Genomic DNA, 56497 nt, shown 5'->3' with positions numbered 1-56497 from the left:
GGCGCTCCAGCGCCACGTCGTCAACCCGGTGCAGCGCCGCATACCGGTCCAGACACTGCTGGAGACCACGGGCCGCACCTCGGGCCTGCCGCGCCGGACCCCCCTGGGCGGGCGCCGCATCGGCGACTCCTTCTGGCTGGTCTCCGAGCACGGCGAGAGGTCCCAGTACATCCGCAACATCCGGGCCGATCCCCGGGTGCGGGTGCGCATCGGCGGCCGCTGGCACACGGGCACGGCCCATGTCCTCGCGGACGACGACCCCCGTACCCGCCTCAAGACGCTGCCCCGCCTCAACAGCGCGGCGGTACGGGCGCTGGGGACCGGACTGCTCACGGTGAGGGTCGACCTGGACGACTGAGGTCACCCGGGCTGCCGCCCCTCACCTCACCCGGGCCACACGATCGCCTGCACCTCGCTGTACGCGTGCAGGGCGTACGAGCCGACGTCCCGGCCGACCCCGCTCTTCTTGAACCCGCCGAACGGGGCCTCCATGTTCCGGCCGACGGTGTTCACACCGACACCGCCCGCCCGCAGCCGGCGGGCCACGCGGAAGGCACGGGCCACGTCCCCGGACCAGACGTAGTCGATCAGGCCGTAGTCGGTGTCGTTGGCCAGGGCGATGCCTTCCTCCTCCTCGTCGAAGGGGAGGACCACGACCACCGGCCCGAAGATCTCCTCCCTGACCACCCGCATGTCGGGCGTGCAGTCCGCGAGGAGGGCCGGGGCGACATAGAAGCCGCGCTCCAGGGGCGACCGTCGGCCCCCGGCGACCAGCCGCGCGCCCTCCTTGCGGCCGAGTTCCACGTACGACTCCACACGGTCGCGGTGCGCCGCCGAGATCACCGGGCCCACCACCGTGCCCCGCTCACGCGGATCACCGACCGTCAGATGACCCGCGTAGCCGGCCAGTCGGGACACCAGACGGTCGTACACGTCCCGCTGTGCGATCACCCGCGTCGGGGCCGTGCAGATCTGCCCGCTGTAGAAGGAGAACGTGGTGCCGATTCCGGCCACCGCGGACTCGAGGTCGGCGTCGTCGAAGACCAGCGCCGCGCCCTTGCCGCCCAGCTCCATCAGCTGCCGTTTCATGGACCGGCCGCACACCTCGGCGATGCGCTGCCCGACGGCCGTCGAACCGGTGAAGCTGACCATGTCGACGTCCGGGCAGTCCACGGCCGCCTCACCGACCTCCGGGCGCGAACCGCTCACCACGTTCACCACACCCGGCGGGGCGCCCGCCTCCTGGAGCGCCTCGGCCATGCGGTACACCGACAGCGGATCCTGCGGCGCCGGCTTCACCACCACCGTGTTGCCCATCGCCAGTGCGGGCGCGACCTTGCCCGCCGGGTTCGCCCACGGGTTGTTGTACGAGGAGATGCAGGCGACCACGCCGACCGGCTGGCGCACGGCGAGGGCGCCCATGACGGCGGCACCGCCGAACGGTCCCGCCTCGTTGATCTGCGGCGGCAGCGGCTGCTCCACCGGCTCCACCCGCGCGTACCGCCGGAACCGTGCCACCGCCACCCCGACCTGCATCCCGCGCGCCGTGCCGGTCGTGGCGCCGCTCTCCGCCTGCGCCAGGTCGGCGTACGGCACGAGGTTGCGCCGCATCACCTCCGCCGCGCGGGCGAGGACGGCGGCCCGCTCCTCGGGAGTCTTCCGCGACCACGGTCCGAAGGCCTCACGGGCCGCGGCGGCCGCGGCGTGCACCTGCTCCCGGGAAGCCTCCGGCGCCCACCCGACGATTCCTTCGGTCGCCGGGTCGACGACCTCGTAGTGGCCCCCGTCGGGCTCGACCCACGCCCCGCCGACGAACAGCCGCTGCCGCTCGGTCACGTGGTGCTCACCGTCCTGTTGTCCCGCCCGGAGCGGAGCACCCGGCCCGGTACGGCCCCGGTCACCACGTCGTCCCGTAGTGCCGCGACACCGTTGACCCAGACCCCCCGCACCCCGATCGCCCTGGAGTCGAGCCGCGGGCTCTCTCCCGGCAGGTCGTGCACCAAGGTGGCCTGACCGGCGTCGATGCGCTCCGGGTCGAACAGGACGAGGTCCGCATGGAAGCCCTCCCGTACCCGGCCGCGCTCCCGCAGCCCGAACAACCGGGCAGGATCGTCCGTCAGCATCTTCACGGCCTGCTCCAGCGGCACCAGCTTCCGGCCGCGCAGGCAGTCCCCGAGGAACCGGGTCGTGTACGGAGCACCGCACATGCGGTCCAGATGGGCGCCCGCGTCCGAGCCGCCGAGCAGGACGTCCTCGTGCCGCCAGGTCTGAGCCCGCAGTGCCCAGGAATCGGGGTCGTTGTCGGTGGGCATGGGCCACAGGACCGTCCGCAGCTCGTCGTTCGCGCAGATCTCGACCAGGCACTCGAAGGGGTCCTGGCCGCGCTCGGCCGCGATGTCGTTCACCACCCGCCCGGTCAGACCCTCGTTCCGCGGGCTGTAGGTGTCCCCGATGACGTACCGTCCGAAGTTCGCGAGGCGCCGGAAGACGCCCGCCTCTTTGGAGCCGGCGCGCCGGAGCATCTCGGCGCGGACGTCCGGGTCGCGCAGTCTCCCGATCCGCTCGGGCACGGGCAGGCCCAGGATCGGGCCCCACCCGGGGATCAGGTTGAGCGCGCAGAACGTGCCGAGCGACATGTTCATCGGGGTGAGGATCGGCATGGTGAGGGCCACCACGCGGCCGCCCGCCTTCCGGGCACGCTCGCTCGCCAGCAGCTGGCGCGGTACGCGTTCGGGCACGGACGCGTCGACGGTGAGCACGTTCCAGTTCAGCGGACGTCCCGCCGCCGCGCTCATCTCCACGAGGAGGTCGATCTCCGCGTCGCTGAACTGGTCCAGGCACCCGGCGACGATCGCCTCGATCTGCGTGCCCTCGTGTTCGCCCACCGCCTTGGACAGGGCCAGCAGCTCCGCCGGTTCCGCGTGCCGCGAGGCGACCGGCTTCCCGTCGCCGTCGGAATGGGTCGCCGACTGCGTCGTGGAGAAGCCCCAGGCACCCGCGTCCATGGCCTCGTGGAGGAGCCGCAGCATCCGCGCGAGCTGGTCCCCGGTCGGCTGCCCGCCGACCGCGTCCGGCCCCATCACATACCGCCGCAGCGCGCAGTGCCCCACCATGAAGCCCGCGTTGACGGCGATCCGGCCCTCGAGGGCGTCCAGGTACTCCCCGAAGGTGTGCCAGTTCCAGGTCGCCCCCTCCTCGAGGGCGACCAGGGACATGCCCTCCACCTTGGACATCATCCGGCGGGTGTAGTCGGCGTCCTCGGGGCGCCCGGGGTTGAGCGGGGCGAGCGTGAAGCCGCAGTTGCCCGCGGCGACGGTGGTGACCCCGTGGTTCAGGGACGGTGTCGCGTACGGGTCCCAGAAGAGCTGGGCGTCGTAGTGGGTGTGCGGGTCGACGAAGCCGGGGGCGAGGACGAGGCCGGACGCGTCCTCGGTGGTGCGGGCCTGTTCGGTCACCGAGCCCATCACGGCGATACGGCCGTCCCGCAGGCCGACGTCCGCCGTGTACGCGGGCGCTCCCGTCCCGTCCACGACGGTCGCGCCCTTGATGACGTGGTCGAGCATGGACCTTGCCTCCTTGACCTCCGGTGTGGGTGAGCGTCCCGATAGGGGCGCGAGGCGGGGCCGGTGCGTGCGCCGCCGCCTGGGCGCGACCGGCCGTGTCGCGCCCACGGTCGCCGGACGGCCCGCGGCCCGGCCGCGGTCAGACGCTCTGCCTGAACCGCGTGGTGCGGTGCACCGGGTCCGTGTCGATCTTCGGGATGACGTGCTCACCGATCAGCCGGATCGTCTGCAGTGTCTCCTCCTTGGGGATCCCCACCGGCAGCCCGAAGCTCAGCTGGTCGGCTCCCGCCTGCTCCCACCTCTTGCACTGCCGCAGCACTTCGTCCGGGTCGCCACAGATGAGCAGCTCCTCCTCGATGAGCAGTTCCATGAACTCCTCGGTGTACTCGGGGAGCGTCTCGGGCCAGACCGGGAAGCCCTCAGGGCGCGGGAAGGTGTCGTGGTAGCGGAAGACGAGGGACGGCAGGTAGTGCAGTCCGCCGTTCACCGCGATGCGGATCGCCTCCTCGTGGGTGGGGGCGCAGACGGCGGTGGTCGTGACCATCACGTTGTCGTTGACGAAGTCCCCGACGGGCTCGGCGTCGACGACGGCCGTCTTGTACTGCTCGAGGACCCACTCCATGTCGGAGACCTTCTGCACGCTGAAGCCGAGCACCCCGAGGCCCTTCTTCGCCGCCATGGCGTACGACGGCGGGGACCCGGCGGCGTACCACATGGCCGGGTGCGACTTCCCGTACGGCTTGGGGAGCACCTTGCGGGGCGGCAGCGACCAGTGCTTGCCCTGGAAGCCCACGTACTCGTCCTGGAGCCACATCTTGGGGAACTCGGCGATGGTCTCCTCCCAGATCTCCTTCGTGTGGTTCATGTCGGTGATGCCGGGGAGGAAGCCGAGGATCTCGTGCGAGCCGGCTCCGCGTCCGCTGCCGAACTCGAAGCGGTTCCCGGTGAGGTGGTCGAGCATGGCGACCTTCTCGGCGACCTTCACCGGGTGGTTGACCTGGGCGAGCGGATTGAAGATCCCGGAGCCCAGGTGGATCCGCTCGGTGGCGCGGGCGAGGTAGCCGAGGAAGACGTCGTTGGCCGAGAGGTGGGAGTACTCCTCCAGGAAGTGGTGCTCGGAGGCCCAGGCGTACTTGAAGCCGGACGTGTCCGCCTGGATGACGTACTCGGTCTCCTCCATCAGCGCCTTGTGCTCGGCGAGCGGGTCGGTCTCGGCGCGCTTGCCCACGTATCCCTGTACAAAGAGCCCGAATTCCAAAGAGGTTCACCGTCCCCAGGAGTCATTATCTGACGTACCGTCAGTTCTTTGCGCCGACTGTGGCACCGCCCGAGTGGAGCGTCAATAGCTGATGGTGAATCAGACAACGGACACTCCGGCCAGCCAGCCGCCGTCGATCACGAACGGCTGCCCGGTGATGTAGGAGGAGTCGTCGCAGCTCAGGAAGAGGGCGAGCCGCGCCACCTCCTCGGGCCGCCCGATCCGCCCGAGCGGCACCAGCCTGCGGTACAGCTCGTCGAGGGCCCTGGACATCTCCTTCGCGTCCGCGTCCGGGTCCAGCCGGGCCGGGTTGGACATCGGGGTGTCGACGGCACCCGGGCACACGGCGTTCACGCGGACCTTCCGGGACGCCAGCTCGATGGCCGCGACCCGGGTGAGACCGAGGACGGCGTGCTTGGTCGCCGCATACGTCCCCACGGCCGCCATACCGGTGACCGCGGTGTGCGAGGCGGTGTTGACGATGGTGCCGCCGCCGGCGGCCGCGATCTCGGGCGCCACGGTCTTGATCCCGAGGAAACAGCCCACCTGGTTGATCTGGACGACGTTCATGAACTCGTCGAGAGGCGTGTCGACCAGCGCGTTGAACCGCAGGATCCCGGCGTTGTTGACCAGTCCGTCGACGCGCCCGTACGTCTCCTTCGCGGCGGCCACCGCGGCGGCCCAGTCCACCTCGCGGCCCACGTCCAGATGGACGTACGCCTGCCCGAGCTCCTTGGCGAGCGCCTCGCCCCGGTCGTCGAGCACATCCGTGAGGACGACCCGGGCGCCCTCCGCCGTGAACAGCCGCGCTTCCTGCTCGCCCTGCCCGCGCGCCGCACCGGTGACGATGACGACGCGCCCGTCCAGCTTGCCCATGACACTCCTCAGTTCAGATGGGGGGTCACCTCGGCCCCGAACGCCGCGATCTGATCGGTGAGTTCCGTGCGGCTCCGGCAGCGGAACCGCACCTGGATCTGGTGCACACCCATCGCGCGGTACGCACGCAGCGACTCGGCGACCGCCTGTGCGGGGCCGCTGATCGTGCGCCGCCCCACGTCCCAGCCCGGCTCGCCCACATACAGCGGCTCGGTGATGGCACCGACGGTGAACGGCCCCTCCATGCCCGCCTGCGCGCGCAGCCCGGTGAGACGGGCGATCTGCGAGGGCAGCCGGTCCCGCGGGTCGCCCTGCGGAAGCCAGCCGTCACCCTTCAGCGCCGCCCGGCGCACGGCGGCGGGCGAGGAGCCGCCGACCCAGAGGGGGACGTGCTCCTGCGCCGGGCGGGGGCGCTGCCCGAGCCCCTCGAAGTCGTACGCCTTGCCGTGGTGCTCCGGAAACTCGTCCGTTCCGAGAGCCACGCGGAGCGCGTCGACGGTCTCGTCGAGGACCTCCCCCCGCCGCCGGAAGTCCACGCCCAGCGCCGCGAACTCCTCCGCCACATGACCGGCCCCCACCCCGAGGACCAGGCGCCCGCCGGAGAGGTGGTCGAGGGTGGCGTACTGCTTGGCGGTCGCCAGGGGATGCCGCAGCCCGACGATCGCGACGTGACTGAGCAGCCGGACGCGCTCGGTGACGGCGGCCAGGTGGGCGAGGGTGGCGACGGGGTCGTACCAGACCGTGCTCATGGCCGGGGCCAGCCGGAGCGGGACGGCGACGTGGTCGCAGCAGGCGACGTAGTCGAAGCCGGCGCCCTCGGCGGCGAGGGCCACCGCGACGAGGTCCTCCGGCCCCGCCGCCTCCTCCCAGGGTTCGGCGTAGATCGTGCTCTGGGACTGGATCGGGAGCTGCATCCCGTAGGCCAGATCCCCGTCCGGCCGCATTCGCATCGACGCACCACCTCTTTCTGACGGACCGTCAGCCAAGAACGGCCGACTTCATCGTCATGGCTGACGGTGCGTCAGGCAAGGCCCGTGCGGGCCCGCGTTGCGGGCAGCCGCCGGTGCGGCCGCCCGCAACGGCCGCTCTCAGGAGCGGTAGGGGTTGCGCAGGTAGGTCAGGCTGAGATCGCCGGTGTTGCCGAAGTACTGGGAGACCAGGTACGCGGGATCGGTCGCGATCACGCCCGCCTGGAGGTCGCTGCCGTCATTGGTGTCGTCCCAGGCCCACGGAGCGCGCGCCGCGTTGTCCTCGCCGTTGTCGCCGCGGAACGCGCCCCACTTGGCGTAGGTCTCGCTGTTGTTGCGCCGGCCCCAGAGGCTGTCGGAGGTGGTGAGGTCGGTGAGCCCGTAGCTCGCGTTGCGGTCGTTGCCACCGGTCGGGACGGAGCCCGCCAACGGAGCACGGTGGTCCTCCGGTAGGGGGCTCGGGGAGGTGCGGGTGACCCCATGCTGAGGACCGGCCGACCGCGCTGCCGCCGTGGTCGATCAATGTTCAACGGGGGACGCGATTGTTCACCTGCGCACCCCGGACCGTACGCGGGCGCCCCTCACTTCCGGGTCATCTGCCGCTCCTGTCCGGCCTGTTCGGGCCACAGACCCTCCTCGGTCAGCCCCAGCAGCTCGATGGCGTTGCCCCGGACGATCCGCTCCACGACGTCCGCGTCCAGATGCCCCATCTGCGCCTCGCCGACCTCGCGCGACTTCGGCCAGGTGGAGTCGGAGTGGGGGTAGTCGGTCTCGTACAGGACGTTCCCGACCCCGATGGCGTCCAGGTTCCTGAGCCCGAAGGCGTCGTCGAAGAAACAGCCGTAGACGTGGTCGGCGAAGAGCTCGGACGGCGGGCGGTGGACCTTGTCCGCGACCCCGCCCCAGGCGCGGTTCTCCTCCCAGACGACGTCGGCGCGCTCGAGGATGTACGGGATCCAGCCGATCTGCCCCTCCGCGTACATCACCTTCAGGTTCGGGAAGCGCTCGAACTTGCCGCTCATCAGCCAGTCGACCATCGAGAAGCAGCAGTTGGCGAAGGTGATGGTGGAGCCGACGGCCGGCGGGGCGTCCGCGGACGTGGAGGGCATCCTGCTGCTGGAGCCGATGTGCATCGCGATGACGGTGCCGGTCTCGTCGCAGGCGGCGAGGAACGGGTCCCAGTCGTCGGTGTGGACGGACGGCAGCCCGAGGTGCGGAGGTATCTCGGAGAAGGCGACGGCACGGACGCCGCGCCCGGCGTTGCGCCGCACCTCTGCCGCGGCCAGCTCGGCGTCCCAGAGGGGGATGAGGGTGAGCGGGACGAGCCGCCCGCGCGCCTCGGGCCCGCACCACTCCTCCACCATCCAGTCGTTGTAGGCCCGGACGCAGAGGAGGCCGAGCTCGCGGTCCTTGGCCTCGGTGAAGGTCTGTCCGCAGAAGCGGGGAAAGGTCGGGAAGCAGAGGGCGGACCGGACGTGGTTGACGTCCATGTCGGCCAGGCGCTGGGGGACGTCGTACGAGCCGGGCCGCATCTGCTCGTACGTGATGATCTCGAGCCTGATCTCGTCCCTGTCGTACCCGACGGCGGTGTCGAGGCGGGTGAGGGGCCGACGCAGATCTTCGTAGACCCACCAGTCGCCGAGCGGTCCGTCGTCGCCGGGCGCACCCATGACGGGTGCGAACCTGCCGCCGAGGAAGGTCATCTCCTTCAAGGGCGCACGGACGATGCGCGGGCCCACGTCCCGGTACCGGCGCGGAAGCCGGTCCTGCCACACGTCCGGTGGCTCCACGGTGTGGTCGTCGACGGAGATGATCTGCGGAAAGGTGCCGTCGGTGCCGTTGGTCTGTGAGGTCTCCATGCCGGTCACCGTAGCGCTGATCTGACGAACCGTCAGCTAAGGAGCACTCCCCTTCGGCACTCCCCCGCCCTTGCGCACAGGGGGAGAACATGTGTGGACCTTGTGACACACCGCCCGGCGGCCTGTGATCGCCGTCTCCCACAGCTGACGCATCCGCCATGAACAAGGCAAACTGGCCTCCTTGTTGTGGTCTGTTCGGCAGGGGGCCTGGGGGCAGCGATGGACGGTGTACCGCGAGTGCCTGAGCAGCGGCGTCCCGAGCGATCGGCGGCGCTGCGCTTCGGCGTGCTCGGACCGGTGCGCGCCTGGCACGGAGACGATCCGCTGGCCACCGGCTCGCCGCAACAGCGCGCCCTGCTGGCCGCGTTGCTGCTGCGGGAGGGCCGTACCGCGACGGCGTCCGAGCTGATCGACGCGCTGTGGGGCGAAGAGCCGCCGCCGCGCGCGCTGGCGGCCGTGCGGACCTACGCCTCACGGCTGCGCAAGGTCCTCTCCCCCGGAGTGCTGGTCAGCGAGTCGGGCGGGTACGCGCTGCGGCTGAGCGACGCCCGCTCCCTGGACGTCGCGGCCGCCCAGGAGCTGGCCGCGGAGGCGGAGAAGGCCAAGAACGCCGGGGATCTGGGCCACGCCCGGCAGGTGCTCAACGAGGCACTGGCGCTGTGGGACGGGGAGGCGCTGGCCGGCGTGCCCGGCCCGCACGCGGACACCCAGCGGACCCGCCTGGAGGAATGGCGCCTCCAGCTCCTCGAGTCCCGCCTCGACATGGACCTGGAACAGGGCTGCCACGCGGAGGCGGTCTCCGAGCTCACGGCCCTGACCGCGGCGCACCCGCTGCGCGAACGCCTCCGCGAGCTGCTGATGCTGGCGCTGTACCGCTCGGGCCGCCAGGCCGAAGCGCTGGCGGTGTACGCGGACACCCGCCGTCTGCTCGCCGACGAACTGGGGGTCGACCCCCGCGCGGGCCTCAAGGAGCTCCAGCAGCGGATCCTCCGCGCGGACCCGGGCCTGGCGGAGCCGTCGGCGCCGGCCGCGGAGCCCGCCGCCGCACCCGTCCGTCCCGCCCAGCTCCCCGCTACCGTCCCCGACTTCACCGGCCGGGCGGCTTTCGTCACCGAGCTGGGCGAGGTGCTGGCGTCGGCGGAGGGCCGCGTGATGGCGGTCTCGGCGCTGGCCGGCATCGGCGGCGTGGGCAAGACGACGCTCGCCGTCCACGTCGCGCACCAGTCCCGCGGCGCCTTCCCCGACGGCCAGCTGTACGTGGACCTCCAAGGCGCGGGGCCCCGGCCGGCGGAGCCCGAGACGGTCCTCGGCTCCTTCCTGCGCGCCCTGGGCACCGCGGAGTCGGCGATCCCGGACTCGCTGGAGGAACGGGCGGCGCTGTACCGCTCGGTGCTGGACGGCCGCCGGGTCCTGGTCCTGCTGGACAACGCGAAGGACGCGGCCCAGGTGCGCCCTCTGCTGCCCGGCATGGAGGGCTGCGCGGCCCTTGTGACCTCCCGGGTCCGCATGGTCGACCTGGCAGGCGCCCATCTGGTGGACCTGGACGTGATGTCCCCGGAGGAGGCGCTGTCGCTCTTCACCAAGATCGTCGGCGCGGAGCGGGTGGCCTCGGAGCGGGAGGCGGCGCTGGACGTGGTCGCGGCATGCGGCTTCCTGCCGCTCGCCATACGCATCGCGGCGTCCCGTCTGGCGGCGCGCCGCACCTGGACGGTCTCCGTACTGGCGGCGAAGCTGGCGGACGAACGCCGCCGCCTCGACGAACTCCAGGCCGGCGACCTGGCGGTGAAGGCCACCTTCGAGCTCGGCTACGGCCAGCTGGAGCCGGCCCAGGCCCGCGCCTTCCGCCTCCTGGGCCTCGCGGACGGCCCGGACATCTCCCTGGCGGCCGCCGCGGCGGTACTGAACCTGCCGGTGGAGGACACCGAGGACCTGCTGGAGTCCCTCGTCGACACGTCCCTGCTCGAGTCGGCCGCGCCCGGCCGCTACCGCTACCACGACCTGGTCCGCCTCTACGCGCGTGCGTGCGCGGAACGCGACGAGTGGCCGCCGAGCGAGCGGGATGCGGCGATGTCGCGGTTGCTGGACTTCTATCTGGCGACGGTGGCCGAGGGGTACGCGATCGAGCGGCCCGGTGACCGCCTGGTGGACCATTTGGAGAAACCCCGGACCGCCGGACTGACTTTTGAGAACCGGCGTGCTGCGCAGGACTGGCTCTACTCCGAGGCCGTCTCCTTGCTCGCGTGTGTGCGCCAGTCGTCCGACAACGCCCGGCTCAGGCGCGCGGTCGACCTGCTGTGGGCCGCTGTGGACCTGGCCGAGTCCGGAGCGAACTCCAGGGAGTACGAGGCGGCGGCCACGGCCCTGCGTGATGCCGCACGCGCGGTGTCGGACAGCCGAGCGGAGGGGCGGGCGGTTCTCGTCCTGGCCAACGCCAGGCACTGGTCCGGTTACTTCGATCAAGCCGACGAAGAGGCGCGACAGGCTCTCCGGCTCTCCGAGGCTGCCGGCGATCCGTTGCCCTGCTGTTGGGCGGCGAACATCCTGGGCGCCTTCGCCTTCTATCAGAACCGCTACGTGGAGGCCGAGGAGCATCTCGAGCGGGCCATCAAGGACTTCCGTGCCTGCGGCGACCTTTCGGGTACGGCATCCGCCCTGTGCAACCTCTCACGCCTGCATCTGGCGACGGACCGCGCCGACAGCGCCGTGCGCCTCGCCCGGCAGGGGACCGGAATGTACGAGGAGCTGGGGCACACCCTCAAGGCCGCGAACGGCCATTACGCGCTCGGCATGGCCCTCAGCCGCAACGGTCAGTTGTCGGCTGCTTCCACCCACCTCAAGGACGCACTGCAGGTCTTCCGCACCAGCCGTCAGCGGCTGTGGGAGGGCATGACCCTGTTCCGTCTCGCCGAAGTGGATCTCCTGGTCCGCTCCCCCGCACAGGCCGCGGCCAACGCCGAGATGGCTCTATCGATGCTGAGGGGCATCGGCGGGGAATGGCGCCGGGGCAACGTGCTCACGGTCCTCGGCAAGGCGTTGAGCGGCATCGGCCAGACCGGCCGGGCCCAGGTCTGCTGGCGCGAGGCTCTCGAGATCTACGAGAGGCTGCACTCACCGGAAGCCGCAGAGGTGCAGGCATTGCTGACCCCGGCAGCGGCCGCCTGAGACATGGCACGGACGTTCATCGTTCGTTTATCGCCGCCAGGCACACTTTTTCTTGTCGATCCGCTGCTTCGGGGGGCAGGCGGACCGCCGGTGAGATCGCCGAACTCGCAGATTAGGGTGGGCGATTTGAGGGGCTCGTCCGGCCACCCTCGGGGGAGTGGCCGGACGGGCCCCCGACAGTCCGACAGCAACAGCCATGGGGAGCCACCACAATGAGCGACACCAGCAAGGACGCGCCGGTCGTCAAGCCGGACAACACACACATCACCGACGCCGAAGCCGGCACGGCCGTCCAGCCGCTCAACACGCACATCACCGACGCCGAAGCCGGCACGAACGTCGAGCCGCTCAACACCCACATCACCGACGTCAACGACGGTGGGACCACGCCGGACAACACGCACATCACGTCCGAGCCCAAGTAGACCTTCGTCCCACACGGGGATCGGCCGCGGCGGCGCGGAGGGGGAGCCGTCGCGGCCGAGGTGTGCGGTCACTCCGGCGGGGCCGAGCTCAAGCTCGGCCCCGCTGTCGCACATTCAAGGGCGCCGTCACAGCGGGACGACTCGAACCGCTTCCGCGCACAACTTCGTCGTGTCGTCCTCGTCGGACGTGTACAGCACCACGTTCCCGCCCAGCCGGCCGGCGATCACCGCCAGCGCCGCGTCGATCGCGGAGCCGGACCAGGCGGCGCCGCACACCGTCGGCCCCGGCGGGAGGACAGCGCGCGGAGAGCGGCGCCAAGCCACGTCCGTTCACCCTGTGCGCCCTGTTCGCCCGCCCGACATCCACGCGTCGCACCCGGCGGCCACGCTCGGGTGTCATGGCATCCGACCGGAGTGCGTCGGCAGGCCCTGGGCTGTCGTCGGCGATCGTTCAGTTCCTTCCCCTCGCCGTGGTGGCCGTCGTCTTGCTGGACGGCGCCACCGACTTCTTTCCCGACGACCCGATCGTCGGCATCCTGACGCCGACGCGGCTCGCCCTGGTCGTCGGGCTGATCGCCCTGGTCGTGCCCGTGCCGGGCCGGCGGCGGGCGCGGCTCGGGGACTTCCGCACGCGGCTGGATCTGCCCGTCGCGCTGCTGCTCCTGGCCTCGGGGGCGACCACGTACGTCGGCGGGCATCCCAGCGCGCCGCTGCGCGGCCTGCTGACCGTGATCGTCTGCTACTACCTGGTCGTCGGGGTGTGCCGCACCGCGCCCGGGTCGTGGCGGGCACTCGGGTTGCTCGCACTGGCCGGGGTCGCGGCGGCGAGCACCACCGCCTTCTCCCAGATGACCAACAAGACCACGACCGGCTTCTGCCGCACCGGGCTGCTCACCGACGTCGCGTGCGACGCGGGCGGGGACGGTGTGCTGACCCGGGCCACCGGCACCTTCTCCAACCCGAACCTGCTGGCCGCCTTCCTGGTGCTCCTGCTGCCGTTCGCCCTGCTCGCCGCGGTGGCGATCGAAGAGCGCACGGCGCGTACCACCATCGTCATCCTGGTGGTCATCGGGTACGGGGCACTGCTGACCACCTTCTCCCGCGGCGGGTACGTCGCCGGTGCCGCCGGGCTCCTGGTGCTCGCCGGGGCCTACTGGCCGGCGCCCCGGCTCGCCGAGCGGGCACAGCGGCGGCTGTTCGGCTTCCTGGGCATCGCGGCGCTGCTCGCCGCGGCCGCCGCCGTCTGGGGCGTGTCCCGGGCCGGGAACGCACTGGGTGTACGCGGCCAGGCATGGTCGGCGGCGCTCGAGGTCGCGGCCCACAACCCGCTGGGCGTCGGTCTCGGGCGGTCGGGCGTCGTCATATCCGCCACCGCCCCCGGCGACCGCGTCTTCGTCCACGCGCACAACCTGTGGCTGAACTGGCTGGTGGAGACCGGGCCGCTCGGCCTGCTCGCCATCGTCTCGGTGACCGTGATCGCCTGGTCCTCCGCGGCCCGCGCATCCCGCGCGAAGTCGGTCCTCGGGACCGTCGGACTGTCCGCGCTGACCGGGTTCTTCCTGGCGAGCATGCTGGATCACCCGGCCAACCTGGACCGGATCGACGAACTGTTCTGGTTGGTGCTCGCCGTGGTCATGGCCGAAGCCCCGGCCGGTTGGCGCCGTTCCGGCGCCTCCCCCGCTCCGGCCGCCACCGAGCCCACGCAGCCGCAGCACGGTCCGCGACGCGTCGGGGCCGGCGCGGCCGTTCGCAGCGCCTCCGCGTCCGGTGCCGGTCACGACCGCCGCCTGAGCTCCCCCTTCACCACCTTGCCGCTCGCGTTCCGCGGCAGGTCCCGTACGAACTCCACCGCCCTCGGCACCTTGTAGTTCGCCATCTCGCGCCGGGACCAGGCGATCAGGTCGTCCCCCGTCAGCACCGCCCCGGGGCGGCGGACCACGTACGCCTTGCCGACCTCCCCGAGGCGGGCGTCAGGTACGCCGATGACCGCCACGTCGGCCACGGCCGGGTGCAGGCCGAGCAGTTGCTCTATCTCCGCCGGGTACGCGTTGAAGCCGCCGACGATGAACATGTCCTTGATGCGGTCCGTGATCCGGAGGTTTCCGGAGGCGTCCAGGACCCCCACGTCGCCCGTCCTGAGCCAGCCCTCCGGAGTCAGGACGTCCGCCGTGGCCCGCTCGTCCTCGAAATAGCCCCGCATGACGTTGAAGCCGCGGACCAGGACCTCTCCCGGCACACCGGGGCCGAGCGGTTCACCGTTCGCGTCCACCACCCGCACCTCGGTTCCCGGGATCGCCCGGCCCGAGGTCGTCGCGATGACCGAGGGCTCGTCCCCCCTGCGGCACATCGTCACGAAACCGCTCGCCTCCGACAGGCCGTACGCCGTCAGGACCGTCTGCACACCGAGTTCGCCGCGCAGGCGTTCCACCAGGCGGAGCGGGATCACCGCCGCTCCCGTCACCACCAGGCGCAGGGCCGAGAGGTCATGGGCGTCCCTGGACGGGTGGTCCAGGAGGGACTGGTGGAGGGTCGGGGGGCCCGGCAGCACGGAGACCCGTTCGGCCGCGATGTTCGCCAGCACCGTGTCCACGTTGAACACCGGCTGCGGGATCATCGTCGCGCCCCGCATCAGGCACGCCAGCACCCCCGCCTTGTAGCCGAAGGTGTGGAAGAAGGGGTTCACGATCAGATAGCGGTCGCCCTGCCTCAGGCCCGCGAGGCCGGTCCAGATCTCGTAGGCCCGCAGGGACTGCCCGTGCGTGATCACGGCTCCCTTCGGGCGGCCTGTCGTGCCCGAGGTGAAGATGATGTCCGAGGGTGCGGCACCGGTGAGGGAGGCCGCCCGCTCCCCTGTCTCGGACGCGCCCACCCCCTCCCCGCTCGCCAGGAAGTCCTTCCAGGTGCGGAAGTCGGAGGGGGCGTCGTCCGCCAGGACCACCACCCGCTCCAGGTGCGGAAGGCCCGGGAGGGGGCCGTTGCCTGGTCCGGTCTGCGCGGCCCGCCGCAGCGAGGCGACGTACGACGTCCCCAGGAACGTGCCCGTCACGAAGAGCAGCTTCGCCCTGCTCCGCTCCAGTACGTACGCCGCTTCCGTTCCCTTGAAGCGCGTGTTGAGCGGGACCAGGACCGCGCCCGCCCACACCGCGCCGAGCGCGGAGACGATCCAGTCGAGGGTGTTGGGCGCCCAGACCGCCACGCGGTCGCCGGCCACGACGCCGTTCGCGATGCAGGCCGCCGCCGCGCGCTCCACCCGGTCGCCCAGTTCCGCGTACGAGATCCGGGTGCGGCCCTCGACCACCGCCTCGGCATCGCCGAAACGATGTGCCGCGCTCCGCACCAGTCCCGGAATGCTGCCCCACTCCACGTCACCGCGCACGGCCTGCCTCCCGCACACCCTGAAAGCACGTAGCTGACTGACCGTCAGATTAGCTGTACTCTGACGGCCTGTCAGCAGCCCGTTCTCCGCGCGGAGGTGTGCGCCCATGGCAACGACAGGGTTCAAAGGGCTCAAGGACGCCACCGCCGTCGTCGGCATCGGGCAGACCGTCTTCGCCCGCCGGCTCGCCGAGTCCGAGAAGGCGCTGGCCTGTCGCGCCGTCCTCGCCGCCCTCGACGACGCCGGGATCGCGCCCGGCGAGGTCGACGCGCTCGCCTCGTACACCATGGAGGAGACCGACGAGGTCGAGGTGGCGAAGGCGGTCGGGCTCGGGGATCTGACCTTCTTCAGCAAGGTCGGGTACGGAGGCGGCGGCTCCTGCGCCACCGTCGCACACCTCGCCGCCGCCATCGCCACCGGGCAGGCGACCGTCGGCGTCGCCTGGCGGTCGCGCAAGCGCGGCAGCGGTCCCCGGCCGTGGCGGAACACGGCCGTGCAACTGCCCACCCCGGCCCAGTGGACGCGGCCCTTCGGGCTGCTCAGGCCGGTCGACGAGATCGGGATGCTCGCCCGTCGCTATATGCACGAGTACGGGGCGACCCGGGAACACCTCTTCGACGTCGCGCTCGCCTGCCGCAACCGCGCCAACCAGAACCCCGCCGCGATCATGTACGAGCGGCCGCTGACACGGGAGATGTACATGAGTTCCCGATGGATCAGCGAGCCGCTGTGCCTCTTCGACAACTGCCTGGAGACGGACGGGGCGCTGGCCTGTGTCGTGGTCTCCGCCGAGCGCGCCCGCGACTGCCGGCAGCGTCCGGTGTACATCCGCTCCGCCGCCCAGGGCCTGCCCTCCCAGCACCATGGGATGGTCAACTACTGGAACGACGACCCGCTCACCGGACCCGCCTGGACGGCCGCCCGGCACCTGTGGAAGCACGCCGACTTCGCTCCGGACGACGTCGATGTCGCCCAGATCTACGACGCGTTCACGCCCCTCGTACCGCTCTCCCTCGAGGGGTACGGCTTCTGCGGCAGGGGGGAGGGCGGCGCCTTCACCGAGGGGGGCGCGCTGGAGATCGGCGGACGGCTGCCCCTCAACACCGGGGGCGGCGGGCTGTCCGAGGCGTACGTCCACGGCTTCAACCTCATCAACGAGGGCGTGAAGCAACTGCGGGGGACCAGTACCGCGCAGGTCCCGGGTGCCGCCACCTGTCTGGTCACCGCCGGTGAGGGGGTCCCCACCTCCGCCCTGCTGCTGAGGAACTGACCCATGCCCGGCACCCGTCGGCAAAGGAGCCGCCCCATGACCGACAGCCTCCTCTCCCCCGTCCGTGACGAGGACGGTGCGCCCTTCTGGGAGTACGCCGCCCGCGGCGAACTGCGCGTCCAGGCCTGCGCCGACTGCGGCGAGCCGCGCTTCCCGCCCCGCCCCTGCTGCCCGCGCTGCCGGTCGTTCGCGACCGAGTGGCGGCTCACCAGCGGGAAGGGCCGGATCTGGTCCTACGTCGCCCCGCATCCGCCGCTGCTCGCGGCCTACGCGGCGCAGGCGCCGTACAACGTGATCGTGGTGGAACTGGCCGAGACGCCCCGCATCCGGCTCGTCGGGAACCTCGTCACCGGCCCGGACGCGCCCCTGGACTCGGTGCCCCCCGACCGGATCCGCATCGGCGCGCGCGTGCAGGCCGTCTTCAGCCGTGACGGGCTGCCCCGCTGGGTTCTGGAGCGGGCGTGAGCGGGGGACTGCGGGTCGACGCCGACAAGGAGAGCGGGGTCGCGGTCGTGACCCTCGACCGGCCGGCCAAGCTCAACGCCATCGATCTGCCGACCGCCTCCGAACTCGCCTCATGCTGGCGGGCGTTGCGCTTCGACGGCTCCGTCCGGGCCGTCGTCCTCACGGGCGCGGGTGAACGCGCCTTCTGCACGGGGTTCGACCGCGACACGGAGGTACCACAGCCCGACTCGCCCTACATGGTGGACGATCCGCTGCTCCGCATCGGGCCGAAGGCCAACGACCTGTGGAAGCCGGTTGTCGCCGCCGTGCGCGGCATCGCCTGCGGCGGGGCGTTCTACCTGCTCGGCGAGAGCGAGTTCATCGTGGCGGACCCGACCGCGGCCTTCTTCGACCCGCACACCACCTACGGGATGGTCAGCGCATACGAGTCCGTCCACGCGGCCCACCGGATGCCGTACGGGGAGGCCGCACGGATGGCGCTGATGGGGACCGCCGAGCGGATCTCCGCCCGGCGGGCCTACGAGATCGGCCTGGTGTCCGAACTCACCCCTCCCGGTGGGGCGCTGGACGCGGCAGTGAGCTGCGCCGCCGTCATCGCCTCCTATCCGACGACGGGAGTGCAGGGGACCGTACGGGCCCTGTGGGCGGCGAAGGAGGCGACGCGGTCGCAGGCCTTCGCGCACGCGCCCTCGCTCATCGCGCTGGGGAACCTGCCGCCCGAGCGGCAGGCGGAGTTGTTCGCCCGGAGGCGGACGGGCGGGTACCGGGTGCGGTAGCGCACGCCAGTTGTCGGCGTAGGCGTCCGGATCGAGCTCGACGTCCACCCCGAACCCGGCCGCGACCGCGTTCGGGTTCCGGACCTCGACTGTGGCGTAGGGTCCGTGGGCCGCCGGGTGCAGGTGCCACTACCGTCGGCGGGGGCGTAACGGGGCGCTCCGCCGCGTTCGCCACCGCATGGCACGACGCGCGTACTCGGCGTAGCGTCTTCGATGACGGCCGCCGTCCGGTATCCCTTCCGTCAGGTCCCGTGCGACGGCCGTCCAGAGCCGCTCTCAGGCGGTCCGGGCGGTTCCCGTCCCCTTCTCCGCGTCGAGGGCGTACACACAGCGGTCCTTGCTGCACGCGTACACCACGCCGTCCTTCACCACCGGCGCACCGGTGATCTCACCACCGGTCGCCAGCTTCCAGCGCAGCCGGCCGTCGTCGGCCTTCAGCGTGTACAGCAGGTGGTCCGTGGAGCCGAAGTGGATACGGCCCTCCGCCACAGCCGGGGAGCCCACGATCTCGCCGCCCGCCTGGAAGCGCCACTTCGGGGTGCCCGTGACCGCGTCCAGGGTGTACAGACCCTTGCCGCTGCCCACGTGGACGTGCCCCGCCGCCACCAGGACCGGCTCGATCGCGGCCCGCGACTCGGTGGCGATCCGCCAGCGGTCACGGCCGTCCGTCGCGTCGAGGGCGTACACCGTGCCCAGGTAGTCCGCCAGGTAGATGCCGCCGCCCGTCACCGCGGGGCCCGGTACGAAGGTCGGCGGGCACAGGAACACCGCGGGCGCCTCGAAGTGCCAGCGCACCATGCCGGTCGCCACATCGACGGCCAAGACCCTGGTGCCGGCCGAGAGGTACACATGGCCGTCCGTGGTGTGGGTCAGGCGCACCGGGACGCCACCGCAGGAGGCCGCGTCCCCGATCGGGTACGACCAGCGCTCCTCGCCCGTGCGCGCCTCCAGGGCCCACAGCCGGCCGTTCTTCCACACGTACACGGTGCCTTCGTGGACCACCGGCCCGGCCTCCGGCGACTCGAAGTCCGTCTGCGCGCCGGAGATCTCCCACAGTTTGCGGCCGCTGGACGCCTCCCACGCCTGGACGCCGCCGCCGCGGGTGCCGGTGACGACCGTGCCGCGGTCGGCCTTGAGGGAGTAGATCCAGCCGTCCATGGACAGCCGCCACAGATCCGCGCCCTCGCGGGCGTCCAGGGCGAAGAGCGTGGGGCCGTCGGAGGCGTGGATACGGCCGTCGGCGACCGCCATCGACCAGGCCACGTCCCGCGTCTTGAAGCGGCGGCGACCGGTCGCCACGTCCAGGGCGTGCACCTCGAAGGAGGTGACGTAGACGAGGTCGCCGGCGACCGAGGGGGTGCCCCAGACATCGTTCGACATGCGGAAACGCCACGGGCGCCAGCCCGTGGCGGTCTCCGGGGGTACGGCCGGCGGTGCGACCGTGGCGGCCACGCCGTTGACGCCGGGGCCCGGCCGGGACCAGGACGCGACGAGACCCGCCTCCGGGGGAGGCGCCTTCACCGCGGCGGCCCGGGCGTCGGCCACCCGCGGCCCCGGCCCGATCGGCACGGCCGCGCCCGCGAGCCGCACCGGGCCGCCGTCGGGCGCGCCGGCCGGCACCGGAACCGGGTCGTGCGAGGGCGGCGGGGGCACCGCCGGGCGCCCGCCACCGCTGCGGCCGGCAGGGGGCTTCGCCGCCGGGCGGCCGCCGCGGCGCGACTCGATCAGGCCGACGGCCTTCTCGGGCAGCCACGCCGACGCCGTACCGCTGTCGTCGGAGCCGGAACCGAAGAGGTGGGGTGCGAGCTGGGCCTGGAGGTCCGCCGGGTTCGGGCGGCCGGTGGCCTCCATCTGCATGCAGGACTCGATGAGCGGACGCAGCTCGTCCGGGAGGCCCGACAGGTCCGGACCCTCACGCAGCAGCATGAAGACGGTCTCGACGGGGTTGGCGCCGTGGAAGGGCGGATGCCCGGTGGCCGCGAAGACGAGCATCGAGCCGAGCGAGAAGACGTCGCTCGCGCCGGTCACACTGCGCGAGTCCTTCGCCTGCTCGGGAGACATGTACGCGGGCGTACCGACGGCGACGTTGGTCATCGTCAGACGGGTGTTTGACACACCGGAGGCGATACCGAAGTCGATCACCCGGGGGCCGTCCTCGACGACGAGGACGTTCGACGGCTTCAGGTCGCGGTGGACCAGGCCCGCACCGTGGATGGACTGGAGCGCCTCCGCGACGCCCGCGGCCAGCCAGCGCACCGCCTGGGCCGGCAGCGGCCCGCACTCGGTCACTATCTCCTCGAGGGAGGGCGCGGGCACATACGCGGTGGCCAGCCACGGCACGGCCGCACGCGGGTCGGCGTCGACCACGGCAGCCGTGTAGAAGCCGGACACCGCCCGAGCCGCCTCGACCTCGCGCGTGAAACGGACCCGGAAGAGCTGGTCCTCGGCGAGCTCGGTGCGCACCGTCTTGATCGCCACGCGCCGGCCGGACGCCGAGCGCGCGAGATAGACCAGCCCCATGCCGCCGGCACCCAGCCGTCCCAGCACCTCGAACGGCCCGATCCGCCGCGGATCGTGCTGTGTCAGCTGATCCACCACTTGCCTGCCACCTCCCCGTACGGGTCACGTCATCCGCCTTGTGCACGCGACCCCGTGCAGCGTCTCACCACCGCACCGCCGTGGCGGCACGCAGCCCGATTCTCCCTGTCCGCGCCACCGGTTGCGAACCCGGGGGCGGATCGGGGTGTCTCAGGACAAAACCGTGCCGGACCGCCCCTCGGGAAGCATCCGCCCGCATGATGAAACGCGGGGCGCGCCCGTGAAGTGCCGCGCCACGGCTTCGGAGTGCCCGGCCACCGCTGCGGCGGGGCCGGAGGACGCCCTCTGATGGCGCGTGACCACCACCACCCTTCCGTACGAGGTCTCGAACGGTGGTACCTGTCCTTCGCCGCCCGGCCGGCCCACCGCGCACAGGGGCATCGGGGACGGCGGGGCGATCGAGAGTACGGGAAGGTGTCCCGGGCGGGAAGACGTGCCGCTCGCCGGAAGCTGCGCGCGCCGCATCGGTCTGAAGGGACCGGCTCGGGGGCGGTACGGCGCCGAGAGTGTCCATGGGATGAGCCGGGCGATGTCGCCGGGCGCCCGGATACACCCGGTCCGCGCGGTCTGCGCGGTGACGTCCGGCGTCGCGATATACGCGTGCGGCCAGTGGGCCTCCCCGCCCCTCCTGGGTACCAGCGCGGCCACGGGTTCGCCATCCGAGCGCGGCCACCCGGAGGAGCACCCGGCCCGCACGGGACGCCTTCGGGCACGGGGCCACCGTCGGGGCTCCTGTCGTCAAAGGAGACGGCTCCGCCGCCGGGGAGCGCCCGTTCCCATGTGGCGGGGGGCGGATTTTCGGCCATGGCACCGGCTCGAGGGGCTCCAGGACCGCGGTACGCGTCCGCGTACCGCCTTCTCACAGGCCTCGGAAGCCGTCCACGGTACCCCGGGTCCCCATTTGCAGTCGGCCGAATCGCGCTCCGATCACCCCTCGGTAAGCTGACGGCATGACAGGACAAGTGCGTACCGTCGACGGCCGCGTGGCCGGTCGGCGTGGGCAGGCGACCCGGCAGAAGCTGCTCGACTGCCTCAGCGAGATGCTCAGCTCCTCTCCCTACCGGGACGTCAAAGTCATTGACGTCGCCCGGAAGGCGGGGACGTCGCCGGCGACCTTCTACCAGTACTTCCCGGATGTCGAGGGCGCCGTCCTGGAGATCGCCGAGCAAATGGCCACCGAGGGCGCGGGGTTGACCGCACTGCTCGAGGGACGCTCGTGGGTCGGCAAGGCGGGGTGGCAGACCTCTCAGGAACTCGTGGACGGGTTCCTGGAGTTCTGGCGCAAGCACGATGCGATCCTGCGCGTCGTCGACCTGGGGGCGGCCGAGGGCGACAAGCGCTTCTACAAACTCCGTATGAAGATCCTGAACTCCGTGAACAACTCTCTCGCGGACTCGATCACCGAACTCCAGTCCAAAGGCAAGGTCGACAAGGACGTGAACCCGGCGGCCGTGGCCGGCGCCCTCGTGGCGATGCTCGCGTCCGTGGCCTCGCACCAGAAGGGCTTCCAGTCCTGGGGTGTCAAGCAGGCCGAACTCAAGCCGAACCTCGCCCTGTTGGTGCATCTGGGCGTCACCGGGAAGAAACCGACGAAGTAGCCCTCGTCGCGCGTTCCCCCTGACCTGGTCGGCTGTTCCAGCTCACGTTCTGTCATGCGGGCGGTGGTCCACTCCGGTGGGCCACCGCCCGCTGCCTGTGCCGGCCCACCCGGGTCGTCATGCCCGCGTACCGGGCAGCGGGCGGTCCTCCACCACGTGCTTCATCACCAGAGTGGACGTCAGCCGCTGCACGCCCGGAAGGGTCGCCAGCCGCTCGTCGTAGAGCCGCTGGAAGGCGGCGAGGTCGGCGGTCGCGATCCGCAGCAGATAGTCGGGCTCGCCGAACAGCCGCTGCGCCTCCACGATGTGCTCCACCTCGCTCAGCGCCCGCTCGAACTCCGCGACGGTGTCCCGGTCCTCCTGCCGCATCGAGACGAAGACCAGCGCCTCGAAGTTCAGCCCGACGGCGGCGGGGTCCACGACGGCCCGGTAGCCGCGGATCGCGCCGCTCCGCTCCAGCTCGCGCAGCCGCCGGTGGCAGGGCGAGACGCTGAGCCGCACCCTCGCGGCGAGCTCGGTCACGGTCAGTCGCCCGTCCTGCTGCAGCTCGGCAAGGATTTTCTGATCCACGGAGTCCATGAGGCAGATTCTCCCCCTGAGACCGCGATCAAGGGCAAATTTAAGGAACACTTTCGCGCCGCTCGCGCCTAATGTCCCCGGTATGGATACGGGAGCGGTGTTGTCCTTTCTCGCCGTGGACCTGCTGCTGGTGTGCGTGCCGGGTGCCGACTGGGCGTACGTGATCGCGGCGGGCCTGCGAGCGGGGCCGGTGGTGCCGGCGGTGGCCGGCCTGGTCGCCGGGTACGCGGTGCACACGGCCCTGGCGGTGGCGGGGCTCGCGGTCCTGGTGGCGGGATCGCCGGGGCTGCTGACGGCGCTGACGGTGGCGGGAGCCGGGTACCTGGTGTGGCTGGGGTGGGGGGTGCTGCGCCGCCCCGGCGTTCCGGGGGCGGCCGCCGGGGAACCGGCCGACGCCTCCTCGGCCCGTTTCTTCCGCCGGGGCGCCACGATCAGCGGGCTCAACCCCAAGGGTCTGCTGCTCTATCTCTCCGTACTGCCGCAGTTCCTGGTCACGAAGGGCGCACGGCTGCCGGTGGCGGCGCAGACGGGGGTGCTGGGCCTTACGCACATGGCGTGCTGCACGGCCGTCTACCTCACCGTCGGCGTCCTGGCCCGGGCCGTGCTGGGCGCACGCCCGGCCGCCGCCCGGGCGGTCACCCGGACGAGCGGGGCCGCGATGCTCGGCATCGGCACGTTTCTGCTGGTGGAGCGGCTGGCGACGCTCTGAGCGGTGCGCTCAGCGCCGTACGATCCGAAACAACCGGATCTCCCGCTCCACCCGCGCCTGGTAGGTCGCGTACGGCGGCCAGAAGACCGACACCGCCCTCCAGGCCGCCGCCCGCTCCTCGCCCTCCAGCAGATGGGCCGTGACCGGGATGTCCGCCCCCTTCCAGCTGACCTCGGCCTCGGGGCGGGCCAGGAGGTTCGCGGTCCAGGCGGGGTGGCCGGTGCGCCCGAAGTTGGACCCGACGAGGAGCCAGCTGCCGCTCTCCTCCGGCATGCACGCCAGGGGCGTCCGGCGCGGCAGCCCGCTCCTCGCGCCGGTGGACGTGAGGATCACGCTCGGCAGCATCCGCGCGCTGAGCAGGAACCTCCCCCGGGTCAGCCGGTGCACCGCACGGTCGAGCGCGGGCACGACGTGCGGCGCCACCTTCGCGAAGGCGCGTGTGGAGGACACCTTCTGCACGATCCGTACTCCCACGGCCGTCACACGGCCACCCCCCTGTGCTCGAACAGCCGGGCCGCGTCGGCGGCGTGCGCCCGCAGCCGGTGCACGGGCCCGAACAGCAGCTCGTCCCCGGCCGCCCGCTTGAAGTACAGGTGGGCGTCGTGCTCCCAGGTGAACCCGATGCCGCCGTGCAGCTGGATCCCCTCGACGGCGGCGGTCCTCAGCGCCTCCAGAGCCTGCGCCAGGGCGAGCCCGCCCACACCCTTCTCGCCGTGCACGGTCGCCCAGGCCGCGTAGTACGCCGCCGAACGCGCCGTCTGCACCCGCACATGCACATCGGCCAGCCGGTGCTTCACGGCCTGGAAGGACCCGATCGGCCGGCCGAACTGCTCCCGCTGCCCGACGTACTCGACGGTCCGTTCCAGCGCCCGGGCGGCGGCTCCCACGGCCTCGCAGGCGAGGACGGCGGCGGCACGGTCCCCGAGAGCGGCGAGCGCCCCGGCCACATCGGCGCCGTCCTCTCCCAGCAATTCCGCTTCCACCTCGCGCAGTTGGATGCGGGCACAGGGGCGTGTGCAGTCCAGAGCGGTCTGCCGCGTGCGCACCGCGCCTTCCCGTACGAGGAACAACAGGGTCCGCGACCGCGCGAATCCCCCGGCGTGGGCGGCCACCACCAGCAGCCCGGCACTGTGCCCGTCCAGTACCTGGTCCGCCTCCCCGTACAACCGCCAGGCGCCCTCCGCCCGCCGCGCCTGAATGCCGCCGGCGCGTCCACCGCCCGCCCAGTCGCCCCGGTTGTCGCCGACCAGGGCGAGGGCGGTGGCGAGGGCCGTGCCGGGTACGGCGAGGGCGGCGGTCAGCTCCCCGGAGGCGATCCGGGGCAGCAGCTCGGCACGCTGGCCGTCGGTACCGAGGGCCAGCAGCAGGGGTGCGGCGAGGACGGCCGTGGACAGCAGCGGGGAGGGGGCGAGAACTCGCCCCACCTCCTCGCAGGCGAGGGCGAGTTCGGTGGTGGTGCAGGCGACGCCGCCGTACGTCTGCGGGAGTGCCAGCCCGGGCAGACCGAGTTTCGCGAGGGTCGTCCACAGGGCGGGGTCGTACCCGGTGCCGGTCCGGACGGCGGCCCGGAGGTCCTGCGGCCCGCACACCCGGACGAGCGCCTCCCGCACGGTACGGCGGATCTCGTCCTGTTCGACGGTGAAGCGGGCGTCCATGGGGGCCTCCTTCGTCTGACGACCCGTCATGTTAGGACGGCGGGGTGCCCGCGCACAGGCCCGCCGCGCAGAAACCTGATGTACCGTCAGATCCATGAGTGCTGTGACCGGCCGGCAGGCCGCGATCGTCGGCGTGGCACTGTCCGACTGCGGCCGGGTCGACGAGGCGACGCCGTACGCCCTGCACGCCCAGGCCGCCCGTCGCGCCCTGGCCGACGCGGGCCTGGACCGCTCGGCGATCGACGGCTTCGCCTCGGCCGGCCTCGGCACGCTGGCGCCCGCGGAGGTCGCGGAGTATCTCGGCCTCAGGCCCACCTGGGTCGACTCCACGTCCGTCGGCGGCTCCACCTGGGAGGTCATGGCGGCGCACGCGGCGGAGGCCATCGCGGCGGGGCACGCACGGGCGGTGCTCCTGGTCTACGGCTCGACGGCCCGTGCGGACATCCGTGCGGGCCGCCGCACCGGCACCCTGTCCTACGGCGCCCGCGGACCCCTCCAGTTCGAGGCCCCCTACGGCCACACGCTCATCGCCAAGTACGCGATGGCGGCCCGCCGCCATATGCACGAGTACGGCACGACGATCGAACAGCTGGCCGAGGTGGCGGTACAGGCACGGGCCAACGCGGCGGCGAACCCGGAGGCGATGTTCCGTGACCCGATCACCGTCGACGAGGTCCTGTCCGGCCCGGTGATCGCGGATCCCTTCACCAAGCTGCACTGCTGCATACGGTCCGACGGCGGTGCGGCGGTGCTGCTGGTGGCGCGGGACCTGGTACGGGACTGCCGTACGCGACCGGTGTGGGTCCTCGGGACCGGGGAGCACGTCTCGCACACGACGATGTCCGAGTGGCCGGACTTCACCTTCTCCCCGGCGGCGGTGAGCGGCCGTCTCGCCTTCGGGCGGGCGGGAGTGCGGCCGGAGGAGATCGACTTCGCGGAGCTCTACGACGCCTTCACGTACATGACGCTGGTGACGCTGGAGGACCTCGGCTTCTGTGCGAAGGGCGAGGGCGGCGCGTTCGTCGAGAAGGGACGGCTGCTGGTGCGGGGCGGGGAGCTGCCGGTGAACACGGACGGGGGTGGCCTGTCGGCCCAACACCCCGGGATGCGCGGGCTTTTCCTGCTGGTGGAGGCGGTGCGCCAGCTGCGCGGCGAGGCCGGGGACCGCCAGGTGCGGCTACGGGACGGCGCGTTGCCCCGGCTGGGTGTCGCCTCCGGCACGGGCGGTTGGTTCTGCTCGTCGGGGACGGTGGTGCTGGGGCGTTGAGCCCCGGGGCCGCTCTGCCCCGATGCGGTCCCCGCCGCGCGGCTTGCTGATGGCGCGGCCTGCCCGGCGCCGTCGGGCCCGGGAGCGATACTCGAAGGTATGGGAACGGATCTTCACGAGCTGCTCAGGACCCTGCGGGTGTGGGACCCGCAGACCACCGAGCTGCCCGCCTTCGACCCGGCAGCGGCGCCCGAGGAGCCACTGGCCCTGTTCCGGGACTGGTTCGCGCAGGCGGTGGCGGCGGGGCAGACCGAACCGCACACGATGTCGCTGGCGACGGCGGACCCGGACGGCACACCGGACGTCCGCACCGTGATGCTGCACGAGGCGGACAGGGACGGCTGGGCGTTCGCGACGCACGTGGGCAGTCGCAAGGGCCGCCAGCTGGCGGCGAGGCCGTATGCCGCGCTGGGTTTCTACTGGCCCGTCCAGGGCCGCCAGATCCGGGTGCGCGGCCCGGTAGCGCCCGCGCCCGCGGAAGAGGGGCAGGCGGATCTGCACGCCCGGTCGACGGGCGCGCTGGCCGCGGCGCTCACCGGTCGCCAGAGCGAAGTGCTCAGCTCTACCGAGGAGTTGGCGCGGGCCTCGGAGGAGGCGTGGGAGCGGGCACAGCGGGAGCCGGACGTCCCGGTCCCGTCCTGGACGCTCTACCGCCTCCGGCCGGACGAGGTCGAGTTCTTCCAGGGAGACGCGACACGCCGGCACGTACGGCTCGCCTACCGCCGGACGCAAGAGGGGTGGGCGAAGGACCTGCTGTGGCCTTGACGTGCGGCCCCTGTCACGGTGCGGAGTCGTTGCGGAACTCACGCCACGTGATCGTCTTCATACCCTCGCCGTAGCCTGCGTGTCTGGATGTGCTACGTCTGACCCCGCTCGACCCGGAGCCCTCGGACATCGGCGGAGCCCCGACGGCTACGGGATCTCCGGCTCCGGGTCGCTCGCGATCCGTGCGTGGAGATGGACGTCGCGGAAGACGTCCTTGCGTCCCGCCTCGAACATCGCCCCGCGCAAGGTCCCCTCGAACGGGAAGCCGCACCGTTCCGCTATGCGGCAGGAGGCCTCGTGGCCGAGGGCATGACCCAACTCCAGGCGGTTGAGGCCCAGGTCGGTCAGGGCCCAGCGGGCGGTGAGGGCGAGTGCGCGGGAGGCGACACCGCGGCCGCGGGCCTCGGGAAGGATCCAGTAGCCGACGCGGGCGACGCGCAGGACGTGGTCGATCTCGTTGACGCCGATGTGCCCCAGCGTCCCGCCGCTCTCCGCGTCCGTGATCCGGAACGAGGCGTTCGTGCCGTTCGCCACGCCCGCCGCCTTCGACCGCATCGACGCCAGGGCATCCTCCCAGTTGTCCACGGTCTTCAGCGGCGTGTTCCACTGCCGGAAGTCCGGATCGGTCAGCCCCCGCAGCCACGCCTCGACGTGTTCCCGGGACCGGACGTCCCAGGAGCACAGCCGCAGACCGTGGCCGTGCAGTTCGCGGGAGGAGTCAGGGGGCGCCGGAGAGTTCCTCTTGACGTCGGTCATCAGGCCATTGAAGCCCCTGATTCCCCGCTTCGCCCCTCGTTTTCGCGGCCGCACCCGCACAAGCGTCGTCCAACGCCTCACCGCCGTGGCCGGAACACCGGCACCGGCACGCCCCCGGCCCGTCGGAAGGCGACCTGCAGATCCATCCCCACCCGCAGCTCGGCTCCCTCGCACTCCACCACTTCCGTCATCATCCGCGGTCCCTCCGCGAGATCGACCACGGCCGCGGTGTAGGGCGTGCGGTCCGCGAAGGGCGGCAGGTCGTTGCGGTGGACGACGGACCAGGTGTAGAGCGTGGCCCGGCCACCTGCCTGCTCCCAGGTCACGTCCTCGCTCCAGCAGTGCGGGCAGAACTCCCGCGGATAGTGGTGCGCGCGCCCGCACGCCGCGCAGCGGCGGATCAGCAACCGCCCCTCGGCCGCCGCCTCCCAGTACGTACGGGTGAAGGCGTCCTGTTCGGGGAGGTCGAAGCGGGGCGGCCCGCCCGGCGTCCCGCTCACCGGAACAACCCCAGCGCGCTGTCCACCGACCACGTCTGCCACGACATCCCGAACAACCCCACCGCCGAGATCAGCGCCATCATCGAATTCTGTCCCTGCTCGGCCCAGTCGTGGATCATGAGCGTGAAGTAGAGGACGTTCAGGAGCAGCCCGCCGACCAGGGCGACGGGCGTCAGGAAGCCCGCGATCAGGCCCAGCCCGAGGGCCAGTTCCGCGTACACGACCACGTACGCCATCGTCCGCGGCCGCGGTGCGACCAGCACGTCGAAGCCGCTGCGCACCGCCGTCCAGCGGTGCTTGGCCGCGACGTCCGCCGCCCACGCGATCCCGGAGCCCCGCTCGAACCACGCCTTCTTGTCCTTGTGCCGCCAGCTCTCCAGCCACCACAGTCCGAGACCGACGCGCAGCACGGCGAACCATTCCGCGCCGGTGAGCCAGATCGTGTCCATGCTGCGCCGCCCTCCCGCCGTCCAGTTACCTGACGGTACGTCAGTTCAGCGCACCCGCGGTCCGTCCGCAAGGGACGGGTACGGGAAGGGCCTCACCCGGCCGCGCAGACGAACTCGGCCCGGAAGCCGCGCCGGACCGCGTCCCTCGGGCCGCGCCGCCTCAGGTCGCGCTACCGGACACCAGCCCGACCCGTAGTCCGGGACGGCCGCGAGCCCCACCGATCGCCCACATCCGGTCCGTCTACGACACCGGCCCCACCCACTCCTCCTACAGCCGTGATCGATTCGCAACCGATTCCCGTCTTGACCGAAACCCATCAACGCAGTCGCTGGATACGCTCCGCTCATGGCCGACTCCTCCACTGCTTCGTCACATCCCGTGGTTCCGGCCCACGAGGACCGACCGGTGTATGTGATCGGCGGCGGCCCGGGTGGGCTCGCCGCGGCGTACGCGCTGCGCGCCCGAGGTCTGCGGGCCGTCGTCCTGGAGAAGTCCGACCGCGTCGCCGCGTCCTGGCGGCGCCACTACGACCGGCTGCACCTGCACACCACGCGCCGCCTCTCGGCCCTGCCCGGGCTGCCGATGCCGCGGTCCTTCGGACGGTGGGTGTCCCGTGACAACGTGGTCCGCTACCTGGAGAAGTACTCCGAGCACCACCAGTTGGAGATCGTCACCGGAGTCGAGGTCTCGCGTGTCGAGCCGGCCCCCGACGGCACCGGCTGGCTGCTGCACGCGACCGGCGGCCGTGAGCTGACGGGCAGCGCGGTCGTCGTCGCCACCGGCTACAACCACACCCCGCGCGTCCCGGACTGGCCCGGCCGCGATGCCTACACCGGCGAGTTGCTGCACGCCGGCCAGTACCGCAACGCGAAGCCCTACGCCGGCCGCGACGTCCTCGTCGTGGGGGTCGGCAACACCGGCGCCGAGATCGCCGTCGACCTGGTGGAGGGCGGTGCCTCCCGGGTGCGGCTGTCGGTGCGCACCGCGCCCCATGTCGTGCGCCGGTCCACCGCCGGCTGGGCGGCCCAGTTCACAGGGATCCTGGTACGGCGGCTGCCGGTGCGGCTCGTCGACCGGATGGCCGTGCCGATGGCGAAGATCAGCGTGCCGGACCTGTCGGAGCACGGACTGCCCCGGCCCGGCACCGGGCTGTACTCCCGGGTCAACGAGGGTTCCATACCCGTCCAGGACGTCGGTCTCATCGACGCCGTACGCAAGGGGCGGGTCGAAGTCGTGGCGGCCGTGGAAGCGTTCGAGGACCGCAAGGTCGTGCTCGCCGACGGCAGCCGTATCGAGCCCGAGGCGGTGATTGCCGCGACCGGATACGTCCGCGCACTGGAGGAACTCGTCGGCCACCTCGGTGTCCTCGATGCCCGCGGCAAGCCGGTCGTGCACGGCGCCCGCTCCCCGCGCACCGCTCCCGGCCTGTACTTCACCGGGTTCACCAACCCGATCAGCGGGATGTTTCGCGAACTGGCCGTCGACGCCCGGAAGATCGCCAAGGCGGCGGCACGCCACGCGGAGCGGGACCAGGCAACGCGCTGACCGCCGCCGACCGGGCCACTTCGCCTCCGGCGCCGCAACCACGACCGCTTGCCGCGCAGTCGATCACCAACGCAAGTGCGCGAGCTCTGACGAGTACCTGCGGCTCTCTTCCTGACGCTGCGTCAGTTCAGTAATCTGACATTGCGTCAGTTATGCAGGCCGTCACACAGGAGCGGGTGGAACGATGCTTGGATCAACCCACGGCACCCTCACCACCGACTCCCGCCGGGCCCGGATCCTCGCCTGCGGTGAGCCCCCCTCGCCCGTCGTGCACGGCAGGGCCGCGGGCGTCGGCGACCTCGACGTGAGCGGGCGCCCGCTGCGCGCCGAAGTCCCCGACCTGGAACGGTTCTTCCGGCCTGAGTCCGTCGCCGTCGTCGGCGCGTCGGACACCGAAGGGCGACCGGGAACCGGCATCACCCGGCAGCTGCTCGCCTGGGCCGAACGGGTCGGCGCCCGGCTGCACCCGGTGCACCCCACCCGCCGGGAGGTCTTCGGCATCCCCTGCTCTCCCTGTCTCGCGGACCTGCCCGAACAGGTCGACCTCGCCGTCCTGCTCGTCTCCGACCCGCTTCCGCTCATCGAGGAACTCAGCGCGGCCAAGGTGAAGTTCGCCGTCGCCTTCGCCTCCGGTTTCGCCGAGACCGGCGAGGAGGGCGCCGCCGCCCAGAACCGGCTCGCCGCCGCCGTGGAGCGGTCCGGGGTACGGCTGCTCGGGCCCAACACCAACCTCAACGCCTTCGAGCGGTTCCGGGAGGACCTCGAGGGGCCGGCCATCGCGCTCATCACCCAGTCCGGGCACCAGGGACGGCCCGTCTTCGCCCTGCAGGAGCTGGGAGTCAGGCTCTCCCACTGGGCGCCCACCGGGAACGAGGCCGATCTCGAGACGGCCGACTTCATCTCCTACTTCGCCGAGCGGCCCGAGGTAGGCGCCATCGCCTGCTACATCGAGGGTCTGAAGGACGGCCGCTCCTTCCTGCTGGCCGCCGACCGGGCCGCCCGGCGCGGTGTGCCGGTCGTGGCGGTCAAGGTGGGCCGCACCGAGACCGGCGCCCGCACGGCCGCCTCGCACACCGGCAAGCTGACCGGCGCGGACGACGTGGTCGACGCGGCGATGCGGCAGTTCGGGGTCGTCCGCGTCGACGGACTCGACGAACTCCAGGACACCGCCACCCTGCTGGCCCGGGCCCGGCCCCCGCAGGCGGACGGCGTGGTCGTCTATTCGATCTCGGGTGGCACGGGCGCGCATGTCGCCGACCTGGCGACCGAGGCCGGACTGCGGTTGCCGGTCCTGTCGGAGACCAGGCAGGCCGAACTGCACCAGTGGATACCGGAGTACCTGAGCGTCGCCAATCCCGTGGACAACGGGGGTCATCCGGTGGGCGACGGGCGCGGCCGGCAGATCATCGACTCGATCCTCACCGACCCCGAGGTGGGCGTGCTGATCTGCCCGATCACCGGGCCGTTCCCGCCGCTGAGCGACCGGCTCGTGCGGGATCTCGTGGACGCGGCGGAGCACACGGACAAGCTGGTCTGCGTGGTGTGGGGGTCGCCGGTCGGGACCGAGCCGGCGTACCGCGAGGTCCTGCTCGGCTCCTCCCGCGTGGCCACGTTCCGCACGGTCGGCAACTGCCTCACCGCCGTCCGCGCCTACCTCGGCCATCACCGCTTCGCCCGCGGCTACCGCTCCCCGTTCGACGAGGCCCCCCGCACTCCCTCCCTGTCCTTCAAGAAGGCGCACGCGCTGATGCGGCCGGGTCAGCAGCTCAGCGAGCACGCGGCGAAGCAGCTGCTGCGGGCGTACGGCATACGCGTGCCCCGCGAGCAGCTCGTGACCAGCGCGGCGGCGGCGGTGCGGGCGGCGGGTCTCGTCGGCTACCCGGTGGTGATGAAGGCCTCCGGCGCGCAGATCGCCCACAAGACCGAACTCGGCCTGGTGAAGATCGGGCTGACCTCCGCCAGCCAGGTCAGGGACGCCTACCGGGAGCTGACCGACATCGCCCGCTACGAGGGCGTGGCGCTGGACGGGATCCTGGTGTGCCAGATGGTGGAGCCGGGCGTGGAGATGGTCGTCGGGGTCACGCGCGACGAGCTGTTCGGGCCGGTCGTGACCGTGGGGCTCGGCGGGGTGCTGGTGGAGGTGCTGCGGGACGCGGCCGTGCGCGTGCCGCCGTTCGGTGAGGACCAGGCCCGGGACATGCTCACCGAACTGCGCGGCCGGGCGCTGCTCGACGGCGTCCGGGGGCGGCCGTCGGCCGACCTCGACGCCCTGGTGGAGGTCGTCCTGCGGGTGCAGCGCATGGCGCTGGAGCTGGGGGACGAGCTGGCCGAGCTGGACATCAATCCGCTGCTGGTGCTGCCCAGGGGGCAGGGCGCGGTGGCGCTGGACGCGCTGGCGGTGTGCCGATGAGCGAGCAGGGCGTACGGCACGAGGTCCGCGACCACGTCTCCTTCGTCGTCCTGAACCGTCCCGAGGCCCTCAACGCCCTCACGCCCGGCCAACGGGACCGGCTCATCGCCTTGCTGGAGGAAGCGGACCGAGACCCGGAGATCCGGGCCGTCGTCCTCACCGGCACCGGGCGCGGCTTCTGCGCGGGCGCGGATCTGCGGGGCGGTGCGGGGGGCGGCGAGCGGGTCACCGGGGACGTCGCCCGGACGATCCGGCTCGGCGCACAGCGGCTGATCGCGGCCGTGCTGGACTGCGAGAAACCGGTGATCGCGGCCGTCAACGGTACGGCGGCCGGGCTCGGCGCCCATCTCGCGCTCGCCTGCGATCTCGTACTGGCCGCGGAATCCGCCCGGTTCATCGAGGTGTTCGTGCGGCGCGGGCTCGTGCCGGACGGCGGCGGCGCCTATCTGCTGCCCCGGCTGATCGGCCCGCAGCGCACCAAGGAGCTGATGTTCTTCGGCGACGCGCTCCCCGCTGCGGACGCCGAACGGCTCGGGCTGGTCAACCGGGTGGTTCCGGACGGGGAGCTGGACAAGACGGCTCGCGGGTGGGCGGCCCGCCTCGCCGCCGGCCCCACCCGGGCGCTCGCCCTGACCAAGCAGCTCGTCAACGCCTCCCTCGGCACGGAGCGGGCCGCCGCCTTCGCCGCCGAGGCCGCCGCGCAGGAGGTCAACATGACGACCCAGGACGCGCGGGAGGGACTCACGGCCTTCGTGGAACGCAGGAGCCCGGAGTTTTGGGGCCGGTGAGGCTCAGGCGGCGGCCACCCGTTTGAGGATCCACAGCTCGCCCGCATCCGGGTCGCCGAAGAGCACGAACAGTCCGGGCTCCTCCTCGGTGCCGCCGACCGACCGGTGGGTGTCGTCGCCGCAGTCACCGTGGAGGCGTACGAGCACGCCGTCGCGCCCGGCGTCCTTCCCCACCCCATGCCGGACCGCCTGGGCACTGCTCTGTCTGTGCCCGCCGCACCTCTTCCAATCTGACGTATCGTCAGATTCAATGGGCGGTGTGATGGGACACGCAGGGATGGCGGCCGCCGCCGTCCGTTACCTCAGGCCCGCCGGGTCCCCGGCCGCGGGGACCGTCGAGGCGCTGCCGCGCCCGGAGCTGCGGTGCGTCCGCGCGGACGAGCGGGCGCCGGTCGACCAGGGCGAGTTCCGCCGTGTGCTGGGCGGCTTCGCGACCGGGGTGACCGTGGTGACGGCCCCGGCCGCCGACGGCGCGCACTCCCCCGCCGGGTTCGCCTGCCAGTCCTTCTGCTCCCTCTCCCTCGCCCCGCCGCTCGTCGCCTTCATGGTGGGCCGTACGTCGGCGACCTGGCCGCGTATCGCCCGGGCGGGCGTCTTCTGCGTCAACGTCCTGGGCGCCGGTCAGGGCAAGCTGTGCCGCGCGTTCGCGGTGAGCGGTGCGGACAAGTTCGCGGGTGTGGAGTACGACGCGGCGCCGGTCTCCGGGTCCCCGCGGCTGGCGGGTGCGGCCGCCTGGGTCGACTGCACGATCCACGCCGTGCACACCGGCGGCGACCACCTCATCGTGGTGGGCCGGGTGGACGCCCTGGACACGGGCGAGGCCCCCGGCGGGCCGCTGCTGTTCCACCGGGGCCGGTTCGCGCGGCTGGCGCCCTGAGGGGAGGGCCTCAGGCCGGTACGACGGCCGGGGTCACCGCCGGGCGCCGCCGGATCACCAGCACCATCAGGGCCGCCGCCGCGCACAGCGCGCCCGACGCGTACCAGACCACGTCGTAGGAGCCGAACGCGTCCCGGGCGACACCGCCGAGGAAGGCCACGAGCGCGGCGCCGACCTGGTGCGAGGCGAGGACCCAGCCGAAGACGATCGCGCTGTCGTCGCCGTACTGCGCACGGCACAGGGCGACGGTGGGCGGGACCGTGGCGACCCAGTCGAGACCGTAGAAGAGGATGAAGAAGAGCATCGGCGGATGGACGCTCGGCGCCAGCAGCATGGGCAGGAAGAGGAGCGAGACACCGCGCAGGGCGTAGTAGACCGCGAGCAGGCGGCGCGCCTCGAAGCGGTCGGTGAACCAGCCGGAGGCGATCGTGCCGACGACGTCGAACACGCCGATGACCGCGAGCAGCGAGGCCGCCGCCGTGACGGGCATGCCGTGGTCGTGGGCCGCGGGCACGAAGTGGGTCTGGATCAGGCTGTTGGTGGAGGCTCCGCAGATCGCGAAGCTGCCGGCCAGCAGCCAGAAGGTGCCGGTGCGGGCGGCCGAGGAGAGGACCGTGACCGCACGGCGGGCGGCGCCACGGGCGGGCTCCGGCTTCGGCACGAACTCCTTGGCCCCGTAAGGCTTCAGACCGACGTCGGCCGGGTGGTCGCGCAGCAGGAGCCAGACGAAGGGGACGACCGCGAGGGCGGCGAGGGACACCGTGACGGCGGCCGGGCGCCAGTCGTGCGTCTCGACGATCCAGGACAGCACGGGCAGGAAGATCAGCTGCCCGGAGGCCGAGGCGGCGGTGAGGATGCCGGTCACCAGGCCGCGGCGCTCGGTGAACCAGCGGTTGGTGACCGTCGCGGCGAAGGCCAGCGCCATCGAACCGGTGCCGAGGCCGACCAGCAGACCCCAGCACAGCAGCAGCTGCCAGGCGGAGTCCATCCACACCGTCAGGCCCGAGCCGAGCGCGATCACGGTCAGGGCCACGGCCACGATCCGGCGGATCCCGAAGCGGTCCATCAGGGCGGCCGCGAAGGGGGCGGTCAGCCCGTACAGCGCGAGGTTGATGGAGACCGCGGCACCGATCGTGCCGCGTGACCAGCCGAACTCCTGGTGGAGCGGGTCGATGAGCAGTCCCGGCAGGGAGCGGAAGGCGGCGGCGCCGATGATCGTCACAAAGGTGACGGCGGCGACGAACCATGCCCGGTGGATGCGGGGCGGCTTCTTGTCGGTCCGGAACTCCGCCGCGGCCGCGGCGTCGGTTGTCTGCGTCACGTCATAGAGGATCCGGGCCGGAGTGGGCCGATACGAGTGGCCCGGAGGACAGCCTTCGCTAGGATCGGGCCATGACTCATGGGTCACCGTTCCGGCCGCACCGCGTCGTCGTCCTCGCCCTCGACGGGCTGCTCCCGTTCGAGTTGGGCATCCCGCACCGGATCTTCGGGCGCCCGAAGGACGCGGCGGGACGGCATCTGTACACGGTGGTCACCTGCTCGGTCCGTCCACCGGGGCCGGTGCAGACCGATGCCGACTTCGCCATCCACGTCGAGAACGGCCCGGAGGCACTGGCGACCGCCGACACCGTCGTCATCCCCGCCTCGTACGAACTCGGCCCGGTCTTCGAGGAGGGCGTGCTCACTGACGACCTGGCCGCAGCCCTCGCGCGCATCCGGCCCGGCACCCGGCTCGCCTCCATCTGCACCGGTGTCTACGTCCTCGCGGCCGCCCGCCGTCTCGACGGGCGGCCCGCCACCACGCACTGGTCCGACGCCGAGCACCTCCAGCGGCTCTTCCCGCGGATCAGGGTCGACGCGGACGTGCTGTTCATCGACGACGGCGACGTCCTGACCTCGGCCGGTGTGGCGGCCGGGATCGATCTGTGCCTGCACATGGTGCGCCGTGACCACGGCACCGCGGTCGCCAACGAAGTGGCCCGCCACACCGTCGTACCGCCTCATCGCGCCGGCGGTCAGGCGCAGTACATCCACCGGCCGGTACCGGATCCGCAACTGGCGACCACGACCAGCGCTCGCGCCTGGGCGCTCGAACGCCTCCACGAGCCCCTTCAGCTCCGGGACATGGCGGAGCAGGAGTCCATGTCGGTGCGCACCTTCACCCGCCGCTTCCGCGAGGAGGTGGGCGTCAGCCCCGGCCAGTGGCTGACCCAGCAGCGCGTGGAGCGGGCCCGTCATCTGCTGGAGTCCACCGATCTGTCGGTCGACCAGGTGGCGCGGGACGCGGGATTCGGCACGGCCCAGTCGTTGCGGCAGCATCTGCAGGTGGCGCTCGGGGTCACCCCCACCGCCTATCGGCGGACGTTCCGCACGGATTCCCCGGACCCGGCGGCCGACCGGACCAGCGGTGCAGGCGACCGCCAGTCCCTCGCCGTAAGCAGGGGATGAGGACGGGCAGCGCACGCCTTCGCCCAGGGCACCCGCCACCGTGAGCACCCGGGTCAGAACGTCAGTACGGCCCTCGCCACCCTCCCCGCGTGCGCGTCGGCGGCCGCCTTCTCGTAGTCCTCGACCGGGTACGTGGCCGTCACCAACTCGTCCAGGTGCAGGCGGCCTTCACGGTAGAGGCGGGCGTAGAGCGCGATGTCGCGCTGGGGGCGGGAGGAGCCGTAGCGGCAGCCCAGGATGGACTTGTCCAGGTACATCGAGGAGACCAGGAACGTCGCCTCGGCCGTCGCCGGCGGCACCCCGAGCAGGACCGCCTGGCCGTGCCGGTCCAGGGAGTCGATCGCCGCGCGGATCAGCTCGACGCGGCCCACGCATTCGAAGGCGTGGTCGGCGCCGGTGGGCAGCGGGTCCCTGATGCCGTCCACCGAGGTGAGGAAGTCCGTCGCGCCGAACCGGCGGGCCATCGCCTCCTTCTCCGGGTTGGCGTCCACCGCCACGATCCGTGAAGCGCCCGCGATCCGCGCGCCCTGAAGGACGTTGAGACCGACGCCGCCTGTGCCGATGACGAGGACGGTGTCACCCTGGTCCACCCGGGCGCGGTTCAGCACGGCACCCACACCGGTCAGGACGCCGCATCCGATCAGCGCCGCCGACGGCAGCGGGATGTCCTTCGGGATACGGACCGCCTGGACCGCCTTCACCACGGTCCGCTCCGCGAAGGCCGAGTTGGAGGCGAACTGGTGGACCGGCCGGCCGCGATGCGTGAACGGCCGCCCCGGGCGCCCGATCGCCTGCCGGCACATCGTGGGCCGGCCCCGGTCGCACTCGGCGCACGCCCCGCAGTTCGCCAGGGTGGACAGGGCCACGTGATCCCCTGGCCGGACATGGGTGACGCCTTCGCCCACCGTCTCCACCACACCTGCGCCCTCATGGCCGAGCACCACCGGAACGGGGAAAGGTATGGTCCCGTCCACCACGGAGAGGTCGCTGTGGCACAGCCCCGCCGCGCCGACCGCCACCTGCACCTCGCCCGGCCCCGGGTCCCGTACCTCCAGATCGTCCACGACCTGCGGCTGTGTTCCGTCGTAGAGCACGCCTCGTATCGCACCTGGCATCGCAACTCCTCAGCCCTTGGGTCCCCTGGGTTCCTTCGGCAGGCCGAGCACGCGCTCGGCGATGATCGTGCGCTGGACCTCGTCCGAGCCGCCGTAGATGGTGTCGGCCCGGCTGAACAGGAACAGGTGCTGGAACCGGTCCAGTTCGTACGGCGACCGCGGCGACCAGTCGTCCGGACCCACCGCCCCCGCCGCACCCCGTACCTGCACCGCCAGCTCGCCCAGCCGGCGGTGCCAGCCGGCCCACAGCAGTTTGGCCACGCTCGGGGCGCCCGCTCCCGCCGTGCCGCCCAGCGTGCGCAAGGCGTTCCAGCGCATCGCGCGCAGCTCGGCCCACAGCGTGACGAGACGGTCCCGTACGACGGGATCGTCCGCGGCCCCCGTGGCCAGAGCCGTGCGCACGACGTCGCCCAGCTCCTTCGCGAAACCGATCTGCTGGGCCAGCGTGGAGACGCCTCGTTCGAAGCCGAGCAGGCTCATCGCGACGCGCCAGCCGTTCCCCTCGCCGCCGACGACGTGTTCGGCCCGGGCCGTCGCACCGTCGAAGAACACCTCGTTGAACTCGCTGGTCCCGGTGAGCTGGCGGATGGGCCTGACCTCGATCCGGCCGGGCTGGTCCATCGGCACGAGGAGGAAGCTGAGGCCGTGGTGGCGGCGCGCAGCCGGGTCGGTGCGGGCGAGGACGAAGCACCAGTCCGCCTCGTGGGCCAGGGAGGTCCAGATCTTCTGGCCGGTGACGCGATAGGTGTCCGGGGTGTCGCGTACGGCGGTGGTGCGGAGCCCTGCGAGATCGGAGCCGGCGCCGGGTTCGCTGTAGCCCTGGCACCACAGTTCCTCGCCGCGCGCTATCGGAGGCAGGAAGCGGGACTTCTGGCCGGGTGCGCCATGTGCGAGGAGGGTGGGGGCGAGGAGGTTCTCGCCGATGTGCCCGGAGCGGGGCGGCGCCCCCGAGCGGGCGTACTCCTCCGCCCATGCGACCTGCTGGGTGAGGGTGGCACGGCGGTTGCCGTGACCGTCCTCGGGCCAGCCGAGGCCGATCCAGCCGGCGCGCCCGAGCGTACGTTCCCAGTCCCGCCGGGTGGTCCGGACCGGAAGGTTGGCTTGCAGCCAGGCTCTTGCCTCGCTTCGGAAGGCCTGGTCCTCGGGATCGGGGCCGAACTCCACAGTTGCCGCCTCACATCGGTGTCCTGGCGTTTCACGATCGGCTGTGCGGTCCGGAGTACAGCCCTACGCATTGGGCCGGGTCCCCTCCCGCGCCGCCCTCTCCATCGCCTCCAGTTGCTGGATCATCAGCATCGGGTCCGTCCCCACCGAGCCCGGCAGGAATTCCGCGATCCGCTCCGGGGTCCAGGAGCCCTCCGCGTACGCCGCCCGTACTTCCCTCGGCTGCGCCCAGACCGCCAGCTTCGGGCCCGCGATCGTGTACACCTGGCCCGTGATGCCTTCCTGCCGGGCGCGATCGGACAGGAGGTACACCACCAGCGCGGCCACGTCCTCCGGTTCGCCGATCTCCTTCAGCTCCATGGGCACGTTCGCCGACATCCGCGTCCGGGCCACCGGCGCCACGGCGTTCGCCGTCACCCCGTACTTGTGCAGCCCGAGGGCGGCGCTGCGGACGAGGGAGATGACGCCGCCCTTCGCCGCGCTGTAGTTGGCCTGCGCCACCGAGCCCTGGTGGTTGCCGCTCGTGAAGCCGATCAGCGTCCCGGAACGCTGGGCGCGCATCACCGCCGCCGCGGCGCGGAACACCGTGAACGTGCCCTTGAGGTGGGTGGCGACCACCGGGTCCCACTCCTCCTCGGTCATGTTGAAGAGCATCCGTTCGCGCAGGATGCCCGCCACGCACACCACGCCGTCCAGACGGCCGTACGAGGCGAGCGCCTCGTCCACGACCCGCTGTCCGCCCGCCATCGTCGAGATGTCGTCCGCCACCGGGACGGCCTCTCCGCCCGCCGCCTCGATCTCCTTGACCACGGCCTCGGCGACCTCGCTCGTCGGGGAGGCGCCCTCCACCGACACCCCGTGGTCGTTCACGACGACCTGCGCGCCCTCCGCCGCGGTGGCCCGTGCCACCGCCCGCCCGATCCCGCGGCCCGCGCCCGTGACGGCGACGACCTTGCCTGCCAAGAAGTTCCCCACGCCCGGCCCCTTCCCGCGGTTTCTGACGGTCCGTTAGATTTTAGGGCCCGGCAAACGGCCGGAGACAAGCCCCGGGGAGGATTCATGTCGCTGCCCGCACTGCATCCGGCGTTCCATGAGATCGCCAAGCGCGTGAACAACTGGGGTCGTTGGGGCCGTGACGACGAGATCGGGACCCTGAACCTCATCACCGACGAGGTGGTCAGGCGGGCCGCGGCCTGTGTGCGCAGCGGCCGGCGCGTTCCCCTCGCCCTGCCGCTGCGGCAGGACGGTGTCCAGACCGGGGTCATCCCCGGCCGCGTCAACCCCCTGCACGTAATGGTCCAGATCAACCAGGAGATCTTCGGCCCCGGCACCATCGCATGCAGCGACGACGCCGTGACCATGGGCCTGCAGGCGGCCACCCACTGGGACGCGCTCACCCATGTCTCGCACTCGGGGAAGCTCTACAACGGCCGCCCGGCCGACACCATCACGCCTCACGGCGGCGCCGCGTTCGGCGGCATCGACAAACCGCGGCACCTCGTCTCCCGTGGGGTGCTGCTCGACGTCGCCCGCGCGCTCGGCCGGGACCGGCTCGACGGCTCGTACGCCGTGACCCCGGAAGACCTCGAGGCGGCCGAGGAGTTCGCCGGTACGCGGGTCCGGGCCGGCGACGTCGTCCTGGTGCGGACCGGACAGATCCGGACCTATCTCGCGGGCGACAGACAGGCGTACGGGTATCCGTCACCGGGGCTGTCCGTGCGCACTCCGGAGTGGTTCCACGCGCGCGATGTGGCCGCCGTCGCCAACGACACCCTCACGTTCGAGATCTTCCCGCCCGAGATCGAGGACCTGTGGCTTGCCGTGCACGCCCTCGACCTGGTGGAGATGGGCATGTTGCAGGGCCAGAACTGGAATCTCGAAGAGTTGTCCACAGCCTGTGGAGAAGAAGGGCGCTACACCTTCCTGCTGTCGGCGATGCCCGAACCCTTCGTCGGCGGGACGGGGACACCCGTGGCGCCGGTCGCCGTCCTCTAGGAGAGTCCGCGCGGGGAGGGTCGGGTGGCGGCGCGCCGGCCCCACTCCCGGCTCCGCTCGCGCGGGAGGCACCCCCTCCTCACCCCGGGCACGGCACCGCGCACCGCCATCCGGCTCGGCGTACCCGCCCCTCCCCGGGACGGTCCCGCGGACCGCCTGCGAGGAGCCGGCGCCGAATCACGATCCGCGCTCGTCGGGGGCTCCCGTCACCAGAACCCTCGGCGTCCCCTCACGGCGAATCGCTGCCCGCAAGAGTGATCAGCTGAGCACCGTGCGTCAACAGCGGTCAGGGGATTCCTCACTTACACCCTCTTTGTGACGGCGCGCACAGAGGCACGGCCGGGCGCATTCCAACGCGCCTGACCCCACAGGGCCGGAGCCCGTGCGGCCTCGCGCTCAGGCGCATGCACTCGCGCCCCGGACGCCGGGGCGCACGGCTACACCACGCCGAAGGCGAACTCCGGGGACAGCCCGCCCATCCGGTACTCGGCGAGCCGGTCCGCGGCCCCCGCAGCGCAGCGATCCACCTCGCACCAGATGCGTTTGCCCACGCCCTCCGGGTCCCACCCCCAGCGGTCCGCGAGCCCGTCGACGAGTTCCAGGCCGCGGCCGCCCGTCTCGTCACCCTCGGCGTGCCGGGGCGCCGGCGGGCGGGTGCTGGCATCGGCCACCTCAAGGCGAACCGTGCCGCCCGGAGTGCCCGAGGCACCCTCCCGCACTCCGGTCAGCAGCAGCCGCAACACGGCCGGACAGCCGGTGTGCACCACCGCGTTGGTGACCAGCTCGGAAACGAGCAGCACCAGCGTCTCGGCCAACGGCTCGTCCGCCGCTATCCCCGACCCGGCGAGCCGGGAACGCGCCCATCGGCGGGCCCGCCCCACCTCCGCGGGGTCGGGCCGGATCTCCAGCTGCACTTGAAGCACCTGCACCGCTCACACCATCCGAACCGGCGGACACATCGCCTCGCGCCTCGCAAGCGCCACGATCGTGGTCATCCTCTGCATGGCAGGAACCAGGGTCACGGACCGTGATTCCCTTGCACGACAGCATGGTTGACGTACAGTCACCTCAACAAGCGCTTCGGGCATATTCCAGCGCGAAGGAGTACGCGTACGGCATACTGTGCGACGCCTGTCGAGACGAGTCGAACAGGCAGGTACGTAGGTCCTCCCTGCCCTGCGGGCGGTACGCAGCGCCGGATCCGGCGCCGCCACAGGGGCCGCACCGGGGTGGTTCGGGCTCGGAACCGCTCGCATCCCACACAAGGTACCGGAGCCCCCCGTCGACTCCAGTCCGTGACAAGTCACGCATAGGACACAACCCGATATCAACGCTCCGTGATGTCGGATCGCCACGTTCCGCGACATTCACGCCGCCCGCCCCGAAGAGTGCCTGTACAGAGCCCTTTAGACCGCTTTCGGCAACAGGTCCACGGCAAGCAGTTCGTCACTGTACGCAGTCGACCCCGTGCGCTGGGTCCGCACCCAGGCCCGCTTCAGATACAGGTGTACGTCCGCCTCCCATGTGAAGCCCATGCCGCCGTGCACCTGCAGACAGTCGCGGGCGCCGCGCACGGCGGCCTCGTCGGCGAGCAGACGCGCGGCCGCGATGTCCAGGGGATCGGCGGTGACGGCGGCCGCGTAGACCGCGGCGCGGGCCGTCTCCACGCGCACCAGACTCTGCGCGCACACGTGCTTGACCGCCTGGAAGGCCCCGACCGGCTGTCCGAACTGCTCCCGCGTCCGCGCGTGCTCGACGGCCAGTTCGCAGGTGCGGGCCGCGCCGCCGAGTTGTTCGGCCGCGGTGAGGAGGACGGCGACGGGGCCGGGGCCGTCGCCCGGGTCGCCCGGCAGCCGGTGCAGCGGCGTCAGCGGGTCCACCGATGCCATCGGTACGGCGCCGGTGACGTCCCCTTGTACGGCGTCCGCCTCGGCCAGCCACTCCACAAGCCCGCCGGAGGGGGCCGTGACCACCCTCTCGCCGGCCGCCGCGCCCGCCACCCGCCCGGCCGCGAGATGCGTGGCGACCAGCGGTCCGGGCAGCAGCGCCCGCCCCGCCTCCTCGAAGACGAGCACAGCCTCGGGCAGTCCGAGTCCGGCACCGCCCTCCGCCTCCGGCAGTCGCAGCGCGAAGAAGCCCGCCCGGCCCAGCTCCCGCCACAGCGCGCGGTCGAGCATCCCGGGGCGGTCGACGGCGGCCCGCAGCGCCTCCCGGCCGAAGCGGCGCGCGAGCAGTTCGCGGACGCCGGCCCTCAGCGCCCGCTGGTCGTCGGTCGGTTGGAAGTGCAAGTGAGTCACCGCTCCTTCGGCAGCCCGAGGATCCGCTCGCCTACGATGTTCCGCTGGATCTGGGAGGTCCCGGCCGCGATCGTGTACGACAGCGACGACAGCCGGTCGAGCACCCAGGGGCGGCCGAGGTCGAGGCAGCCGGTGCCCAGCACCTCGGCGGCGATGTCGTACAGCTCCTGACGGGCGTGCGAATAGCTCAGTTTGAAGACCGAGCCCCCGGCGCCCGGCACTCCCCCCGCGCTCTCCGCCTCGCTCACGTTCCACTGCGTGAGCCGCCACAGCGCGCGGAAGTGCGCGTTCAGCCGGCCGAGTCTGCGCCGCAGCGGAGCGTCGTCCCAGCGGCCGTTGCTGCGGGCCTCGCGGGCCAGTTCGCCGAGGACGCGGCGGCAGGCCACCACCTCGCCCGCGAACGCCGTGCCACGTTCGAAGGAGAGCGTCACCATGGTCACGCGCCATCCGTCGTTCTCCGCGCCCACCCGGTTGGCCACCGGCACCCGCACCTCGTCGAGGAACACCTCCGCGAACTCGTTCGACCCGACGAGCGTCCGCAGCGGCCGCACGGTGATGCCAGGCGCGTCCATGGGCATCGCGAGCCAGGTGATGCCCCGGTGCCTGGGTGCCGAGGGGTCCGTGCGCACCAGCAGTTCGCACCAGTCGGCGACTTCGGCATGGGAGGTCCAGACCTTGGACCCGCTCACCACGTAGGTGTCGCCGTCCCGCCGCGCGCGGGTGCGCAGCGAGGCGAGATCGGAGCCCGCGTCCGGTTCGCTGAAGCCCTGGCACCAGACCTCCTCGCCGCGCAGCACCGGCGGCAGCCAGCGCGCCCGCTGCTCGGGCGTGCCCTCAGCGGCGATCGTCGGACCCGCGTGCAGCAGTCCGACGAAGTTGGCCCCCACGTAGGGCGCGCCCGCTTTCTCGGTCTCCTCCAGGAAGATCAGATGCCGGGTGGGGGTGGCCCCTCTTCCGCCCGCGTCCTCGGGCCAGTGCAGGCCCGCGTACCCGGCGTCGTACAGCATCCGCTGCCAGCCGAGGTCGTAGGCGCGTCTGGCCGGCCAGTCCTCGGGGGACGGCTTCGGGGGCAGGGTCGGCAGCACCTTCGCCAGCCACTCCCGCAGCCGGACCCGGAACTCCTCCTCCTCGGGGGAGTCGGCGAGATCCACTAGCGGTCCCGGTCCATGTCGAGACCGAGCATCCGGATCGCGTTGCCGCGCATCAGCTTGTACACCGTCTCGTCGTCGAGCCCCTTCACATGGTCGAGGGCGACCTCCTTGGTGTGCGGGAAGGTCGAGTCGACGTGCGGGTAGTCGGTCTCGAAGGTGGCGTTGTCGCGGCCGATCACGTCCAGGGACGCGACGCCGTGCTTGTCGCGGAAGAAGCAGCAGAAGATCTGCCGGTAGTAGTACGTCGACGGCGGCTCGGGGATCAGGTCGCGGACGCCGCCCCAGGCGCGGTGCTCCTCCCAGACGTCGTCGGCGCGTTCGAGGGCGTACGGGATCCAGCCCATCTGCCCCTCGGAGTAGGCGAGCCTGAGCCGCGGGAACTTCACCAGGACACCGCTGAACAGGAAGTCCATCATCGAGGCCATCGCGTTGTTGAAGGAGAGCGAGGCCTGCACGGCGGGCGGGGCGTCCGGGGAGGCGGCCGGCATCTGGGACGACGAGCCGATGTGCATGTTCACCACGGTGCCGGTCTCCTCGCAGACCGCGAAGAACGGGTCCCAGTGGCCGGAGTGGATGGACGGCAGCCCGAGGTGGGTGGGGATCTCCGAGAAGGTCACCGCCTTCACGCCGCGGGCGGCGTTGCGCCTGATCTCGGCGGCGGCGAGGCCGACGTCCCACAGCGGGATCAGGCACAGCGGGATCAGCCGGCCGCCGCTGTCGCCGCACCACTCCTCGACCATCCAGTCGTTGTACGCGCGCACGCAGGCCAGCGCGACCTCCTTGTCGTGGGCCTCGGCGAAGGTCTGACCGCAGAAGCGCGGAAAGGTCGGGAAGCACAGGCTGGCCTCGACGTGGTTGAGGTCCATGTCCCTGAGCCGCTCGGCCGGGTCCCAGCAGCCGCGGCGCATCTGCTCGCGGGTGATGCCCTCCAGGGTCATCTCGTCGCGGTCGAAGCCGACGGCCGCGATGTTCCGCTTGTAGGGGAACTGCAGGTCCTCGTAGATCCACCAGTCGGTCGGCGGGCCGTCGGGGTCCATCGTGATCCGGTACTTGCCGCCGACGTAGGCGAGCTCGCCGATTCCAGCGGTGAGCGGCTTGGGGCCGCGGTCCCGGTACTTCTGCGGCAGCCAGGTCTCGAAGAGGTGGGCGGGTTCGATCACATGGTCGTCGACACTGATGATGCGGGGCAGTTCGGTCATGAGTCCCCTCCGCCGGGCAGCGGCTCCCTGACAGCCGCCAGGTCGATCTGATGGTCCGTCAGATATTCGGTCCCCAGCAGGCTAGTCCCGCACCCCTGGACCGACAAGGCGGTGAGGCCACGCTCTGCCCACTATCTGACTGACCGTCAGGAGACTGGGCCTCATGAACGAGACCGCGCACGCGCTGGGCACATCCCGCACGCTCTGGGAACTGGTCGCCCGGCGCGCCTCCCTCACCCCCGACCGGCACGTCCTGCTCCAGGACGACCGCTCCCTGAGCTTCGGGGAACTGCGCGACCGCGCCGAGCGGGTGGCCGCCGGGCTCCACGGCATGGGCGTGCGCCCCGGCACGGTGGTCGCCTGGCAGCTGCCCACCCGTATCGAGACGGCCCTGCTGTCCTTCGCGCTGGCCCGTCTCGGCGCCGTGCAGACACCGGTCATCCCGTTCTACCGGGACCGCGAGGTGGGTTTCGCGCTACGGGAGTCGAAGGCGGAGTTCTTCGCGGTGCCGGGCACCTGGCGGGGCTTCGACCACACGGCGATGGCGCGCCGGCTCGGCGCGAAGGGGGTCTTCGAGGCGTACCACGGCGACGGCCTGCCCGACGGCGACCCCCGTGTCCTGCCCGCGCCGCCCGCCGACGGCACCTCGGTCCGCTGGATCTACTGGACCTCGGGCACCACCTCCGACCCCAAGGGCGTGCTGCACACGGACCGTTCGCTGATCGCGGGCGGCTCCTGCCTCGCGCACGCGCTGCAGCTGTCCGAGGACGACGTGGGCTCGATGGCCTTCCCCTACGCCCATGTCGCCGGCCCCGACTACACGGTGATGCTCCTGCTGTACGGCTTCCCCGCGGTGATGTTCGAGCAGTTCGCGTTGCCGGAGGCACTGGAGGGTTACCGCGAGCACGGAGTGACGGTGGCCGGCGGCTCGACGGCCTTCTACTCGATGTTCCTGGCGGAGCAGCGCAGACAGCCGGGTGTGAAGGTGATCCCGACCCTGCGGCTGCTGGCGGGCGGTGGCGCGCCCAAGCCTCCCGAGCTCTACCACCGCGTGGTCCGCGAGATGGGCGTGCAGCTCACCCACGGCTACGGGATGACCGAGGTGCCGATGATCACGATGGGGGCCCCGGACGACTCGACGGGGAACCTGGCGACGACGGAGGGCCGGCCACCCGAGGGCATGGAGATACGGATCGTGAACGGCGAGGTGCGCCTCAAGGGGGAGGCCGTCTGCTACGGGTACCTGGACCCGGACCGGACGGCGGAGGCGTTCGACGAGGACGGGTTCCTCCGCACGGGCGACCTCGGCCGTCTGACCGACAGCGGCCATCTGGTGCTCACCGGACGTCTGAAGGACGTCATCATCCGCAAGGGAGAGAACATCTCCGCCCGGGAGATCGAGGACCTGCTGCACCGGCACCCCGCGGTCCAGGACGTGGCCGTGATCGGGCTGCCCGACGAGGAGCGCGGCGAACGGGTCTGCGCGGTGGTCGAACGAACTCCGGCGGCCGGCGAGCTGACCCTGTCCGCGGTCACCGGGTATCTGCGCGCGGAAGGACTGTCCGTGCACAAACTGCCGGAGCAGCTGGAAGTGGTGGACGCCCTTCCGCGCAACGACACCCTGCGGAAGGTACTCAAGTACAAGCTGCGCGAACGCTACTCGGGAACGGTGAAGTAGCGCGCGAACGCGGACACGATCTCCGCCTCGCCGACCTTGCCGTCGCCGTCCGCGTCGAGCGTCACGGCGGCCGCCTGGGCGATGTCCTCGTGCACGCCGAGGGCCTTCAGGACGCGGACGGTCTCCTGGACCGTCGCCACGCCGTCGCGGTCGGCGTCCGCCACGGCGAGCGCCGCGTGCAGGAAGGGCCGGGCGATCTCGGCGAAGCGGTCGGGGTTGTCGCGCAGCCGCTTGACCGCGCTCCCCACGAACTCCTCGCGCGTGATGCGCTGGTCGCCGTCCCGGTCCGCTATCCCGGCCATGCCCTGCCAGAAGGCCTCGCCGCCGGCGTACATGGCCTGCCCCTGCTCCGAACGGGCGGTAGTGCCGAACTCGGTGAGGACCGCCTTGGCCGCCGCGCTGAAGTCCTCGCGGTCGATGTAGCCGTTGCCGTCCTGGTCGAAGGTGGCGAACCTGGCGGCGATCCTGCGCTCGTATTCGGTACTGACCATGTGTTTCGGGCCGCCTTACGTGACGTCGGGGGTGTCTCGCAGGGAGCGTACGACGAGCCGGGGCTCATGAGTGACGGAAAACGACGCTTGTACCAAGATCGCAGGAATTCTGCGACGACAGCGTGTCTGTCCTGCGACTTTCCCTGGTACGGGCGTGCCCCGGGTGTGGGACGGGCCACATGCCGGGCGGCGGGATCCGGTCGGCGTGAGGCCGTACGGACCGCGCCGGCCGTGCGGGGCTACGCGCTCAGGGGTCTGGAGTCCTCGTCGATGGCCGCGGTGGCGTCAGGGTATACGTCGAAGAGGCGTCGCACGCCGAGGGCGGCGAGGACCCGGTTGACGTGGGCCGCTTCGACCCCCTCGGGCCCGGGCAGGATGAGTCTGAGCCGGCCCTGGCAGGAGCGGATCAGCCGGCGGGTGGCGATCAGTACGCCGACCCCGCTGGAGTCGCAGAAGACGACCTCGGAGAGGTCAAGGACGACGTGATGACGGCCGTCCGCCACCGCGTCGTGCACCCGCTGTCGCAGTACTGGCGATGTCACCAGATCCAGCTCGCCCGCCACTTGGAGCACGGCCCACTCGCCGTGCTCCGCGAAGGTCACTTTGAGTGTCACCGCCACGCCTCCTGCTTGCCTGCACCTGATCGAAACGGAAGCGGTCCCTACGCTTCCTTCAGGCGCGGCTGCCCCAACACACCTCCATGAAACACCGCACTTTCGATCGAAAGTACGTATGAATTGAGCCAATTCAATCCGCAACGATCGTGTTCGTTCATGTCTGATCGCCGGATATGCGTCGAGGGCACCCTCGCCCGATCCACCGGTTCCGTCCGGGCGTCTTTACCACCAACGGCTCGCCGAGGGGCGCACATTGCGCCAAAGGGGCGTGCGTTGTCCTACGTGCCGACTACATTCGAGGAGTCAGGGGACGGAGGCTGGACCGGGACAGGGCCCGGCAGGGCCGGGGACGAGGGGCCGCATGGCGAAGAAGGACGCACCGCCCCGCTGGGACCGCCGGATGCAGCAGCGGCTCGCCCGGGGTGAGGCCGCCGCGCTCGGTGAGTGCTACGACCGGTTCGCCTCGCTCGTGCACGGCCTCGCCCATCGCGTGCTCGGGGACGAGGAGGCGGCGGACGGCATCACGCGTGAGGTGTTCGTGCAGGTCTGGGAGAACCCCGAGGCGTACGACCCGAAGCAGGGTCCCCTGCGGACCTGGGTCGCCACGCTGACCCACCGGCTCGCCGTGCAGCGGCTGCGCGCCGACGAGACCGCAGCGCTCACCCGGAGCGGCGGGGGCACCCGGGAGCACCTGGAGCGAAAGGTGCGCCGCGCCTCGGTCGCGGCCCGCGCCGACTACATCGCCACCTCGATGCCCGTACCGCTGCGGGCCGCGCTCGAGCGGGCCTACTTCCAGCGCCGGGACTACCGCCAGACCGCCGTCGACCTCGGCATCACCCAGGACGAGGCCCGCCGCAGGCTCCGCCTCGGCCTCCAGCTGCTGGCCACGGCCCATGAGACCGGCCCCTCGGGCGTCCCTCCCGAACCGGGAGCGGTGTGGTGACCGGCCCCGACAACCGCGAGCACGGCGACGACCGGCACAACGGCACGAACGGACCCGACGGCACGAACGGCGCCGGGCCGGGCGGTCCGGACGCCCCCGAGGACGGCGACGACCTGCGCGACGGCACGGACAGATCCACCGGCGGCTCCCAGGATCCCGGGGGCGAGGGCCGGCCGGTGCCGCCGGCGCGCGGTTCCGCCGAGGAGACCGGGCTGCCCCTGCCCGATCCCGAACCGTCCCCCGCGCCTTCGGACCCGCTCGCGCTCGAGCACCGGGTGCTGAAGTCGTTGCTCGGGGCGTGGGCGCTCGCCGCCTGTTCGCTCGAGGAGACGGCGGCCGTCGAGGCCCACCTCGGCGACTGCGGCGCGTGCGCGGACGAGGCGCTGCAGCTGCGCGAGGCCGTGGGCCTGCTGCAGCGTCCGGAGAGCCTCGACCTCGACCCCGCTCTGCGCACCCGCGTGCTGGAGGCCTGCCTCGACCGGCGCCCGCCGCGCATCCCGGTGCCGGACTGGGTGGCGCCGTACGATGCGGAGGCGGCGCGCCTCGACGCCCTGCTGCAGGACATAGGCGACGCCGAGTGGCACACGCCGGTGCGCCTGCGGTGGTTCGACGGGACGGGCCCCGCGAGCCGTCGCACCACCGTCGCCGGTGTGATCGCCCATCTGCTGACCGTGGACGGACTGGTGGCGGTGTCGCTGGGGCTCGAGGACCCGCTCGGGGACGTGACCGCCGAGGACGGCACACCGGAGGGCCGTACGGAGGCGTACTGGCGCACCTCGCACTTCCCGCCGACGCGGTCCGTGCGCAACCGGTGGCGGGACCAGAGCCACAACCTGGTGCGAACGCTGTCCTTCACCGACGGGGACTCCGGGAAGCCCCCGGTGTCGTACGGGAGTTTCACGCTGTCGCTGCGCGACGCGATGGTGGACCGGGCCTTCGAGTGCTGGGTGCACGCGGAGGACATCGCGGGCGCCATCGACTATCCGTACGGGCCGCCGGCCCCGCGCCTTCTGAACAGGATGATCGACCTGGGGGCGCGGATGCTGCCCGGCGTTCTGGCGGCGCGGCGGCAGGCCGGGCTCGCCGCGCCCGGCCGCACCCGCCACCTCGTCCCGGCGGGCGAACCGGGGCGCACCCTGCGCCTGGAGATCGAGGGCGCGGGCGGCGGCGAGTGGCTGATCGCCCTCGACTCGCCGGGAGCGGTCGCCACCGCCGAGCGCGAAGTGGCGCACGTCGCACTCGACGCGGTGGAGTTCTGCCGTCTGGCAGCGGGCCATGTGCCGCCCCAGGAGGCGGCGGCGGGGCAGGTCGGCGACCGCGAGGCGATCAGCGACGTGCTGTTCGCGGCCGCGTCACTGAGCCGGATGTAGCCCCGGGTCTCAGGCGAAGACGACCGTCCGGCGGCCGTTCAGCAGGATCCGGCGCTCGGCGTGCCACTTGACCGCGCGAGCCAGTGCCTGGCACTCGACGTCGCGCCCGATCGCGACCAGCTGGTCGGGGGTCACATCGTGGCCCACGCGCTCGACCTCCTGCTCGATGATCGGGCCCTCGTCGAGGTCGGCCGTCACATAGTGCGCGGTGGCACCGATCAGCTTCACACCGCGCGCGTGGGCCTGGTGGTACGGCTTGGCGCCCTTGAAGCTCGGCAGGAACGAGTGGTGGATGTTGATGATCTGGCCGCTGAGCCGTTTGCACAGGTCGTCCGAGAGCACCTGCATATAGCGGGCCAGCACCACCAGCTCGACGTCCCGCTCGTGGACCAGCTCCAGCAACTGTGCCTCGGCCTCCGGCTTGGTGTCCTTCGTCACCGGGATGTGCTGGAAGGGGACGTTGTACGAACCCACCAGCTCGGCGAACTCGGTGTGGTTGGACACCACGGCCGCGATCTCGACGGGCAGCGCCCCGATCCGGGCGCGGAAGAGCAGGTCGTTCAGGCAGTGCCCGAACTTGCTGACCATGAGGACGACCCGCATCTTCTCGTCGGCCCGGTGGATCTGCCACTCCATGTGAAAGGAGTCACCGATCGCCGCGAAGCTCGCGCGCAGCTTGTCCACGGTCACCGGCGACTCCGCCGAGAAGTGGACCCGCATGAAGAACAGTCCCGTGTCGCGGTCACCGAACTGCTGGCTGTCCTCGATGTTGCAGCCGGTCATGAACAGGTAGCTCGACACGGCGTGCACGATGCCCTGCTTGTCCGGGCAGGAGAGGGTGAGGACGTACTGGTCGGCGGGGGCCGCGGCTCGGCTGGACTGCTCACTCATGCAGGCCAGGGTCTCATGACTGCCGGCCTGCACGGGGCGACGTTCCGCCACCCGGACCGCGCGGCGACGGACTAGGCGGACCGGGTGAGGATCCGCAGCACCTCGAGCGTCCGTGGCGGCGCGTCGGGGTCCTCACCGTCGCTCGTCGCGAGCCGTACGTGGGCGTCGCGCGCCGCCCGCACCGCCTCCGGCCACCCGTGGTGGTCCATGTAGGCCTGGACCGGCGCGTCCGGGCCGACCTGGTGCATGATCCGCAGCACCCGCAGCACGGCCGTGTCCACGAGCGCCGCCTCCTGCGAGTCGCGGAAGATCGTGCCGACGTATTTGTCGGCGGACCAGCTGTCCAGCCACGTGTCCTCGACCAGGCGGTACACGGCGTCCGTGACGTCGCCGTACCCCTCGGTACCGGCGAGCCACACGTCCCGCTGGAACGCCTGGTCGGAAAGCATGTGCAGCGCCGAGCGCACATTGCTGCGCCAGCGCCACCACGGCATGTCATTCAGGGGCATGTCGCCCATGGTGGAGTAGCGACGGCCACGACGGGAAGAGTTCTCCGAACCTTGCACGGTCACCGATCGTACGTTCCCTGTGAAAACCGGATCATCGGCCCCCTCAATTCACCCCTACGACACCTGTCGTTGACCACCGGGCATACACCGGTTAGTGATGTGGCGGAATCGTGCACGCCATGACCGGCAGTCGACGCACCAGTTCCTCCCCCACCAACCCCAGCAGCCCGGGCGCCGTCCGAAAAGCGGGCAGCCGCCGCGTCCGGAACGCCCTGCTCTCAGCGGGCGCGATGGTGGCCTGTGCGTCGATGGCCGCCGCCTGCGGCATCGTCCCCGGTACCACGGGGGGTTCCGGGGACTCCATCACCGTCATGACCTGGGCGCCCCAGGACACCTCCGCGACCAACAAGCCGGGCATGCCGGCGATGGCGCGGGCCTACGCGCGCTGGATCAACTCGCACGGCGGGCTCAACGGGCACAAGCTCAACGTGCTCACCTGCAACGACCACAACGAATACGTCAGCGCCGCGAAGTGCGCGCGGATCGCCGTCAAGAGGAAGGTCGTCGCGGTCGTCGGCTCCTACAGCCAGTTCGCGTCCTCCTTCCTCTCACCGCTGGAGTCGGCGGGCATCCCCTACATAGGCGGGTACGGCCTGACCGACGACGAGTTCAAGAGCGTGCTCTCCTACCCCGTCAACGGTGGTCAGCCGGCACTGCTGGCGGGCCTGGGCGAGGAGTTGGGCAAGAACTGCGGGGGCGTCGCCCTGGTCCGCCCGGACACCGTCGCCGGCGACCAGCTCCCGGTGCTGCTCGACGCCGGGCTCACGGCGGGCAACCACTCGTCCGCCACCGACGTGCGCGCCGCCGAGGACGCCACCTCGTTCGACGCCCAGGCCCAGCAGGCGCTGCAGAAGGCGACCACGGACCCGCAGAAGAAGGGGTGCGTGGTGCCCTCGCTCGACGAGCGCACCGGCACCTTCATGGACTCCTTCCGCCGCCTGAGCACGGAGTACCCGGCGGTGCGCACCGGCTCGGTGCTCGGCAGTGTCGACCAGTCGATCATCAACCAGTCGGGCGGCGCCTCGAGCCCCTACGAAGGGGCGTATATCACCGGCTGGTATCCGGAGGCGACGGACCCGCACTGGGATCCGATGAAGAAGGTCATCCGCGAGGAGGCCTTCGGTGACAACCGGATCGACCCGGCGGACGCGGGCGTGCAGACCACCTGGATCGCGTACACGGTCCTGAAGAAGGTCGTCGAGTCGCTCGGCGGCGGCGAGGTGACCGCGAGCACCATCCGCTCGTCCCTCGACAACGGCCTCCAGGTCGACACGGGCGGCCTCACGCCGCCTCTGCGCTGGCGCTTCCAGGACCTGACCGCGGTCATCGACTACCCGCGTCTGATCAACTCCGACGTGACCCTCCAGGTGGTGCGCCAGGGGCAGCTGGTGGCGGCGACCAAGGGCTTCGTGAACGTGTCGAAGACGCTGGAGAGCACCGCGCTCCAGTAGGGCACACGGGCCCTGGGCCCGGACAGGACGGTCAAGGTGTCACCGGGTGCGCGCCGCCGCGGTGCCGAACGGCTCCGGAGCGGCGCACACCGCTGTGTTCACAGCTGGGTCGGCTGGCGCTGGGTCAGGCCGTACTTCTGGGCGATGGCGTTCCACAGCCGCGCGGCCTTCGTCTTCTCGCCGCTGGCCGTGCCGCTGTCCCGGTTGGCCGCCCCCGTCTGCCCGGTGGAGCGCGCCTGCCCCCTCTTGCAGCCCTTCTTGTTGGCCGCGACCTGGTCGGCCCAGGCGGCGTAGTGGGTGTCGGCGGACGCGGAGGCCTTCCAGGCGTTGGTGAGCGCCGTGGTCAGCTCGCCGTGGTTCGGGAGCTTGTCGACCGCGAGCCCGGAGAGCCGGGTGACCAGGCCGCTCCGCTGCTGGGCCGCGTTGCGCAGGTCGGTGGCCGCCTGGCCGAGGTTCTGGCAGACCTTGACCTCGGCCACCGCCTTGATCACGGAGCCGCGGCTGTTGCCGCTGTCGGCGAGGAGCTTGTCCAGCGCCACGGCCTGCTGCTTGGCGGCGTCGCCGGACCCCGGCTCCGAGGCGTTCGCGGCCGGGCCGGTCGCCGAGACGTTCTTGCTGTTGTCGCTCTTGGGGTCGTCACCACCGCCGCTGAGCAGGGCACCCGCTCCGATGCCAAGGACGACGATGCCCACGCCCACGGCCGCGATGACCGCATTGCGCGGGCGGCCACGACCACCGTCGTCGCGCCGTCCGGCCGCCCGGGTACCGGGGACGCCGGGCCCGTCCGCGGCGTCGAACCGGGGCAGATACTGGGTGGCGGGCGCGGCGCCGTCGTGGCGGAAGAGGTTGTCGAACTCCGCCGGCGTCTGCCGGTCGGTGTCGGGCGGCATCCCGTACGGCGCGGGACCCGGCTGCCCGGGCACGGGCGGGAGGTACTGCGTGGCCTGCGCGTCGGGACCGGCGGCGGGCGGCATCGGACCGGCGGCCGGGGAGCCCCCGGTCCGGCCGAGGAACCGCGTCGCGTCGTCCGCGGGCATCTCCGTCGGGAGCGCTCCCGGCCCGACCGGAGGTATGTACTGGGTCGCCGCCTCCTGGGCGGCGACGGGCGGGAGGTACTGCGTGGCCTGCGCGTCACCGGTGGCGGGCACCGGCGGGATGTACTGCGTGGCGCCCTCGTCGGCGGGCGGCAGCGGTGCGGCGTGTGCGCCCTGCTGGAGGTGATGTGCGCCCCCGGGCGCACCGTGTCCGTCCACACCGTACGACGACGGCTGCGCGCCCTCGGGCGGCAGCGGACCCGCACCCGCGCCCATCGGGGCGTGCGGCGGCATCGGCTGCCCCGGCGCAGCGTGCGACTCATGGGCGGCGGTGGCCCCGCCCCAGCCCGACTGCGGATCCGAGGACTCCCAGGAGGGCTGTGCGCCCGGGGAGTCCCACGCCGGTGCGGGCGCGGCCCCGGGCTGCTGGTGCTCACCCCAGTGCTGCCCGGCGTCGCCGCCCCAGCCCTGACCGGGCTGCGGTGTCTCGGACTGCTGGCCGGGACCCCACGGCTGCCCCCAGGCCTGACCTGTCATGGGCGCGCCCTGACCGCCGGCGCCGCCCACCGGGGCGGCACCATGGCCGCCCGCCGGCACCGCGGAACCGTTCGCCCCGCCCGCCTGGCTCGGCAGCAGGGGCTCGCCGCCGTCGGAAGGCAGCACGATGCCTTCGCGCGCGGTCCGCGCCGAGGGCTCCTCGCCCTGTCCACTCTGCGTCACCGGGACTCCTACGAATGGGGGACTTTCGGAATCGTCGGCTCACGCTACCGGGTCCCCACAAGCTGGTGCCACGCAGCACAGGGCCTGACCTCGTACCCATGTGACCGCCGTAACAAAACCGCGTCGCCAGGCGCTGTTTACGTCACCCCTCGGGCCTCACTTGTCGATCACCTGGCGTTTCCCGGGCCTTCACACCAGGGCGGCCACCCCGTAAGGAGGGTTCACGCCCCGATCACGGGGGCCGCCCGGGCGATCGGGAGCGACGGCCGGCGACCGCGCCGCGTCATCGCGGATCTCCCGGGCCGGGGCGAAGACCCTTGCCGGCGCCTCCCGCCCCGCACCCCCGACGGCACCCGACGCGATGCCCCTACGCCGCGGCCGCCAGATCCAGCCGTGCCCCGAACTCCCGCACCACGGCCTCCTCCTGGAACGGCTCCAGCCGCTGCTGGAGGTCCTCCAGATACTCGGACCCGCGATTCGAGCGCAGCGTGCCGAGCAGTTCCACGGCCTTCAGACCGGTGTGGCAGGCCTGTTCCACCTCGCGCTGCTGCACCTGCGCCGTGGCGAGCAGCACATAGCCGATCGCCCGGCGCCGGGCCCGCGACTCGGGGTGCCCCGCGAGGGACTCCTCCGCGCGCCGCGCAGCAGCCTCGGCCTGCCCGAGGTCGCGGTGGCAGTGCGCCAGCTCGTCCGCCAGATAGGCCTGGTCGAAGTGGGCGATCCACACCGGGTCGTCCCCGGACGCCCCGTCCGCCGCCTCGAGCGCCGCGACCGCGCGCCCGGAAGCGAACTGGGCGGCGCGCACGTCGCCCAGCAGCGCGTGCCCCCGCGCCTCGGCGGCGTGGAACATCGCCTCCGCCCGCGGCGTC

At 72.0% G+C, this 56497-nt stretch carries 52 protein-coding genes (2 of these 52 only partly in view); 21 read left to right on the top strand and 31 right to left on the bottom strand.

Annotation, left to right across the window (positions count from 1 at the left end; all coding sequences use genetic code 11):
• Positions 1-358, top strand: partial view of a nitroreductase/quinone reductase family protein gene (locus ABZ904_RS15280; RefSeq protein WP_359394107.1) — the 3' portion only. It extends 38 nt beyond the left edge of the window; the window shows 358 of its 396 coding nt (coding positions 39-396); the start codon falls outside the window, past its left edge; the stop codon is at positions 356-358.
• Between the two features lie 26 nt (positions 359-384).
• Here ABZ904_RS15280 and ABZ904_RS15275 read toward each other — a convergent pair whose 3' ends face one another.
• From ABZ904_RS15275 to ABZ904_RS15245, 7 genes are all read right to left on the bottom strand, one after another.
• Positions 385-1836 (bottom strand): aldehyde dehydrogenase family protein, encoded by a 1452-nt coding sequence (locus tag ABZ904_RS15275; protein WP_361823500.1) that lies wholly within the window; start codon positions 1834-1836, stop codon positions 385-387.
• Complete coding sequence (locus ABZ904_RS15270) at positions 1833-3563, bottom strand: D-aminoacylase (RefSeq protein ID WP_361823497.1); 1731 nt, start codon at positions 3561-3563, stop codon at positions 1833-1835. Before ABZ904_RS15270 ends, ABZ904_RS15275 begins: the two co-directional genes overlap by 4 nt.
• Before the next feature lie 139 nt (positions 3564-3702).
• Positions 3703-4821, bottom strand: coding sequence for an LLM class flavin-dependent oxidoreductase (locus tag ABZ904_RS15265; protein ID WP_359394101.1), 1119 nt, complete (start codon positions 4819-4821; stop codon positions 3703-3705).
• Between the two features lie 99 nt (positions 4822-4920).
• Positions 4921-5697, bottom strand: coding sequence for a glucose 1-dehydrogenase (locus ABZ904_RS15260; protein WP_359394099.1), 777 nt, complete (start codon positions 5695-5697; stop codon positions 4921-4923).
• A gap of 8 nt (positions 5698-5705) precedes the next feature.
• Complete coding sequence (locus ABZ904_RS15255) at positions 5706-6647, bottom strand: LLM class F420-dependent oxidoreductase (protein WP_361823494.1); 942 nt, start codon at positions 6645-6647, stop codon at positions 5706-5708.
• Positions 6648-6785: 138 nt separating this feature from the next.
• The gene (locus tag ABZ904_RS15250) at positions 6786-7094 is read right to left on the bottom strand and encodes a hypothetical protein (RefSeq protein ID WP_361823491.1); all 309 of its coding nucleotides are present in this window, start codon (positions 7092-7094) and stop codon (positions 6786-6788) included.
• A gap of 152 nt (positions 7095-7246) precedes the next feature.
• A complete protein-coding gene (locus ABZ904_RS15245) occupies positions 7247-8524 on the bottom strand; it encodes an amidohydrolase family protein (RefSeq protein WP_361823488.1) in 1278 nt (425 codons plus the stop codon).
• A 219-nt stretch (positions 8525-8743) separates the two neighbouring features.
• On the opposite strand from ABZ904_RS15245, the gene ABZ904_RS15240 reads away from it, so the two are divergent.
• Positions 8744-11686 carry a BTAD domain-containing putative transcriptional regulator gene (locus ABZ904_RS15240; RefSeq protein WP_361823485.1) on the top strand — a complete coding sequence of 981 codons (2943 nt, stop codon included), beginning with the start codon at positions 8744-8746 and terminating at the stop codon, positions 11684-11686.
• 212 nt (positions 11687-11898) lie between these two features.
• Positions 11899-12111, top strand: coding sequence for a hypothetical protein (locus ABZ904_RS15235; protein ID WP_359394088.1), 213 nt, complete (start codon positions 11899-11901; stop codon positions 12109-12111).
• 126 nt (positions 12112-12237) lie between these two features.
• Here ABZ904_RS15235 and ABZ904_RS15230 read toward each other — a convergent pair whose 3' ends face one another.
• On the bottom strand, positions 12238-12435 hold the full coding sequence (locus ABZ904_RS15230; RefSeq protein ID WP_359394086.1) for a hypothetical protein: 198 nt from the start codon (positions 12433-12435) through the stop codon (positions 12238-12240).
• A gap of 74 nt (positions 12436-12509) precedes the next feature.
• On the opposite strand from ABZ904_RS15230, the gene ABZ904_RS15225 reads away from it, so the two are divergent.
• Positions 12510-13979 (top strand): O-antigen ligase family protein, encoded by a 1470-nt coding sequence (locus ABZ904_RS15225; protein ID WP_361823481.1) that lies wholly within the window; start codon positions 12510-12512, stop codon positions 13977-13979.
• On the opposite strand, the gene ABZ904_RS15220 is transcribed toward ABZ904_RS15225, so the two are convergent.
• Positions 13886-15487, bottom strand: coding sequence for a FadD3 family acyl-CoA ligase (locus ABZ904_RS15220; protein WP_359394082.1), 1602 nt, complete (start codon positions 15485-15487; stop codon positions 13886-13888). The two genes, ABZ904_RS15225 and ABZ904_RS15220, sit on opposite strands and share 94 nt — an antisense overlap.
• Before the next feature lie 106 nt (positions 15488-15593).
• Here ABZ904_RS15220 and ABZ904_RS15215 point away from each other — a divergent pair, with 106 nt between their 5' ends.
• The 3 genes from ABZ904_RS15215 to ABZ904_RS15205 are packed head-to-tail and all read left to right on the top strand — an operon-like array spanning position 15594 to position 17998.
• Positions 15594-16757, top strand: a complete 1164-nt coding sequence (locus ABZ904_RS15215) for a lipid-transfer protein (RefSeq protein WP_361823478.1) — start codon at positions 15594-15596, stop codon at positions 16755-16757.
• Positions 16758-16793: 36 nt separating this feature from the next.
• Positions 16794-17222 carry an OB-fold domain-containing protein gene (locus ABZ904_RS15210; RefSeq protein WP_359394078.1) on the top strand — a complete coding sequence of 143 codons (429 nt, stop codon included), beginning with the start codon at positions 16794-16796 and terminating at the stop codon, positions 17220-17222.
• The gene (locus ABZ904_RS15205) at positions 17219-17998 is read left to right on the top strand and encodes an enoyl-CoA hydratase/isomerase family protein (protein WP_359394076.1); all 780 of its coding nucleotides are present in this window, start codon (positions 17219-17221) and stop codon (positions 17996-17998) included. Before ABZ904_RS15210 ends, ABZ904_RS15205 begins: the two co-directional genes overlap by 4 nt.
• Positions 17999-18274: 276 nt before the next feature.
• Here the strand turns inward: ABZ904_RS15205 and ABZ904_RS15200 are convergent, their stop codons facing one another.
• Complete coding sequence (locus ABZ904_RS15200) at positions 18275-20596, bottom strand: serine/threonine-protein kinase (RefSeq protein WP_361823475.1); 2322 nt, start codon at positions 20594-20596, stop codon at positions 18275-18277.
• A 950-nt stretch (positions 20597-21546) separates the two neighbouring features.
• Here ABZ904_RS15200 and ABZ904_RS15195 point away from each other — a divergent pair.
• Positions 21547-22194: a TetR family transcriptional regulator gene (locus tag ABZ904_RS15195; RefSeq protein ID WP_359394072.1), complete on the top strand. Its 648-nt coding sequence runs from the start codon at positions 21547-21549 to the stop codon at positions 22192-22194.
• Positions 22195-22311: 117 nt separating this feature from the next.
• Here the strand turns inward: ABZ904_RS15195 and ABZ904_RS15190 are convergent, their stop codons facing one another.
• On the bottom strand, positions 22312-22773 hold the full coding sequence (locus tag ABZ904_RS15190) for an Lrp/AsnC family transcriptional regulator (protein WP_359394070.1): 462 nt from the start codon (positions 22771-22773) through the stop codon (positions 22312-22314).
• 82 nt (positions 22774-22855) lie between these two features.
• On the opposite strand from ABZ904_RS15190, the gene ABZ904_RS15185 reads away from it, so the two are divergent.
• The gene (locus ABZ904_RS15185; protein WP_359394069.1) at positions 22856-23482 is read left to right on the top strand and encodes a LysE family translocator; all 627 of its coding nucleotides are present in this window, start codon (positions 22856-22858) and stop codon (positions 23480-23482) included.
• A 9-nt stretch (positions 23483-23491) separates the two neighbouring features.
• Here ABZ904_RS15185 and ABZ904_RS15180 read toward each other — a convergent pair whose 3' ends face one another.
• Together ABZ904_RS15180 and ABZ904_RS15175 are read right to left on the bottom strand one after the other, a co-directional pair.
• Positions 23492-23965 carry a nitroreductase family deazaflavin-dependent oxidoreductase gene (locus ABZ904_RS15180; protein ID WP_359394067.1) on the bottom strand — a complete coding sequence of 158 codons (474 nt, stop codon included), beginning with the start codon at positions 23963-23965 and terminating at the stop codon, positions 23492-23494.
• The gene (locus ABZ904_RS15175; RefSeq protein ID WP_361823470.1) at positions 23962-25137 is read right to left on the bottom strand and encodes an acyl-CoA dehydrogenase family protein; all 1176 of its coding nucleotides are present in this window, start codon (positions 25135-25137) and stop codon (positions 23962-23964) included. The genes ABZ904_RS15180 and ABZ904_RS15175 overlap by 4 nt, the downstream gene beginning before the upstream one ends.
• Positions 25138-25231: 94 nt before the next feature.
• Between ABZ904_RS15175 and ABZ904_RS15170 the strand changes: the two genes are divergently transcribed.
• On the top strand, positions 25232-26404 hold the full coding sequence (locus tag ABZ904_RS15170; RefSeq protein WP_361823467.1) for an acetyl-CoA acetyltransferase: 1173 nt from the start codon (positions 25232-25234) through the stop codon (positions 26402-26404).
• 99 nt (positions 26405-26503) lie between these two features.
• Positions 26504-27169, top strand: coding sequence for a pyridoxal 5'-phosphate synthase (locus tag ABZ904_RS15165; RefSeq protein WP_359394060.1), 666 nt, complete (start codon positions 26504-26506; stop codon positions 27167-27169).
• Between the two features lie 147 nt (positions 27170-27316).
• Here ABZ904_RS15165 and ABZ904_RS15160 read toward each other — a convergent pair whose 3' ends face one another.
• The 3 genes from ABZ904_RS15160 to ABZ904_RS15150 form a co-directional block, all read right to left on the bottom strand.
• Positions 27317-27925 carry a GNAT family N-acetyltransferase gene (locus ABZ904_RS15160; RefSeq protein ID WP_359394058.1) on the bottom strand — a complete coding sequence of 203 codons (609 nt, stop codon included), beginning with the start codon at positions 27923-27925 and terminating at the stop codon, positions 27317-27319.
• Positions 27926-28002: 77 nt separating this feature from the next.
• A complete protein-coding gene (locus ABZ904_RS15155; RefSeq protein ID WP_359394056.1) occupies positions 28003-28425 on the bottom strand; it encodes a Zn-ribbon domain-containing OB-fold protein in 423 nt (140 codons plus the stop codon).
• Positions 28422-28874, bottom strand: a complete 453-nt coding sequence (locus ABZ904_RS15150) for a DoxX family protein (protein WP_359394054.1) — start codon at positions 28872-28874, stop codon at positions 28422-28424. Before ABZ904_RS15150 ends, ABZ904_RS15155 begins: the two co-directional genes overlap by 4 nt.
• A gap of 346 nt (positions 28875-29220) precedes the next feature.
• Here ABZ904_RS15150 and ABZ904_RS15145 point away from each other — a divergent pair, with 346 nt between their 5' ends.
• The 3 genes from ABZ904_RS15145 to ABZ904_RS15135 all read left to right on the top strand — a co-directional run bounded on the left by ABZ904_RS15145 (position 29221) and on the right by ABZ904_RS15135 (position 33618).
• Complete coding sequence (locus ABZ904_RS15145) at positions 29221-30420, top strand: NAD(P)/FAD-dependent oxidoreductase (protein ID WP_359394052.1); 1200 nt, start codon at positions 29221-29223, stop codon at positions 30418-30420.
• A gap of 184 nt (positions 30421-30604) precedes the next feature.
• Positions 30605-32830 carry an acetate--CoA ligase family protein gene (locus ABZ904_RS15140; RefSeq protein WP_361823462.1) on the top strand — a complete coding sequence of 742 codons (2226 nt, stop codon included), beginning with the start codon at positions 30605-30607 and terminating at the stop codon, positions 32828-32830.
• Positions 32827-33618: an enoyl-CoA hydratase-related protein gene (locus tag ABZ904_RS15135; RefSeq protein ID WP_359394048.1), complete on the top strand. Its 792-nt coding sequence runs from the start codon at positions 32827-32829 to the stop codon at positions 33616-33618. The genes ABZ904_RS15140 and ABZ904_RS15135 overlap by 4 nt, the downstream gene beginning before the upstream one ends.
• 3 nt (positions 33619-33621) lie before the next feature.
• On the opposite strand, the gene ABZ904_RS15130 is transcribed toward ABZ904_RS15135, so the two are convergent.
• Complete coding sequence (locus tag ABZ904_RS15130; protein ID WP_360993384.1) at positions 33622-33792, bottom strand: hypothetical protein; 171 nt, start codon at positions 33790-33792, stop codon at positions 33622-33624.
• Positions 33793-33880: 88 nt separating this feature from the next.
• On the opposite strand from ABZ904_RS15130, the gene ABZ904_RS15125 reads away from it, so the two are divergent.
• Positions 33881-34495 carry a flavin reductase family protein gene (locus ABZ904_RS15125; protein WP_360993381.1) on the top strand — a complete coding sequence of 205 codons (615 nt, stop codon included), beginning with the start codon at positions 33881-33883 and terminating at the stop codon, positions 34493-34495.
• A 10-nt stretch (positions 34496-34505) separates the two neighbouring features.
• On the opposite strand, the gene ABZ904_RS15120 is transcribed toward ABZ904_RS15125, so the two are convergent.
• Positions 34506-35816 carry an MFS transporter gene (locus ABZ904_RS15120; protein WP_361823458.1) on the bottom strand — a complete coding sequence of 437 codons (1311 nt, stop codon included), beginning with the start codon at positions 35814-35816 and terminating at the stop codon, positions 34506-34508.
• A gap of 71 nt (positions 35817-35887) precedes the next feature.
• Between ABZ904_RS15120 and ABZ904_RS15115 the strand changes: the two genes are divergently transcribed.
• Positions 35888-36943, top strand: coding sequence for a helix-turn-helix domain-containing protein (locus ABZ904_RS15115; RefSeq protein WP_360993375.1), 1056 nt, complete (start codon positions 35888-35890; stop codon positions 36941-36943).
• A 53-nt stretch (positions 36944-36996) separates the two neighbouring features.
• On the opposite strand, the gene ABZ904_RS15110 is transcribed toward ABZ904_RS15115, so the two are convergent.
• From ABZ904_RS15110 to ABZ904_RS15100, 3 genes are all read right to left on the bottom strand, one after another.
• On the bottom strand, positions 36997-38046 hold the full coding sequence (locus tag ABZ904_RS15110; protein WP_359394173.1) for a Zn-dependent alcohol dehydrogenase: 1050 nt from the start codon (positions 38044-38046) through the stop codon (positions 36997-36999).
• 21 nt (positions 38047-38067) lie between these two features.
• The gene (locus tag ABZ904_RS15105; RefSeq protein ID WP_360993372.1) at positions 38068-39222 is read right to left on the bottom strand and encodes an acyl-CoA dehydrogenase family protein; all 1155 of its coding nucleotides are present in this window, start codon (positions 39220-39222) and stop codon (positions 38068-38070) included.
• 63 nt (positions 39223-39285) lie between these two features.
• On the bottom strand, positions 39286-40197 hold the full coding sequence (locus ABZ904_RS15100; RefSeq protein WP_361823453.1) for an SDR family oxidoreductase: 912 nt from the start codon (positions 40195-40197) through the stop codon (positions 39286-39288).
• An 84-nt stretch (positions 40198-40281) separates the two neighbouring features.
• Here ABZ904_RS15100 and ABZ904_RS15095 point away from each other — a divergent pair, with 84 nt between their 5' ends.
• A complete protein-coding gene (locus ABZ904_RS15095; RefSeq protein ID WP_360993366.1) occupies positions 40282-41217 on the top strand; it encodes a cyclase family protein in 936 nt (311 codons plus the stop codon).
• Between the two features lie 437 nt (positions 41218-41654).
• Here the strand turns inward: ABZ904_RS15095 and ABZ904_RS15090 are convergent, their stop codons facing one another.
• The 4 genes from ABZ904_RS15090 to ABZ904_RS15075 form a co-directional block, all read right to left on the bottom strand.
• Entirely contained in the window at positions 41655-42146 is a 492-nt protein-coding gene (locus ABZ904_RS15090; RefSeq protein ID WP_359394032.1) for an ATP-binding protein, read from the bottom strand.
• A 477-nt stretch (positions 42147-42623) separates the two neighbouring features.
• Positions 42624-43505: an acyl-CoA dehydrogenase family protein gene (locus tag ABZ904_RS15085; RefSeq protein WP_360993362.1), complete on the bottom strand. Its 882-nt coding sequence runs from the start codon at positions 43503-43505 to the stop codon at positions 42624-42626.
• Positions 43506-43510: 5 nt separating this feature from the next.
• The gene (locus ABZ904_RS15080; protein WP_359394028.1) at positions 43511-44665 is read right to left on the bottom strand and encodes an acyl-CoA dehydrogenase; all 1155 of its coding nucleotides are present in this window, start codon (positions 44663-44665) and stop codon (positions 43511-43513) included.
• Positions 44665-45864, bottom strand: a complete 1200-nt coding sequence (locus tag ABZ904_RS15075; RefSeq protein WP_359394026.1) for an amidohydrolase family protein — start codon at positions 45862-45864, stop codon at positions 44665-44667. The genes ABZ904_RS15080 and ABZ904_RS15075 overlap by 1 nt, the downstream gene beginning before the upstream one ends.
• A 163-nt stretch (positions 45865-46027) precedes the next feature.
• On the opposite strand from ABZ904_RS15075, the gene ABZ904_RS15070 reads away from it, so the two are divergent.
• Positions 46028-47542 (top strand): AMP-binding protein, encoded by a 1515-nt coding sequence (locus ABZ904_RS15070; protein WP_361823446.1) that lies wholly within the window; start codon positions 46028-46030, stop codon positions 47540-47542.
• Here the strand turns inward: ABZ904_RS15070 and ABZ904_RS15065 are convergent.
• Together ABZ904_RS15065 and ABZ904_RS15060 are read right to left on the bottom strand one after the other, a co-directional pair.
• Complete coding sequence (locus ABZ904_RS15065) at positions 47521-48033, bottom strand: EF-hand domain-containing protein (RefSeq protein WP_361823443.1); 513 nt, start codon at positions 48031-48033, stop codon at positions 47521-47523. The two genes, ABZ904_RS15070 and ABZ904_RS15065, sit on opposite strands and share 22 nt — an antisense overlap.
• A gap of 239 nt (positions 48034-48272) precedes the next feature.
• On the bottom strand, positions 48273-48653 hold the full coding sequence (locus ABZ904_RS15060) for an STAS domain-containing protein (RefSeq protein ID WP_359394019.1): 381 nt from the start codon (positions 48651-48653) through the stop codon (positions 48273-48275).
• A 358-nt stretch (positions 48654-49011) separates the two neighbouring features.
• On the opposite strand from ABZ904_RS15060, the gene ABZ904_RS15055 reads away from it, so the two are divergent.
• Both ABZ904_RS15055 and ABZ904_RS15050 read left to right on the top strand, forming a co-directional pair.
• Positions 49012-49593 (top strand): sigma-70 family RNA polymerase sigma factor, encoded by a 582-nt coding sequence (locus ABZ904_RS15055; protein ID WP_359394017.1) that lies wholly within the window; start codon positions 49012-49014, stop codon positions 49591-49593.
• Between the two features lie 176 nt (positions 49594-49769).
• Positions 49770-50963, top strand: a complete 1194-nt coding sequence (locus ABZ904_RS15050) for a maleylpyruvate isomerase N-terminal domain-containing protein (RefSeq protein ID WP_359394171.1) — start codon at positions 49770-49772, stop codon at positions 50961-50963.
• A gap of 9 nt (positions 50964-50972) precedes the next feature.
• Here ABZ904_RS15050 and purU read toward each other — a convergent pair whose 3' ends face one another.
• Positions 50973-51854 (bottom strand): formyltetrahydrofolate deformylase, encoded by an 882-nt coding sequence (gene purU / locus ABZ904_RS15045; RefSeq protein ID WP_359394016.1) that lies wholly within the window; start codon positions 51852-51854, stop codon positions 50973-50975.
• A 71-nt stretch (positions 51855-51925) separates the two neighbouring features.
• Positions 51926-52426, bottom strand: coding sequence for a hypothetical protein (locus tag ABZ904_RS15040; protein ID WP_359394015.1), 501 nt, complete (start codon positions 52424-52426; stop codon positions 51926-51928).
• A 116-nt stretch (positions 52427-52542) separates the two neighbouring features.
• On the opposite strand from ABZ904_RS15040, the gene ABZ904_RS15035 reads away from it, so the two are divergent.
• Entirely contained in the window at positions 52543-53874 is a 1332-nt protein-coding gene (locus ABZ904_RS15035) for an ABC transporter substrate-binding protein (protein WP_361823438.1), read from the top strand.
• Between the two features lie 98 nt (positions 53875-53972).
• Here ABZ904_RS15035 and ABZ904_RS15030 read toward each other — a convergent pair whose 3' ends face one another.
• Together ABZ904_RS15030 and ABZ904_RS15025 are read right to left on the bottom strand one after the other, a co-directional pair.
• Positions 53973-55628: a hypothetical protein gene (locus ABZ904_RS15030; RefSeq protein ID WP_361823435.1), complete on the bottom strand. Its 1656-nt coding sequence runs from the start codon at positions 55626-55628 to the stop codon at positions 53973-53975.
• A gap of 367 nt (positions 55629-55995) precedes the next feature.
• Positions 55996-56497, bottom strand: partial view of a transcriptional regulator gene (locus tag ABZ904_RS15025; protein ID WP_359394010.1) — the end only. 884 nt of this gene lie beyond the right edge of the window; only the last 502 of its 1386 coding nucleotides appear in the window; its start codon lies off the right edge, out of view — the gene reads right to left on this strand; the stop codon is at positions 55996-55998.

This window comes from Streptomyces sp. NPDC046900 (assembly GCF_040644975.1).
Lineage (GTDB): Bacteria > Actinomycetota > Actinomycetes > Streptomycetales > Streptomycetaceae > Streptomyces.
Note: the sequence above shows the minus strand (reverse complement) of the source record. Positions and strands in the feature narration are given on the sequence as shown.

What these genes read in the sequence shown, in the direction of transcription:
- ABZ904_RS15270 (WP_361823497.1), bottom strand. Translation starts at nt 3,563, where the DNA reads ATGCTCGACCACGTCATCAAGGGCGCGACCGTCGTGGACGGGACGGGA.
- ABZ904_RS15260 (WP_359394099.1), bottom strand. Translation starts at nt 5,697, where the DNA reads ATGGGCAAGCTGGACGGGCGCGTCGTCATCGTCACCGGTGCGGCGCGC.
- ABZ904_RS15255 (WP_361823494.1), bottom strand. Translation starts at nt 6,647, where the DNA reads ATGCGAATGCGGCCGGACGGGGATCTGGCCTACGGGATGCAGCTCCCG.
- ABZ904_RS15245 (WP_361823488.1), bottom strand. Translation starts at nt 8,524, where the DNA reads ATGGAGACCTCACAGACCAACGGCACCGACGGCACCTTTCCGCAGATC.
- ABZ904_RS15240 (WP_361823485.1), top strand. Translation starts at nt 8,744, where the DNA reads ATGGACGGTGTACCGCGAGTGCCTGAGCAGCGGCGTCCCGAGCGATCG.
- ABZ904_RS15235 (WP_359394088.1), top strand. Translation starts at nt 11,899, where the DNA reads ATGAGCGACACCAGCAAGGACGCGCCGGTCGTCAAGCCGGACAACACA.
- ABZ904_RS15225 (WP_361823481.1), top strand. Translation starts at nt 12,510, where the DNA reads ATGGCATCCGACCGGAGTGCGTCGGCAGGCCCTGGGCTGTCGTCGGCG.
- ABZ904_RS15215 (WP_361823478.1), top strand. Translation starts at nt 15,594, where the DNA reads ATGGCAACGACAGGGTTCAAAGGGCTCAAGGACGCCACCGCCGTCGTC.
- ABZ904_RS15210 (WP_359394078.1), top strand. Translation starts at nt 16,794, where the DNA reads ATGACCGACAGCCTCCTCTCCCCCGTCCGTGACGAGGACGGTGCGCCC.
- ABZ904_RS15195 (WP_359394072.1), top strand. Translation starts at nt 21,547, where the DNA reads ATGACAGGACAAGTGCGTACCGTCGACGGCCGCGTGGCCGGTCGGCGT.
- ABZ904_RS15190 (WP_359394070.1), bottom strand. Translation starts at nt 22,773, where the DNA reads ATGGACTCCGTGGATCAGAAAATCCTTGCCGAGCTGCAGCAGGACGGG.
- ABZ904_RS15185 (WP_359394069.1), top strand. Translation starts at nt 22,856, where the DNA reads ATGGATACGGGAGCGGTGTTGTCCTTTCTCGCCGTGGACCTGCTGCTG.
- ABZ904_RS15175 (WP_361823470.1), bottom strand. Translation starts at nt 25,137, where the DNA reads ATGGACGCCCGCTTCACCGTCGAACAGGACGAGATCCGCCGTACCGTG.
- ABZ904_RS15170 (WP_361823467.1), top strand. Translation starts at nt 25,232, where the DNA reads ATGAGTGCTGTGACCGGCCGGCAGGCCGCGATCGTCGGCGTGGCACTG.
- ABZ904_RS15165 (WP_359394060.1), top strand. Translation starts at nt 26,504, where the DNA reads ATGGGAACGGATCTTCACGAGCTGCTCAGGACCCTGCGGGTGTGGGAC.
- ABZ904_RS15160 (WP_359394058.1), bottom strand. Translation starts at nt 27,925, where the DNA reads ATGACCGACGTCAAGAGGAACTCTCCGGCGCCCCCTGACTCCTCCCGC.
- ABZ904_RS15150 (WP_359394054.1), bottom strand. Translation starts at nt 28,874, where the DNA reads ATGGACACGATCTGGCTCACCGGCGCGGAATGGTTCGCCGTGCTGCGC.
- ABZ904_RS15145 (WP_359394052.1), top strand. Translation starts at nt 29,221, where the DNA reads ATGGCCGACTCCTCCACTGCTTCGTCACATCCCGTGGTTCCGGCCCAC.
- ABZ904_RS15140 (WP_361823462.1), top strand. Translation starts at nt 30,605, where the DNA reads ATGCTTGGATCAACCCACGGCACCCTCACCACCGACTCCCGCCGGGCC.
- ABZ904_RS15135 (WP_359394048.1), top strand. Translation starts at nt 32,827, where the DNA reads ATGAGCGAGCAGGGCGTACGGCACGAGGTCCGCGACCACGTCTCCTTC.
- ABZ904_RS15125 (WP_360993381.1), top strand. Translation starts at nt 33,881, where the DNA reads ATGGGACACGCAGGGATGGCGGCCGCCGCCGTCCGTTACCTCAGGCCC.
- ABZ904_RS15115 (WP_360993375.1), top strand. Translation starts at nt 35,888, where the DNA reads ATGACTCATGGGTCACCGTTCCGGCCGCACCGCGTCGTCGTCCTCGCC.
- ABZ904_RS15095 (WP_360993366.1), top strand. Translation starts at nt 40,282, where the DNA reads ATGTCGCTGCCCGCACTGCATCCGGCGTTCCATGAGATCGCCAAGCGC.
- ABZ904_RS15075 (WP_359394026.1), bottom strand. Translation starts at nt 45,864, where the DNA reads ATGACCGAACTGCCCCGCATCATCAGTGTCGACGACCATGTGATCGAA.
- ABZ904_RS15070 (WP_361823446.1), top strand. Translation starts at nt 46,028, where the DNA reads ATGAACGAGACCGCGCACGCGCTGGGCACATCCCGCACGCTCTGGGAA.
- ABZ904_RS15065 (WP_361823443.1), bottom strand. Translation starts at nt 48,033, where the DNA reads ATGGTCAGTACCGAATACGAGCGCAGGATCGCCGCCAGGTTCGCCACC.
- ABZ904_RS15055 (WP_359394017.1), top strand. Translation starts at nt 49,012, where the DNA reads ATGGCGAAGAAGGACGCACCGCCCCGCTGGGACCGCCGGATGCAGCAG.
- purU (WP_359394016.1), bottom strand. Translation starts at nt 51,854, where the DNA reads ATGAGTGAGCAGTCCAGCCGAGCCGCGGCCCCCGCCGACCAGTACGTC.
- ABZ904_RS15035 (WP_361823438.1), top strand. Translation starts at nt 52,543, where the DNA reads ATGACCGGCAGTCGACGCACCAGTTCCTCCCCCACCAACCCCAGCAGC.